This window comes from Chryseobacterium viscerum (assembly GCF_002899945.2).
Lineage (GTDB): Bacteria > Bacteroidota > Bacteroidia > Flavobacteriales > Weeksellaceae > Chryseobacterium > Chryseobacterium viscerum.
The window spans coordinates 230685-286476 of the sequence record NZ_PPEG02000002.1 but is presented as its reverse complement, the minus strand read 5'-3'; the positions used below and the strand labels follow the sequence as shown (position 1 = coordinate 286476).

General features: G+C 37.5%; 65 protein-coding genes (2 of these 65 only partly in view). 35 read left to right on the top strand and 30 right to left on the bottom strand.

Going from position 1 to position 55792, the window contains the following annotated elements:
* From C1634_RS05015 to C1634_RS04995, 5 genes are all read left to right on the top strand, one after another.
* Nucleotides 1–678, top strand: partial view of an L-histidine N(alpha)-methyltransferase gene (locus tag C1634_RS05015; RefSeq protein ID WP_103235659.1) — the 3' portion only. 306 nt of this gene lie to the left of the window's left edge; only the last 678 of its 984 coding nucleotides appear in the window; the start codon falls outside the window, past its left edge; the stop codon is at nucleotides 676–678.
* A gap of 70 nt (nucleotides 679–748) precedes the next feature.
* Entirely contained in the window at nucleotides 749–1918 is a 1170-nt protein-coding gene (gene egtB / locus C1634_RS05010) for an ergothioneine biosynthesis protein EgtB (RefSeq protein ID WP_109737983.1), read from the top strand.
* A 10-nt stretch (nucleotides 1919–1928) separates the two neighbouring features.
* Nucleotides 1929–2849 carry an ABC transporter ATP-binding protein gene (locus tag C1634_RS05005; protein WP_109737982.1) on the top strand — a complete coding sequence of 307 codons (921 nt, stop codon included), beginning with the start codon at nucleotides 1929–1931 and terminating at the stop codon, nucleotides 2847–2849.
* Entirely contained in the window at nucleotides 2846–4411 is a 1566-nt protein-coding gene (locus tag C1634_RS05000; RefSeq protein WP_109737981.1) for an ABC transporter permease/substrate-binding protein, read from the top strand. Before C1634_RS05005 ends, C1634_RS05000 begins: the two co-directional genes overlap by 4 nt.
* Before the next feature lie 113 nt (nucleotides 4412–4524).
* Nucleotides 4525–5070 carry a hypothetical protein gene (locus tag C1634_RS04995; protein ID WP_103232188.1) on the top strand — a complete coding sequence of 182 codons (546 nt, stop codon included), beginning with the start codon at nucleotides 4525–4527 and terminating at the stop codon, nucleotides 5068–5070.
* 18 nt (nucleotides 5071–5088) lie between these two features.
* Here C1634_RS04995 and C1634_RS04990 read toward each other — a convergent pair whose 3' ends face one another.
* The 4 genes from C1634_RS04990 to C1634_RS04975 all read right to left on the bottom strand — a co-directional run bounded on the left by C1634_RS04990 (nucleotide 5089) and on the right by C1634_RS04975 (nucleotide 9401).
* Nucleotides 5089–5517 (bottom strand): DUF3592 domain-containing protein, encoded by a 429-nt coding sequence (locus tag C1634_RS04990; RefSeq protein WP_103232189.1) that lies wholly within the window; start codon nucleotides 5515–5517, stop codon nucleotides 5089–5091.
* A 111-nt stretch (nucleotides 5518–5628) separates the two neighbouring features.
* Nucleotides 5629–7116 carry a serine hydrolase gene (locus C1634_RS04985; protein ID WP_103232190.1) on the bottom strand — a complete coding sequence of 496 codons (1488 nt, stop codon included), beginning with the start codon at nucleotides 7114–7116 and terminating at the stop codon, nucleotides 5629–5631.
* A gap of 87 nt (nucleotides 7117–7203) precedes the next feature.
* On the bottom strand, nucleotides 7204–7776 hold the full coding sequence (locus C1634_RS04980; RefSeq protein WP_109737980.1) for a helix-turn-helix domain-containing protein: 573 nt from the start codon (nucleotides 7774–7776) through the stop codon (nucleotides 7204–7206).
* A 116-nt stretch (nucleotides 7777–7892) separates the two neighbouring features.
* Nucleotides 7893–9401: a hypothetical protein gene (locus tag C1634_RS04975; RefSeq protein WP_103232192.1), complete on the bottom strand. Its 1509-nt coding sequence runs from the start codon at nucleotides 9399–9401 to the stop codon at nucleotides 7893–7895.
* 419 nt (nucleotides 9402–9820) lie between these two features.
* On the opposite strand from C1634_RS04975, the gene C1634_RS04970 reads away from it, so the two are divergent.
* The 11 genes from C1634_RS04970 (at nucleotide 9821) to C1634_RS04920 (ending at nucleotide 14372) form a co-directional block, all read left to right on the top strand.
* Nucleotides 9821–10036 carry a RebB family R body protein gene (locus C1634_RS04970; RefSeq protein WP_047433885.1) on the top strand — a complete coding sequence of 72 codons (216 nt, stop codon included), beginning with the start codon at nucleotides 9821–9823 and terminating at the stop codon, nucleotides 10034–10036.
* 17 nt (nucleotides 10037–10053) lie between these two features.
* The gene (locus tag C1634_RS04965) at nucleotides 10054–10569 is read left to right on the top strand and encodes a hypothetical protein (protein ID WP_109737979.1); all 516 of its coding nucleotides are present in this window, start codon (nucleotides 10054–10056) and stop codon (nucleotides 10567–10569) included.
* Between the two features lie 38 nt (nucleotides 10570–10607).
* On the top strand, nucleotides 10608–10796 hold the full coding sequence (locus tag C1634_RS04960) for a hypothetical protein (RefSeq protein WP_103232194.1): 189 nt from the start codon (nucleotides 10608–10610) through the stop codon (nucleotides 10794–10796).
* Nucleotides 10793–11623, top strand: coding sequence for a hypothetical protein (locus tag C1634_RS04955; RefSeq protein ID WP_103232195.1), 831 nt, complete (start codon nucleotides 10793–10795; stop codon nucleotides 11621–11623). Before C1634_RS04960 ends, C1634_RS04955 begins: the two co-directional genes overlap by 4 nt.
* Before the next feature lie 30 nt (nucleotides 11624–11653).
* Complete coding sequence (locus tag C1634_RS04950) at nucleotides 11654–12037, top strand: hypothetical protein (protein ID WP_103232196.1); 384 nt, start codon at nucleotides 11654–11656, stop codon at nucleotides 12035–12037.
* An 18-nt stretch (nucleotides 12038–12055) separates the two neighbouring features.
* Nucleotides 12056–12283: a RebB family R body protein gene (locus tag C1634_RS04945; protein WP_103232197.1), complete on the top strand. Its 228-nt coding sequence runs from the start codon at nucleotides 12056–12058 to the stop codon at nucleotides 12281–12283.
* Nucleotides 12284–12745: 462 nt separating this feature from the next.
* Complete coding sequence (locus C1634_RS04940) at nucleotides 12746–13003, top strand: RebB family R body protein (protein ID WP_047378383.1); 258 nt, start codon at nucleotides 12746–12748, stop codon at nucleotides 13001–13003.
* Between the two features lie 82 nt (nucleotides 13004–13085).
* Entirely contained in the window at nucleotides 13086–13343 is a 258-nt protein-coding gene (locus C1634_RS04935; protein ID WP_394337093.1) for a RebB family R body protein, read from the top strand.
* 81 nt (nucleotides 13344–13424) lie between these two features.
* Entirely contained in the window at nucleotides 13425–13682 is a 258-nt protein-coding gene (locus C1634_RS04930; protein ID WP_047378385.1) for a RebB family R body protein, read from the top strand.
* 84 nt (nucleotides 13683–13766) lie between these two features.
* The gene (locus tag C1634_RS04925; RefSeq protein ID WP_103232200.1) at nucleotides 13767–14024 is read left to right on the top strand and encodes a RebB family R body protein; all 258 of its coding nucleotides are present in this window, start codon (nucleotides 13767–13769) and stop codon (nucleotides 14022–14024) included.
* 84 nt (nucleotides 14025–14108) lie between these two features.
* Nucleotides 14109–14372 (top strand): RebB family R body protein, encoded by a 264-nt coding sequence (locus C1634_RS04920; RefSeq protein ID WP_047378387.1) that lies wholly within the window; start codon nucleotides 14109–14111, stop codon nucleotides 14370–14372.
* Nucleotides 14373–14439: 67 nt separating this feature from the next.
* On the opposite strand, the gene C1634_RS04915 is transcribed toward C1634_RS04920, so the two are convergent.
* The 4 genes from C1634_RS04915 to C1634_RS04900 are packed head-to-tail and all read right to left on the bottom strand — an operon-like array spanning nucleotide 14440 to nucleotide 17193.
* Complete coding sequence (locus C1634_RS04915; protein WP_103232201.1) at nucleotides 14440–15120, bottom strand: response regulator transcription factor; 681 nt, start codon at nucleotides 15118–15120, stop codon at nucleotides 14440–14442.
* A gap of 9 nt (nucleotides 15121–15129) precedes the next feature.
* A complete protein-coding gene (locus C1634_RS04910) occupies nucleotides 15130–15879 on the bottom strand; it encodes a sensor histidine kinase (protein WP_109737978.1) in 750 nt (249 codons plus the stop codon).
* Complete coding sequence (locus C1634_RS04905; protein ID WP_103232203.1) at nucleotides 15849–16493, bottom strand: hypothetical protein; 645 nt, start codon at nucleotides 16491–16493, stop codon at nucleotides 15849–15851. The genes C1634_RS04910 and C1634_RS04905 overlap by 31 nt, the downstream gene beginning before the upstream one ends.
* On the bottom strand, nucleotides 16480–17193 hold the full coding sequence (locus C1634_RS04900; protein ID WP_103232204.1) for a hypothetical protein: 714 nt from the start codon (nucleotides 17191–17193) through the stop codon (nucleotides 16480–16482). Before C1634_RS04900 ends, C1634_RS04905 begins: the two co-directional genes overlap by 14 nt.
* Before the next feature lie 205 nt (nucleotides 17194–17398).
* Here C1634_RS04900 and C1634_RS04895 point away from each other — a divergent pair, with 205 nt between their 5' ends.
* The 3 genes from C1634_RS04895 (at nucleotide 17399) to C1634_RS04885 (ending at nucleotide 19919) form a co-directional block, all read left to right on the top strand.
* Entirely contained in the window at nucleotides 17399–18034 is a 636-nt protein-coding gene (locus C1634_RS04895) for a LysE family translocator (protein ID WP_109737976.1), read from the top strand.
* A gap of 206 nt (nucleotides 18035–18240) precedes the next feature.
* Entirely contained in the window at nucleotides 18241–19107 is an 867-nt protein-coding gene (locus C1634_RS04890; protein WP_109737975.1) for a helix-turn-helix domain-containing protein, read from the top strand.
* 89 nt (nucleotides 19108–19196) lie between these two features.
* Nucleotides 19197–19919, top strand: coding sequence for a siderophore-interacting protein (locus tag C1634_RS04885; protein WP_109737974.1), 723 nt, complete (start codon nucleotides 19197–19199; stop codon nucleotides 19917–19919).
* A 118-nt stretch (nucleotides 19920–20037) separates the two neighbouring features.
* Here the strand turns inward: C1634_RS04885 and C1634_RS04880 are convergent, their stop codons facing one another.
* The 4 genes from C1634_RS04880 to C1634_RS04865 all read right to left on the bottom strand — a co-directional run bounded on the left by C1634_RS04880 (nucleotide 20038) and on the right by C1634_RS04865 (nucleotide 24635).
* Nucleotides 20038–20616, bottom strand: coding sequence for an NAD(P)H-dependent oxidoreductase (locus tag C1634_RS04880; RefSeq protein WP_103232208.1), 579 nt, complete (start codon nucleotides 20614–20616; stop codon nucleotides 20038–20040).
* Nucleotides 20613–21635: a saccharopine dehydrogenase family protein gene (locus C1634_RS04875; RefSeq protein ID WP_109738086.1), complete on the bottom strand. Its 1023-nt coding sequence runs from the start codon at nucleotides 21633–21635 to the stop codon at nucleotides 20613–20615. Before C1634_RS04875 ends, C1634_RS04880 begins: the two co-directional genes overlap by 4 nt.
* Before the next feature lie 52 nt (nucleotides 21636–21687).
* Entirely contained in the window at nucleotides 21688–22254 is a 567-nt protein-coding gene (locus tag C1634_RS04870) for a Crp/Fnr family transcriptional regulator (protein WP_103232211.1), read from the bottom strand.
* A gap of 611 nt (nucleotides 22255–22865) precedes the next feature.
* Nucleotides 22866–24635: an aminopeptidase P family protein gene (locus C1634_RS04865; RefSeq protein WP_103232209.1), complete on the bottom strand. Its 1770-nt coding sequence runs from the start codon at nucleotides 24633–24635 to the stop codon at nucleotides 22866–22868.
* A gap of 275 nt (nucleotides 24636–24910) precedes the next feature.
* Between C1634_RS04865 and C1634_RS04860 the strand changes: the two genes are divergently transcribed.
* Together C1634_RS04860 and C1634_RS04850 are read left to right on the top strand one after the other, a co-directional pair.
* Entirely contained in the window at nucleotides 24911–25348 is a 438-nt protein-coding gene (locus tag C1634_RS04860) for a DUF6526 family protein (protein ID WP_109737973.1), read from the top strand.
* 204 nt (nucleotides 25349–25552) lie between these two features.
* Complete coding sequence (locus tag C1634_RS04850; protein ID WP_103232551.1) at nucleotides 25553–26659, top strand: DNA topoisomerase IB; 1107 nt, start codon at nucleotides 25553–25555, stop codon at nucleotides 26657–26659.
* Between the two features lie 106 nt (nucleotides 26660–26765).
* Here the strand turns inward: C1634_RS04850 and C1634_RS04845 are convergent, their stop codons facing one another.
* The 13 genes from C1634_RS04845 to C1634_RS04785 form a co-directional block, all read right to left on the bottom strand.
* Entirely contained in the window at nucleotides 26766–27656 is an 891-nt protein-coding gene (locus C1634_RS04845) for a helix-turn-helix domain-containing protein (RefSeq protein ID WP_103232552.1), read from the bottom strand.
* A 166-nt stretch (nucleotides 27657–27822) separates the two neighbouring features.
* Nucleotides 27823–30069, bottom strand: coding sequence for a TonB-dependent receptor (locus C1634_RS04840; RefSeq protein WP_109737972.1), 2247 nt, complete (start codon nucleotides 30067–30069; stop codon nucleotides 27823–27825).
* A 197-nt stretch (nucleotides 30070–30266) separates the two neighbouring features.
* On the bottom strand, nucleotides 30267–31154 hold the full coding sequence (locus tag C1634_RS04835; protein ID WP_109738085.1) for an urea transporter: 888 nt from the start codon (nucleotides 31152–31154) through the stop codon (nucleotides 30267–30269).
* A gap of 209 nt (nucleotides 31155–31363) precedes the next feature.
* Nucleotides 31364–32065, bottom strand: coding sequence for a hypothetical protein (locus C1634_RS04830; protein WP_103232554.1), 702 nt, complete (start codon nucleotides 32063–32065; stop codon nucleotides 31364–31366).
* Between the two features lie 33 nt (nucleotides 32066–32098).
* On the bottom strand, nucleotides 32099–32887 hold the full coding sequence (locus C1634_RS04825) for an urease accessory protein UreD (protein WP_103232555.1): 789 nt from the start codon (nucleotides 32885–32887) through the stop codon (nucleotides 32099–32101).
* Nucleotides 32888–33526 (bottom strand): urease accessory protein UreG, encoded by a 639-nt coding sequence (gene ureG, locus C1634_RS04820; protein WP_103232556.1) that lies wholly within the window; start codon nucleotides 33524–33526, stop codon nucleotides 32888–32890.
* Between the two features lie 201 nt (nucleotides 33527–33727).
* On the bottom strand, nucleotides 33728–34417 hold the full coding sequence (locus C1634_RS04815; RefSeq protein WP_103232570.1) for an urease accessory protein UreF: 690 nt from the start codon (nucleotides 34415–34417) through the stop codon (nucleotides 33728–33730).
* 1 nt (nucleotide 34418) lies between these two features.
* On the bottom strand, nucleotides 34419–34928 hold the full coding sequence (ureE, locus tag C1634_RS04810; RefSeq protein ID WP_103232557.1) for an urease accessory protein UreE: 510 nt from the start codon (nucleotides 34926–34928) through the stop codon (nucleotides 34419–34421).
* Nucleotides 34918–35565 carry a hypothetical protein gene (locus C1634_RS04805; RefSeq protein ID WP_103232558.1) on the bottom strand — a complete coding sequence of 216 codons (648 nt, stop codon included), beginning with the start codon at nucleotides 35563–35565 and terminating at the stop codon, nucleotides 34918–34920. The genes ureE and C1634_RS04805 overlap by 11 nt, the downstream gene beginning before the upstream one ends.
* Before the next feature lie 105 nt (nucleotides 35566–35670).
* Nucleotides 35671–37392, bottom strand: coding sequence for an urease subunit alpha (gene ureC / locus C1634_RS04800; RefSeq protein ID WP_103232559.1), 1722 nt, complete (start codon nucleotides 37390–37392; stop codon nucleotides 35671–35673).
* A gap of 1 nt (nucleotide 37393) precedes the next feature.
* The gene (gene ureB / locus C1634_RS04795; protein ID WP_103232560.1) at nucleotides 37394–37762 is read right to left on the bottom strand and encodes an urease subunit beta; all 369 of its coding nucleotides are present in this window, start codon (nucleotides 37760–37762) and stop codon (nucleotides 37394–37396) included.
* 11 nt (nucleotides 37763–37773) lie between these two features.
* Nucleotides 37774–38076: an urease subunit gamma gene (gene ureA, locus C1634_RS04790; protein WP_103232561.1), complete on the bottom strand. Its 303-nt coding sequence runs from the start codon at nucleotides 38074–38076 to the stop codon at nucleotides 37774–37776.
* 155 nt (nucleotides 38077–38231) lie between these two features.
* Nucleotides 38232–38597, bottom strand: a complete 366-nt coding sequence (locus C1634_RS04785; protein ID WP_103232562.1) for a hypothetical protein — start codon at nucleotides 38595–38597, stop codon at nucleotides 38232–38234.
* A 408-nt stretch (nucleotides 38598–39005) separates the two neighbouring features.
* Here C1634_RS04785 and pruA point away from each other — a divergent pair, with 408 nt between their 5' ends.
* The 3 genes from pruA (at nucleotide 39006) to C1634_RS04770 (ending at nucleotide 41685) form a co-directional block, all read left to right on the top strand.
* Nucleotides 39006–40631, top strand: a complete 1626-nt coding sequence (pruA, locus tag C1634_RS04780; RefSeq protein ID WP_109737971.1) for an L-glutamate gamma-semialdehyde dehydrogenase — start codon at nucleotides 39006–39008, stop codon at nucleotides 40629–40631.
* 380 nt (nucleotides 40632–41011) lie between these two features.
* Nucleotides 41012–41221 (top strand): cytochrome C551, encoded by a 210-nt coding sequence (locus C1634_RS04775; protein ID WP_228409985.1) that lies wholly within the window; start codon nucleotides 41012–41014, stop codon nucleotides 41219–41221.
* A 254-nt stretch (nucleotides 41222–41475) separates the two neighbouring features.
* The gene (locus C1634_RS04770; RefSeq protein WP_103232565.1) at nucleotides 41476–41685 is read left to right on the top strand and encodes a hypothetical protein; all 210 of its coding nucleotides are present in this window, start codon (nucleotides 41476–41478) and stop codon (nucleotides 41683–41685) included.
* 332 nt (nucleotides 41686–42017) lie between these two features.
* On the opposite strand, the gene C1634_RS04765 is transcribed toward C1634_RS04770, so the two are convergent.
* Complete coding sequence (locus C1634_RS04765) at nucleotides 42018–43649, bottom strand: AraC family transcriptional regulator (protein WP_165835259.1); 1632 nt, start codon at nucleotides 43647–43649, stop codon at nucleotides 42018–42020.
* Nucleotides 43650–43952: 303 nt separating this feature from the next.
* On the opposite strand from C1634_RS04765, the gene C1634_RS04760 reads away from it, so the two are divergent.
* Nucleotides 43953–45113: a thioredoxin family protein gene (locus C1634_RS04760; RefSeq protein WP_109737970.1), complete on the top strand. Its 1161-nt coding sequence runs from the start codon at nucleotides 43953–43955 to the stop codon at nucleotides 45111–45113.
* A gap of 171 nt (nucleotides 45114–45284) precedes the next feature.
* Here the strand turns inward: C1634_RS04760 and C1634_RS04755 are convergent, their stop codons facing one another.
* Nucleotides 45285–46307: a 3-oxoacyl-ACP synthase III family protein gene (locus tag C1634_RS04755; RefSeq protein WP_109737969.1), complete on the bottom strand. Its 1023-nt coding sequence runs from the start codon at nucleotides 46305–46307 to the stop codon at nucleotides 45285–45287.
* 73 nt (nucleotides 46308–46380) lie between these two features.
* Between C1634_RS04755 and C1634_RS04750 the strand changes: the two genes are divergently transcribed.
* The 6 genes from C1634_RS04750 (at nucleotide 46381) to C1634_RS04725 (ending at nucleotide 51971) form a co-directional block, all read left to right on the top strand.
* Nucleotides 46381–47280 carry a magnesium transporter CorA family protein gene (locus C1634_RS04750; RefSeq protein WP_103233021.1) on the top strand — a complete coding sequence of 300 codons (900 nt, stop codon included), beginning with the start codon at nucleotides 46381–46383 and terminating at the stop codon, nucleotides 47278–47280.
* Between the two features lie 162 nt (nucleotides 47281–47442).
* Complete coding sequence (locus tag C1634_RS04745; protein WP_109737968.1) at nucleotides 47443–49029, top strand: patatin-like phospholipase family protein; 1587 nt, start codon at nucleotides 47443–47445, stop codon at nucleotides 49027–49029.
* A gap of 33 nt (nucleotides 49030–49062) precedes the next feature.
* Nucleotides 49063–50532 (top strand): FAD-binding oxidoreductase, encoded by a 1470-nt coding sequence (locus C1634_RS04740; RefSeq protein ID WP_109737967.1) that lies wholly within the window; start codon nucleotides 49063–49065, stop codon nucleotides 50530–50532.
* Nucleotides 50533–50541: 9 nt separating this feature from the next.
* Nucleotides 50542–51042: a DUF2199 domain-containing protein gene (locus tag C1634_RS04735; RefSeq protein ID WP_103233024.1), complete on the top strand. Its 501-nt coding sequence runs from the start codon at nucleotides 50542–50544 to the stop codon at nucleotides 51040–51042.
* On the top strand, nucleotides 51043–51516 hold the full coding sequence (locus C1634_RS04730) for a hypothetical protein (protein WP_103233025.1): 474 nt from the start codon (nucleotides 51043–51045) through the stop codon (nucleotides 51514–51516).
* Nucleotides 51517–51518: 2 nt separating this feature from the next.
* Nucleotides 51519–51971, top strand: a complete 453-nt coding sequence (locus tag C1634_RS04725) for a hypothetical protein (RefSeq protein ID WP_103233026.1) — start codon at nucleotides 51519–51521, stop codon at nucleotides 51969–51971.
* Nucleotides 51972–52017: 46 nt separating this feature from the next.
* On the opposite strand, the gene C1634_RS04720 is transcribed toward C1634_RS04725, so the two are convergent.
* Nucleotides 52018–52548: an NAD(P)H-dependent oxidoreductase gene (locus C1634_RS04720; RefSeq protein ID WP_103233027.1), complete on the bottom strand. Its 531-nt coding sequence runs from the start codon at nucleotides 52546–52548 to the stop codon at nucleotides 52018–52020.
* Between the two features lie 90 nt (nucleotides 52549–52638).
* On the opposite strand from C1634_RS04720, the gene C1634_RS04715 reads away from it, so the two are divergent.
* Together C1634_RS04715 and C1634_RS04710 are read left to right on the top strand one after the other, a co-directional pair.
* Nucleotides 52639–53010, top strand: coding sequence for a winged helix-turn-helix transcriptional regulator (locus tag C1634_RS04715; protein ID WP_103233028.1), 372 nt, complete (start codon nucleotides 52639–52641; stop codon nucleotides 53008–53010).
* A gap of 77 nt (nucleotides 53011–53087) precedes the next feature.
* Nucleotides 53088–53594 carry a hypothetical protein gene (locus C1634_RS04710; protein WP_103233029.1) on the top strand — a complete coding sequence of 169 codons (507 nt, stop codon included), beginning with the start codon at nucleotides 53088–53090 and terminating at the stop codon, nucleotides 53592–53594.
* A 101-nt stretch (nucleotides 53595–53695) separates the two neighbouring features.
* On the opposite strand, the gene C1634_RS04705 is transcribed toward C1634_RS04710, so the two are convergent.
* Together C1634_RS04705 and C1634_RS04700 are read right to left on the bottom strand one after the other, a co-directional pair.
* Nucleotides 53696–54256, bottom strand: a complete 561-nt coding sequence (locus tag C1634_RS04705; protein ID WP_103233030.1) for a DNA-3-methyladenine glycosylase I — start codon at nucleotides 54254–54256, stop codon at nucleotides 53696–53698.
* A complete protein-coding gene (locus C1634_RS04700; RefSeq protein ID WP_103233031.1) occupies nucleotides 54256–54573 on the bottom strand; it encodes a nucleoside triphosphate pyrophosphohydrolase family protein in 318 nt (105 codons plus the stop codon). Before C1634_RS04700 ends, C1634_RS04705 begins: the two co-directional genes overlap by 1 nt.
* A 166-nt stretch (nucleotides 54574–54739) precedes the next feature.
* Between C1634_RS04700 and C1634_RS04695 the strand changes: the two genes are divergently transcribed.
* On the top strand, nucleotides 54740–55654 hold the full coding sequence (locus tag C1634_RS04695; protein WP_109737966.1) for an alpha/beta hydrolase: 915 nt from the start codon (nucleotides 54740–54742) through the stop codon (nucleotides 55652–55654).
* Nucleotides 55655–55692: 38 nt separating this feature from the next.
* Nucleotides 55693–55792, top strand: partial view of a hypothetical protein gene (locus C1634_RS04690; protein WP_103233033.1) — the 5' end (the start) only. 257 nt of this gene lie beyond the right edge of the window; 100 of the gene's 357 nt are visible here — the first part of the coding sequence; it begins with the start codon at nucleotides 55693–55695; its stop codon lies off the right edge, out of view.

Sequence of the window (55792 nt, the reverse complement as noted above, 5' to 3'; positions counted from 1 at the left end):
GAACAGCTGATCAGAAAGGGAGTTGATTTTACTTATATGCCGATTGATATTTCGGGAAATATTCTTTCGATTCTCCATAAAAAACTAAGCAGTCAGTTTCCGGAAATGAAAATCACCTGCTTGGAAGGTGATTATTTTGAGATGCTTCAAAAAGCGGCCTCGTTATCTGACCGAAGAAAAGTCGTTTTGTTTTTAGGAAGCAATATTGGCAATATGACTCCGGAAGAAGCTGAAGATTTCTGTCTGCATCTGAATACCAATCTATCTTCAAAAGACCGTGTGTTGGTAGGTTTTGACCTTAAAAAGAATCCCCACACTATTTTGAGTGCGTATAATGATAAAGAAGGGATCACCGCTTCCTTTAATCTTAATCTTCTGACCCGCATTAACAATGAACTGTGTGGAGATTTTAATCTTGAGCAATTTCAGCATTATCAGACTTATGATCCCATTACCGGAGCCTGCAGAAGTTTTCTGGTAAGCCTTATCAACCAGCAGGTGACCATTGGCAATACCCGGATTTCATTTGAAGAAAATGAACTTATTGATATGGAAATTTCACAGAAATTCTCTGCTGAAAAGATTAAAGAATTGGGCGAAAAATCGGGTTTTACCATCACCGGAGAGATCAAAGATTCTAAAAAATGGTTTGTAGATACTGTCTGGCAGGTAAAATAAATGAACCCTTGCAACCCATCACATCTGCAAGAGTGAAAAAATGAAAATCAAGCACTAAAAACAAAAAGATATGACACCAGAGATCCCCACAAAAGATATCGTAAAAAAATATGTGGATATCCGCAGACGTTCTGAAGAAATCTGCGCTCCACTGGAAATAGAAGATTATGTAGTACAGCCTATTGTAGATGTAAGTCCTCCGAAATGGCATCTTGGTCACACCACTTGGTTTTTTGAAACTTTTATTTTGATGCCGAATTTTCCCCAATACGAGGTTTTTGATCCTCAGTATAATTTTGTTTTTAACAGTTACTATGAAACCATCGGAGCGCGGGTCATCCGGACCGACCGCGGAAATCTCAGCCGTCCTTCCGTTTCAGACGTGTATCTATACAGAAAATATGTAGATGAGCAGATGAAGGCTTTTCTTCAAAGCTCATTTATGAAAGAATCTATAGAACCACTTTTGGAATTAGGTCTTAATCATGAACAGCAGCATCAGGAATTATTAGTCACTGATATCAAATATATTCTAGGACACAACCCGCTCTTCCCTTCCTATACAAAAGAAAAACCTCAACAATATGGTTCCGGAGAGCTGCAACTGCTCAGATTTCCGGAAGGAGTCTATGAAATTGGTTTTGAAGGGGAAGGATTCTGTTTTGATAATGAATTAGGAAGACATAAAGTATATCTTACAGACTTTGAAATCGCCAATCAGCTGGTAACCAACGGTGAATATTTAGAATTTATGGAAGCAGGTGGGTATTCAGATTTTAAACACTGGCATGCGGAAGGATGGGACTGGGTGAAGCAAAATTCTGCAAAATCTCCGCTATACTGGCATTATATTGAAGGTCAATGGATGAATTATACCTTAAACGGATTACAGGAAATAGATCACAATGCCCCGGTGTGCCATATTAATTTCTATGAAGCATCTGCTTTTGCATCATGGAAAAGAATGCGTCTCCCTACTGAAGCAGAATGGGAAGCAGCTTCTCATCATTTTGATTGGGGAAGCCGTTGGGAATGGACGAATTCTGCGTATCTGCCCTACCCTCATTTTAAAAAAGAGGCAGGGGCTGTAGGTGAATATAATGGAAAATTTATGGTCAATCAAACAGTGTTGCGGGGTGCTTCAGAAGCTACTCCTCCGGGACACAGCAGAAATACGTACCGTAATTTTTTTCAAACCCATTTGAAATGGCAGTTCACAGGAATCAGGCTTGCTCAGTAATTGTTTACCGATGATCAAAGTAGAATCAATATCTAAGAGTTTTAATGGAAAAAAGGCAGTAGATCATATTTCTTTTCAGGCATTTGATCAGGAGATCCTTGTTCTTTTAGGAACCAGCGGATGTGGTAAAACAACCACCCTTAAGATGATCAACCGTCTCATAGAAGCAGATGCGGGGAATATTTTTATTGATGGTAAAAATATACGTGATCAGAAAGCCGAGGAACTGCGAATGGGAATTGGCTTTGTAATGCAGCATTCCGGTTTATTTCCTCATTATACCATTCAGCAGAATATTGCGGTAGTTCCGGAACTGCTTAAGTGGGACAAAAAGAAAACGGAAAGAAGAACTCATGAGCTGTTGGCTAAACTTCATCTTTCTGAAGAGGTCCTTTCCCGATTCCCCCATGAGCTAAGCGGCGGACAGCAGCAGCGGGTGGGTATTGCAAGAGCTTTGATTGCAGACAGCCCGGTTTTACTGATGGATGAACCTTTCGGGGCTTTGGATAATATTACCAAGGCAGATATTCATTCAGAATTTAAATCACTGGAGGATCTTAAAAACAAAACGATTGTATTGGTTACGCATGATGTACAGGAAGCATTTGATCTGGGACATCGGATATGCCTTATGGATCAGGGAAAAATTGTACAGACCGGCACTCCCAAAGAAATCCTTTACCATCCTTCCAATCATTTTGTTCGTGATTTCTTTGCTGAAAACCGGCTTTTATTAGAATATAAAGTAGCGACTTTACAACATATCAGTCCCTTCCTTAGTCCTGAAAAATCATATCATGAACTAGAAAGTATCGATAATATAAGCGTATGGGATGTTTTACAGCAGTTAAGCTCCGGTCATCAAAATGCTGAGGTGTATGAGGAGCTGATCAGAGCGTTTAATCATTATAGAAAATCACAGATTGTATGACGCAGCAGAGTCTTTGGGAATTTATTTCTGAACAGCAGGAAAAGCTGATCACCCAGGTTATTCAACACCTTGGGCTTACTTTTTTGTCTCTGCTTCTGGCTATTATTGTTGGAGTCCCTTTAGGAATCCTGATCGCCAGAAAAAAGAAACTTTCCAGTCCGGTACTGGGTATTGCTGGGATTTTACAAACCATTCCGAGTATAGCATTGCTGGGATTTATGATTCCCGTTTTTGGTATTGGTCCAAAACCAGCGATTGCAGCTTTGCTGATCTATGCACTTCTTCCTATCATCCGAAATACCTATACCGGAATTACAGGCGTAGATCCGGCAGTTATTGAGGCAGCCAAAGCAATGGGAATGAACAGGAGCCAGCTTCTTTTTAAGGTAAAACTTCCTTTGGCGATGCCTGTCATTGTTGCCGGAATAAGAACCGCAGCGGTTATTAATGTGGGAGTTGCTACTTTGGCTTCTTTTGTTGCAGCAGGCGGTTTGGGAGAGTTTATCTTCGGAGGTATTTCGCTTAACAATACCAATATGATTTTGGCAGGAGCCATTCCGGCAGCATTACTTGCTGTTGTATTGGATCAAACAATTGCCATGATACAAAAATCGGGATATCAATTCTTTCAAAAACTGAAATATATACTTCCCATCCTCTTTATTATTCTAGGAATAGGTTATCTACTGACTTCTGTCTCAAACCGTACGATCAAGGCTGGTTTTACCCCGGAGTTTATGGGAAGGCAGGATGGCGACCTTGGATTGCGTTCTGTATATGGACTCAACGTACATCCGCTTGTGGTAAGTGATGCCATTATGTATAAAGCGGCCTATGAAAAGGAACTTGATCTGATCAGCGGATATTCTACAGACGGCAGAATCAAAGCTTTTGATCTGTATGTATTGAATGATGATAAAAAGATATTCCCACCCTATTTTGCCGCTCCCATCATCAAGATCAAAACATTGAAAAAATTTCCGGAACTGGAAAAGACCTTAAATCTGTTGGCTGGAAAGTTCAATGATTCTATCATGACCGATTTGAATTACAGGTCTGATCATCTCAATCAGACCCCGGAAAAGATTGCGAAGGATTTTTTAATCAGAAATAATCTGTATAAAAGTCCACGAAAGGGAAATTCAGGGACGGTTCGGATTGGTTCAAAGATCTTTGGGGAACAATATATTCTCGCAGAAATGTATAAAATGCTTATTGAAGGCTATACAGACTATAAAGTAGAAACAAAAACAGGCTTGGGAGGAACCAAAATCTGTTTTGATGCCTTAACAAATGACGCCATTGATTTTTATCCTGAATATACAGGAACCGGGCTTCTCGTCCTTTTACAACCTACGAAAGAGATGATCAGAAATGTTTCCCAAAGTCCTGACAAAACCTACCGGTATGTGAATTCAGAGTTTGAAAAGCAATATGGAATTCGATGGCTGCAGCCTTTAGGATTTAATAATGCTTATGCATTGATGATGCGAAGAAAGCAGGCCGAAGAGCTTCATATTAAAAATATATCTGACCTTAAAAGGTATTTTAATGGGAAGTAAAGACTGTACGGTATGGGTGTTCTTATTTTTCTAATTTCTTTCCATTGATTGTAAAATAGCTTAAGATTTTTTTTAAAATACTATCTTCGCAGGAGATAAAAAAACTTGACAATATGAAAAAAATGATATTCCTGGCTTCGGCTGTTCTTGTTCTCAATTCATGCGTGGTAAGAACGGCTACAAAAGTGGTCTCCGGTGCAGTCAGCTTAAGCTATAAAGCGGTAAAAGGTGCTGTAAACGGAATCAGCTGGGCAGTAAGCAAAGCGAAAGGGAAAATTGATGAAGACCGTCTGGATGGCACCTGGAAAGTGGTAGGAGTTTATCGTGGTTCTTTTGAGGATTTCTCAAAGGATCAGAATCCTGATGGTTCATTTACTTCAGAATGTGCAGAAGGTTTTGATCAGATTATTTTCAAAGCTAAAAAGTCTAAATTCAAACCGGTACACTGCAGTTCACAAGATGAAGATTGGGTAAAATATTCTTTAGAGTTTGGAAAAAATCCTGCTACTAAGGAAAAGGAGAATTATATAGAATACAATTCTAATAATTATATTTCGGTGGTTGACGCCAACAGTAAAACGATGATTCTGGAAGGAAACCTGATGCCTAAGCTGGCATTTTCCGGGGCTAAATTATATCTTCTTGAAAAGGTAAAATAGAAATATAGTAGGAGCTGGTTATTTTAAAAACTGATTGGCAATAAAATAACCTCCTCCTATCACCAGTAATGGCAACGCTATAGAAACCAATATTAAAGGCCATGCAAAGATTCTGAAATAAGTGTACAAAGTTACAGAAGACGGGTCTGCTGGGTCATAAATAACAGTCTCAGTTTCGCCCACATACCAAGCTGAAGGATTGGTACCTTCCGACAGTTCATAGGTATATTCAATATTATTCCGGGTACGGAAGGTAAAGAGAGGGCTAAATACTTCTCCATCCGATTCAAACACCCGTAGTGAGGTGACGGTAGCTGTTGCCTTTTCTGCTTTTTTTAAGAAAAAAAGAGTGTTTTTTAGGCTCAGCAATGCTGCCACAAACAGAATTACTCCTGCTCCAAGGATAATATAATACTGCCACATAATTTTGCTTTTATTTCCGTTCATACTATTTCATCCTGAAAACAGATATTTTTACTATCTCATTTATTTTCAGATTGATACTCTAAATATACAAAGATTTATCACTTCATCATTAAAGCCTGAAAAGTATGCTTTCTATTTGCTTTCTATATCAACGATTTTCCGTCCCTCTTTGCCCAGATAATGAAGAACCAGCTTTTCATAGACTTTGTAACCGTCATCTACATTCGTAAATATCACAATCCCTTTTCCTGAATTGGGTAATACAATGGCAATACATCTTGTACCCTGATCCGATCCGCCATGAGATAGGGCATATTCACCATTTCCAAGGTCATAGATTTCAAGACCTAATCCGAAATACTTATTTTCTTTGATTTTCACCTGCTTTTTGATCATTTCCCGGAATATTTCAGGTTTCAGGTTTTTCCCCTTCATCACGCTGATCATAAAATTTCCGTAATCTTCTATCGTGGTATGCAGATCATCAGCCGCATTAGCCGCTTTAATTTTCTCTATTGGATAAGCAACTCCTTTTTCATTATATCCTGTCACAAATCTAGACTCATCCGTATTCTGATCCCAAATATAGTTGGTGTCGCTCATGTTGAGAGGTTGAAAGATAAGCTCTTTGGCAAGTTGCTCCAATGGCTTTCCAAATTTCTTTTCGAGGGCTTTCCGAAGGTATTCAAATCCTTCTCCTGAATATTGATATTTTGTGCCAGGATCAAACTGAAAGTTCAGTTTTTTGTCAGCATTCATCCATCTCCAGTTGGGAAAACCGGTCTGATGGCTCAGGACAATCCTGGTTGTTAATTTTTTATGTCTTGGGTCGTTGATGATATCAGGATCTGTCCAATAGGCATCTAAAGGTTCATCCAACTTCCACTGTCCTGAACTTACAAGACGTAAGGCGACCATTGCTGTAACAGGTTTGGTGAGGGATGCAACATTAAAATAGGCATTTCGGGGAGCTGAAACTCCTTTTTTATAGTCTCCAAAAACTTTTACTTTCTGTAATTTTCCTCCTTCGATAATTCCTAATCCCAGGGTAGGAATATTATTTTCTTTCAACCAGCTTTGCATCGACTGGTCGTTATCAAACATGGTTTCACTGTCGGTAGTTTGCTTTGGATGGTGATTAAAGCTCAATGAATTCTTAAGTTTCCACTCAGCATTTTCCAACACCCACAGATGTGTAAACTTTGCTTCCCCTACTAATTTCTCAGCCTGATTTCCTGCCTTTTCATAAAACAGATGATCTCCATTCTGAATGGCAGCATATATTTTCCCATCTTTATACATGGGATAAATCTCAGTACTTTTCGCAACCAAGACTCTCTTGAGCTGATAGGTTTCCGGAGATTTACACAATCCGTTTTTAAAATCAATGATGAATTTCTCTTTATCCTCAAAACCGCCTTTATCGTGATAGAATTCAAATCTGTTGCTTAACATACTTTCCATCTGCCTGATGTTGCAAGTATTGTAGCCTACTGAAAAAAGCAGACTGTCTTTCGACATAATTGTTGTGTAAAGAGGATCTGTTTTTTCTGTCTGTGCATGAATTGTACTAAAGAGCAGAATAAAAAAAGGAAGAATAAACTGTGCCGTTTTTGTCATTATTATTTTTTTGACAAAGATTCAATTTCATTTCATTTTTTAAATAAAAATGAACCCGACAAAAACCCGACAAAGCCGTGACACGATCTATATCATATTGAAATTCAACTTGTAATATAATTTTTTATAACGGTCTATTTCTGCAGCATTCCGAAGAATAACAAATATATTAGACAGGATAATGATGATCATAAGCACTAATGTAAGCTTTGGCCCCGGCTTTAAAAAGATCCCGAGCATGAATATAATAGGAGCCATTATTGTCCATATTATCTGAATCGAAATGATTTGTCTTACGAGACTATTTCGTTGTTTCATGGTAAACATCAGCAGCAATGGAACAAAAATATTCAGAGGGGGTAAAAGGGTAAATAATAATGAGGAAAGGTTAATGATTTTAATATAAGAATAGTTGATTGGAATTGGCTCTTCTTCTACTTTTGTTTCCACCTCATCTGCTTCTGGAATTTCCTGAGGGGTGTCCTGCAGCAATGCAGATTCTTCTATCTCCAAAACCTGCGCAAGAGTTTTGAGGGTATACCCTTTCGGTTCTGTCCCAGCTTCTATCCTTTGAATGGTTCTCACAGAAATCTTTGATTTTTCTGATAGTTCTTCCTGGGTCAGATTGTTCTGTTCTCTTATGGCTTTTAGCTTGGACATAGTATGCCTTCCAATTAATTTTCGTCAGCTAATTTACATTTTTTAATAGTAATAAAATAAAACAGCATTCTGTACGGATACAAAATGCTGTCTTTTTGAAGGATAAGGATGTTTTTTTAATAAGTCTTTTCAGAGCTCTCCAATAGTCTTTCATAAACTTTCATTTTTGGTGGAATTATGGGGTTATAAGTAATTTCTTTTTCAATCCATCGCTCAGGCCGTAAAAATGTGAGAATTAGCTCCATATCTTTGTCATTAAATCCTTCATAAAATCTGTTTTTTTCTTCTTTTGGTATGGGTGTTGGTAGTGTCCCATCTTTTTTACGCGGAGCAAAATGTGCCCCTATATAATCTCTTTTTTCTCTTCTGAATCTTGCTTCTATATTAGGTTTAAGCTGTTCCTTCAGGTATTTTATCTGTGTTTCTGTTTTGGCTTCTGAGCTCATTATTATTTTGTTAATCTCTTCATCTAATTCGCCCTCAATTCTTTGATTGATTTCTTTTATCTTTTCCTGAAGAAATTTACCTGATCGTGTTGGAGGTTCACTCAGCAGCAAACGTTCATATCCGGTGGCATCTCCTCTTTTTTGAGTCTTGCCTCCTCCTACATCCCGCCAGGCAAACATCCTGCTTCCACTCTCACTTCCTTCTTCTTCCATATACCTGACCTTATATCCTAACATCGCCATCACTTCAAGGTTACCGCTTCTGAAACCCAGATGCTTTACATGGGTAAAGTGTCTTTCAAAATAGTCATATAGTTTAAACTGACCAAAACGGGTATTGCCTCCCCATGCAAATAACGATTCTGATTCTTCATTCCAAAATTCGGTGATATTGAATACTTTGGAAGGGTGAATAATACTTTCGACCTCATTGACAATATCATCAAATTTAGATTCTTTCTCCTTAACATAACCTTTATCTCCTGTAATAATGATAGCATCATACATCTCCGCTACTCTATAAATAATCTGCCTGATACCTGTATAGCTTGTATCGTGCTCTATATGAATATCTCCTCCTTTCCCACTGAAACGGGACCATAAAATGAGCAAATTGGTTCCACTCGTAGGTATTCCTTTTTGCTCCAACCATTTTTTTATAGCCTCATCTTCATCGTTATTGCTATTAACCTTCCATTTTTCTTTTAACTTATCCCTTAAGGCCGGCGAGTATTTCCTCGCAATGTAATCTGTTCCATAGTTCACCCCTTTAATATACCCTCTTGGCTGAAACTCACGTGCTTTATTTTCTAATTTTCTCTTACCGGCTTTATCTCCCCTTAACTGTTTTACTTCTACAACATGTATTCTGTCCTCACCTATTCCGGAATCTCTATAGAATCTTTTTATAGAATCTGCTTTATCCGTATGGTCTGTGACTGTGCCGTCGCCTTTTGAAATTACAACATTAAGTTCATCATCATCAATTAAAGCGGCTGCAATTCCAAACATATCCCCTGTGGCATATCCAGGTTGAATGAGTACTTTAGATTCATTTCTAGGTCTGGGTTCTGGCCTAGGTTGAGGTTGAGGTCCAGGTTCATGTCTGTGAAGAGCACTAACTGTATTGGAAACAGTTGCTGTGGATCTTTTCTTTTTAACGGGTCTATTTCTTATCATATCGTTTACTGTTATAATATGTTATACAGCAAATTTCAAGGTAAAGCTCCCGCCAAAATAGAGGGGATCTACCCATTTTCAGAAACTAGGGGTTTACCCGTATTCACAGATGATGTATTTGTGTATTCATGTATTTAATTCAGTAAGCTCATGAATTATTTTCTGCCTTTTATTATTCTAAAACAGAACTCATCGTTTCAAAATTTCACTCATAGGAGAATTCCCTTATTTTTTAAAATTCAGTTTTTTCCCTTAATGAAGATTTATTCTGTTTGATGAAATTTGTATCAGACAAAAGAGATCAACAATCTCACAGTGAAGACTTAATCAAAAAATAATATAAAGGTTGAGTTGAAAGAAAAGTCTTTGAAAAAAGAGGCTTGAAAATAAAAACAATAGTAACCCATTAAAACCAGAATATGGCAGATACAGTAAACACCCAGACTACAGATGCAGTAACGCAGACTAACGTTACCGTACTTGGTGAGTCTCCCGCACAGGCTATGAGTATGCTTTACCAGATGGCCACGCATGCCAGTGGAATTTCTATTCAGAATTCTGTAACAAACCAGCAGAACTTGAACCAGCTCAACCCTGCGATTGTTGCAGATGCCATTAAAATTTTAAAAGGATAATCTAAAACCTTACCATCATGAGTGAAAACAACAGTGAAACCCAACAATCCCAGGCAGCCAATGCTACCACTCCGGCGGAGAAAGCTGTAGTATTTGTGAACAGTGAGGTACTGGCTCCCCCTAAGGGTTCTCCAATGACCGGAGTAACGAAAGTAATGATAGAACAATCTACAGGAATGATGGTTCAGGATTTACAGTCTTTTTTAAAAGGATTTGAGCAGGTAGGTCTTATCGCATTAAGCAGACTGGCCAATAATCTACTGACGTATGGAACGACTTTCGGGCCGGCTCCGGGCAGTAAAGAAACTTCTGTTCAGATGGCCGAGAATCTTCAGGGTCAGGATGCAGGAAAAGGCAATGAAATGATGAAAGACTTATTCAAAATGGTAAGTGAATATGCTGAAGTAAAGGCTAAAATTTCCAATACTATTTATAATGTCAACGCGCTTCCAGTCTCAGAAGCCCTTCCTTCTCCCCCATCCTATACGGAAGTAATCCCTGAGACTGAAGATCCTGAAAAAAAAAACGAGTAGATCCGGTTCCGGAAGAAGTCTCATCAGAAAAGGAAAGTATGAGAAAAAGCTTTATCACGGCTGATCATGGGGGAAAATTAGTATTAAAATCAGTAAAACTGACACAGCCACTCGTAAAACCAGAGATTAAAGAAGCAGTAATTCCTTCAGTAGAGCCTGAAGTACACCCAAAGAGAAAAACAATAATAGCCCAACTCATTGAAAAAATTAAAATAAATAAGAGATGAATTATTCCTCAGTAACCAAACCCGCCAAAATTTTAAATCTGGAAAGTTTAAATGATTTAAATGAAAGACTTTATCTGATCAAAAACAGTGAAATCAATTATCTGGACACCAAAAGTGCAGAACCTAAAAAGACAGAACACAATTCGGAGCGTTTTGTATTTAATCTTCAGACCTCTGATATTAATATTCAGCCGTCGATAAGACTGGTCAACTGCCTCAACAGAGGAGGGAAACGATACAATCATTTTCAGTCTTTTGTAGTGGAACCTAAAGATAAATCCACGGGAATTGCTGTGATCATGGTCAAGCTGGATGATCCAAAGGTCTTTTACTGTAATATAAGAATCTTACCGCTTACCACTCTGAACGAAATTGTCGTCCCTGATTATGACTCAAAACTTCTTACAATTAATCTTGAAAAATCGAAATGGACGCTGAAGACGGATATTACGATCACTCCATCAGACACCGGTGAAGCACAATATTCTGTACATGATGTGGATGTAAGTGCTATTTCTGAACTGGTGACCCAGGATGAAATAGTCGCATTAAAAAGGGAGCTGGAATTTCAGGCATCCAAGCTGATTGCTCATTATTTTCAGGAAATCCTGAGTATTGTAGTGAATGAAACCCCTCCATCCGGTAGCAAATCGCTTATCATTCCAGATGATTATATACTGACTCTTCCTCCGCACCAGTTAAAAGAAATGTTGTCTGCCAGCGCTATTTCAGCATGTATCGCTTTGGAGATTACGGGATATAACGTGGTTAAAGATCTCAACCGGGACTGGAAATCTGCGTCTGCATTTATTAATTATCTGCTGTAGTAAGTTGTATCGTATTTTAAAACAAGATGTATGCGCAGAAGAATCCGCAAGAAAGCTCCCGTTCCCCAAACTCCGGTACCCGTGACGGAACCAGAAATGGTAGAAAAAGAAATCATGCCTTTTGTGTTAAGACATGAAGATGAGATCGTGAGCTATATCAAAGATAAAGCTATCAAAGAGACCATGAAGTCGCTTGCTCCTCTCCTGGAAAAGCTGGAAGAAGCCGTAAAACAGCAGGAATCTGCCCAGACTCAGATTGCCACACAAGCTCCTCCTGAAACCCCTGTGATGAACTATGAAGAGCAGTTGAAAAAGCTTCAGGAAGCATCATCAGCAAAGGTAAAAGAGAAGGAACTCAAAATCATGGACCGAATGAATAAACTGAATGCCCGATTTGGCAATATCCGACCTTAAAAACATCAAAATCAATATATGGACGAAATTAATGTAATTATTACAGGAATGTCTACCGCTGTACCTCAGGCTATTTCCACACAGGTAAGCGCCCATTCTACCGGACAGATGCAGATCAATTCTGCGTTGAATCAACAACGGAACGCCATGACCGGGATCACCAATTATGTCATGGGCGTAAAAAAGATGAGTCCAAAAAATATAAAGCTCAAGCAACTTGAGACCATTAAAAAAGAACGTTTTTAATCTAAGACTCTAAAAACTACGGATGCGGTTTATTTCCCTGCAAAGATGAAAGCTGGTGCCCTCAATATAATACAATCAGGTCAACATTTATTTTACACCGTTTTTCAGATGCCGTCAATGTACAAAAGCAATTATTCAGAATCCATATTTAGCCCAAAGGAATCCGACATTGCCGGCATGCCTGCAGCAGGAATTTATTTTTAAGACATATATTAAAATAGAAACCGCATCCTTTTACCAAAAAAATATGCTTTAAACTCGCGCAGATTTTACAGACAGGGTTTCAACCATTGTATTCAGAGCCACCCTTCAAGTCTAATTTATTCATAACCTGTCAATACCAATGCCTTTGAAATCTATTCATCTGGAGGATCTGTGGTGAGTTTAAAAGATAGAACATAAAACTAGTTTACCTCAATAATTATTAACCGAGATCAGATCTCAAAAAAAACAATTACAATTATGCCAGTTAATGAACAAATCACAGACGCAGTAACGCAATCTAACGTGAAAGTAGTAGGAGAATCTCCTGCAATGGCTCTTGCCAACGTGTACCAATCTGCTGCACATTCTACAGGAATCATGTTTGAAAATGCAGTAAATGCACAAAACCAGCAGAACATTTTAGGTCAGGCAGCTACCACTCAGGGTATTCTGCAGATCTACAGCCTGGATACGGTAGCAGATGCGGTTTCTATCGCTAAGATTCTTAAGCCGTAGTTTTTACACTTTTTTGAGAAAAAAGTAATTCTCTCAGCCGGATAATCCGGTCGTTTTTTAACCTAAATAAACAATAATCATTATGCCAGTTAACGAACAAATCACAGATGCAGTAACGCAGTCTAATGTAAAGGTAGTAGCAGAATCTCCTGCAATGGCTATCGCTAACGTGTACCAATCTGCTGCACATTCTACGGGAATCATGTTTGAAAATGCGATGAACAACCAAAATCAACACAACATCGTTACACAAGCAGCCACTACGCAAGGAATCTCTCAAATCTACAGTAAAGATACCATAGCGGATGCCATCTCAATTGCTAAAATTCTTAAACCCTAATCCATTTTGCATACCGCAGAATACAACCCATTTTAAAGCCGGAACACCCGGTTATTTTAACCCAAATAAACAATAATCATTATGCCAGTAAACGAAAAAATCACAGACGCAGTAACACAATCAAACGTAAAAGTAGTAGCGGAATCTCCTGCAATGGCTTTAGCTAACGTGTATCAATCTGCTGCACATTCTACAGGAATCATGTTTGAAAATGCAGTGAATACACAAAACCAACAGAATATTGTCTCTCAGGCAGCTACTACACAGGGTATCACTCAGATCTACAGTCTGGATACCATTGCTGATGCTGTTTCTATGGCTAAAATCCTTAATCCGTAATCTATTTTTGCGAACAGCTGAATTCCATTTTCCGAACAACCGGATTTTCCGGTTGTTTTTTAACCCCAATAAACAATAATCATTATGCCAGTAAACGAACAAATCACAGACGCAGTAACACAGTCGAACGTAAAGGTAGTTGCAGAATCTCCTGCAGTAGCTTTAAGCAACGTATATCAGACAGCAGCCCATTCTACAGGAATCATGTTTGAAAATGCGGTGAGCGCACAAAACCAACAGAATGTTGTCACTCAGGCAGCTACTACACAGGGTATCGCACAGATCTACAGTCTGGATACCATTGCAGATGCTGTTTCTATGGCTAAAATTCTTAATCCGTAATCCACTTTTGCGGACCTCTTTAAAACTATTATCCAAACCGCCGGAAAATCCGGTTAACCTTTAACCCAATAAACAATAATCATTATGCCAGTAAACGAACAAATCACAGACGCAGTAACGCAGTCGAACGTAAAAGTAGTAGCAGAATCTCCTGCAATGGCTTTAAGTAACGTATATCAATCTGCTGCCCATTCTACAGGAATCATGTTTGAAAATGCAGTGAATGCACAAAACCAACAAAACATTTTAGGTCAGGCAGCGACTACTCAGGGTATTCTGCAGATCTATAGCCTGGACACTGTAGCGGATGCAGTTTCTATTGCTAAAGTATTGAATCCTAAATTATAGTGTATTTTTAGATTTCTTGTTATCAGGGAGTACAATCATGTGCTCCCTGATTCTTTTTTGGATAAAACTACTTATCAAATAATACAATTTCGTTGGGATCTATCACCTTATTTTGTACGGCATAAATAACAAGCCCAGCCATATTTTTTACTCCTGTCTTAATCATAAGATTCGTCTTATGCGTTTCTACTGTTTTGGGTGAAATGAAAAGAGAATCTGCAATTTCCTTGGTGCTCAGCTGCTGGCAGACAAGTCGTAAAACATCTATTTCTCTTTCGGTGAGCTCATTTCTGGAAAATGCGTGAAATTCCCGGAGTTTATTGGAAAGCTGGGTTCTCATGACATCAATCTGATCGTTGGAAAAATAATGTCCGGTATGATGAACGGTTTTGATGACTGCCAAAAGTTCCTCCAGTTCAATTTCTTTAGGTAAAAAAGCATGAGCTCCCATTTTCAGCATCTGCCCCATGAATGAACGGCGGTAGAAGCTGGAAAGAACAATGATTTTTGTTTCTGTTTCTTTTTTACCGAGTTCGGCCATTACCTCAAGGCCGTCACCATTCGTCATTCTCAGATCCAGAATCAGAATATCTAAAACCACAGAATCCTGCTCTGTGAGAAACTGATGTCCGCCTGTAGAAGTCAGGACAACCTGATAGTCGCCACTATTTTCGATATAATTTTTCAAAAGCTGCACAAACAGCAGATCATCATCTACAATTCCGATTTTAATTTTTGAGTGTTCCATGTTTATTTTTTATTGTATTGCCATACAGGCAATGAATTTGGTGCCTTTCTCAGGCTGGGTTTTAAGTTTATAAATGGCTTTAATTTTTTGTGCTCTTGACTGAATATTCCTCAGACCAATACCTCCAGAGTGAGTTTCTACGATAAATCCACGGCCGTTATCTTCTATCGTCAGCATCAGATAGTTCAAAGATATTCTCAGGGATACATCTACTCTGGTCGCATCAGCATGTTTCAGAATATTGGTGATCAGTTCCTGTACGATTCTGAAAAGGTTCAGTTTTACAGGGCTGCTGATGGGTATTTGTATGGTAATATGCCGGAAAATCACCTCTACATTTTTATTAACCTGTTCAAGATAATCTGCTATTAAATCCGCCAGCTCGATCTCTTCAAGATCAGGTGGTGTAAGATTATGAGACAACTCCCGTATCAGCTGCATCGATTTTTTTAAATCACGATTAAGCTCTTCGGGATTTTTATCATTAAGATTCAGACGGATAAGATTCAACTGTGAAATAATATTATCATGAAGTTCTTCTGCCAGGCGTTCCCTGTCCTGTTCCTGTAAAAGCAGCATATTCTCCCAATGTTCATTTTTTGTATTCCGGACCATTCGGGAGACTTTCTGTTTGTTTTCCCTGATGCTTTTTAAATAACTGATCACCAATAACGTAATGAATACCGTTGTTAAAGAAAATAGTCCAATACCGATCCATATCCATACAACTATCTGATCCTGATTTTCCCAACGCCACATCCCAGATTAATAAAAGAAATATAAAAAGACAATAGCAGGATGCCTCTGAAAAGCCAGATAGGGGCTACCCAATTCAGGTGGTTGCTGATTAAAAAATTAAAGGTAGTGGATATGAGACATTCAATAGAAAAAAACAGGAAAACAATGATGTTTACAACAAACATATCTCTATCTGTCCTGCCTTCCCTGATGATTTTCATAAAATAAGAGGCCGCATAGCTACAAATAATAACGCTGGTGATAATATTGGAATAAAAGGTAACCTGCATATCATTTTGCACATACAGCACATTTGTAATCAGGGTTAATATGGCGTAACAATAGATCATCCATCTTACCTCACGGGAAAGCTGGATATAGTAATTGCTATAGATCACCGTAAGAATCATCAAACCAAAAAACTGGCTCAATGTATAATTGTAGATATTGAATGTATTTAATTTCATCAGCCGTCCAGCCAAATCAGACAGCTCCAGCATGAATTCTCCTGAAAGAAGCACAATCACAGGAAGTTTTGATTTTATCCCTTCTTTTACCAATATAATCAGCCCTGTACATAAAACGAGATTAATAATAATCTGTAAATACAGGGATAAACTGTTATACGAAAACACTGGTGCTTTGCTTCAGAAGTTGATAATCATTAAGAGTATCAATAATCGTAAAAGGAGGTCTTGGAGTAGAATAATTTTCTGCGGTTTCGCTCATATGATTAATCGACAGACTTTTCACTGTAATAATTTCGATATGATAAGGAAAATCTGAATCTTTTTTCACTAAATCATCTGTAAGTCCAAAGAAACTGATACACGTCTGCCCTCCTGTAATCCCCATATTTTCATAATCTGAAAACGGTATGGAAATCAACTGAAAAATATCTTCTGTTTTCTGAGACTGCAGCCACGAAGTACCAAACATATTCCATCTGAAGTTTCGGTTAATGGCAGACTCTGCAGTAATCGGAGGAGCCTCAACCACAATATCATTGCTGCTTTCTATTTTTGATTCACTAAAATCACGTAAAAAATCTTTGATAAGGATGGTACTGAAATTGGCATCTTTATCACTTTTAGAATCGATCAGGAAAAATTTCAGCTCACCATCATGAATCCCTACATAGGCATGAATCATTTTCGGTTCTGCAGTTTCAAGATTTTTTTTCCATTGTTCAATGTCTTCACCTGAAACGCTGAAGTGAGTTCCCTGATTCAAATAATTCAAAATTTCTGCTCCATTCATATCAATTCCGTTTTTGTAAGAATCAATATGATTTTTCCATTTTCTGATAGCTTCAAAGATGTTTTCAGTAGTCATGATAATATTTATTTGTGAATGATAATTATTTTACGTGTTGAAATTTACAAAAAAAACAGACTGATATTTATTTTTAAATCACATTCAAGTGGAAAATGAATTTTAATTGAATAAAAATGAATTTTTCTTTTGTTTTTCATAAAATTAAATCAGAAACACCCCGTATCTTTGCACCGGAAACCTTCTCATTTAAATAAGTACTGTCATGATTCCATTCCACGAGCTCATATTTTTCATTCTGGCTGCACTCATTTTAGTCATCAGCCCTGGCCCCAATATGATTTATCTGATTTCAAAATCCATCACACAGGGGAAAAAGTCTGGGTTTATCTCGTTAGCCGGAGTCGTATGCGGATTTTTATTCCATATCATCATGGTTTCTTTTGGTCTGACCGCTGTTTTGCTGGCTGTACCATTGGCTTATACGGTTCTTAAAACACTGGGAACCGTCTATCTTTTATACCTTGCTTATCAGGCTATAAAACCCAATAGCAGGAATATCTTTGATGTTGACAAAAACGATTCTCATGACAGTCCCAAAAAGCTTTTCACCATTGGTTTTTTAACGAATGTATTAAATCCAAAAGTGGCGGTATTTTACCTGTCCTTCTTTCCTCAGTTCATCAAACCTGAGTATGGTTCTGTGTTCACACAAAGCCTGGAATTGGGAGTCATTCAGATTTTGATCAGCTTCAGCATAAATTTCATCATTGTATTAACGGCTGCAAGAGTGGCATTATTCTTTTCTAATAATCCGGTCTGGATAAAAATTCAGAAATGGTTTATGGCCAGTGTACTTACCTACTTAGCCATAAAAATGGCATTTTCAAAAGCAAAATAAATCCGGAACAGGTTACTTTCTGTTCCGAATTCTAATGTATATTCATATAAAAACGTAATCTAAGGGGGCCGTTATGATATGTCCGGCAAATTTGAGACTAATATGGCGAATGTAAAACCGTGGAAATACGTAATTTTACCATTAAGTATTTCTTCTAATCAGAGGATAGATTATATTTCCTGTGCCTTCTTTTATAGTGCTTTAAGATGAAACATACAATTCCAACTTATGATTTGAGTGGTATTTCCCACCATAGATTCCATGTCAAAAGGATGGATAAACGGACTCAGGATGCTGAGGATATACTTCTGGATAAAGGCATACACAGAGACAGTCATTACATTTTTACCTGTATGGAAAGCGGACATGTGAGAATGATGGTCGATTTTAAAATCATTGAAAAAAAAGGGCCTACTATTTTCTGTGTATTACCGGGTCAGGTACATCAGGGATTATTGATGAAGGAGGTTTGCGGATGGTTCGTAGCCGTTAAAGCAGAACTTGTACCCGATGTGGTACGTTCTTTTTTCCAGGAATCGATGGTTGAAATACAACCCCTCACCATTGACAAAGGCCTTATCAAAAAAATAAATACAGCCGCCAGTTTACTTCATGACTCCTATACTCATGAAATGCTTTCCTCAAAAGAAGGGTTTCTGGTAACTCAATCTTTGCTTAATGCATTCCTGGGAATGTTTGCTCTAATGTATTCCCAAAACCATATTACTCAGGCTTCCAACGAAAGCCGAGCTTTACAGGTATCAAGAGCATTCAGAAATTTGTTACGAAAAGAATTCAAAACCTTGAAAAGTCCATCAGAATATGCTGAAATTTTAAATATTACAAGAGGATATTTGACAGAAACGGTCCGCGAATCAACAGGAAAACCTGCGCAGCACTGGATTCATCAGGAAATTTTAATAGAAGCCAAAAGACTATTGGTTTTTACGGATCTGAGCATAAAAGAAGTTGCCTACGAGCTTGGATATAGTGACCACACCTACTTCAGCCGTTTGTTTTCTAAACTGGAGGATCAATCTCCATCGGCATTTCGTGATGAAAATAAAAAATAACAACCCAACCACGAATAGTCCAATCAATTCCCCGAAACTGCTATCGGTATTTTCTGATTTTGCAACGTCCTTTGCAATAAAAATAATTTATGCCAAGCCTACCAAAATGGATCAATGACACTGTAGAAAATGTTTGGTCCTCAAAATTTAAAGACTGTACCGTTACCCATATAGAAAAAATCACAGACGACCTTCGCCTGATACGCTTTGAAACAGATTTACAGGACGTCCCTTATGAGCCTGCTTATGCAATAGGAATAAGAATTAATGACAGGGATTTCCGTAATTATTCTCCTTTCAACTTCAACAGGGAAATGGGGACTTTCGATGTCTTATTTCATCTTCATGATGCCCATGCAGCGGGGAGTCATTTTATAACCAATCTATCTGCCGGAGATTCTATAAAACTTTTAATGCCCAGAGGAAAACAATTCTTTATTCCCAAGGCCAAAATTCATTTTTCTGTAGGGGATGAAACTTCATTGGGAAGTTCTCTTTCCATCAAAGAAGCTGTGGAGGAATATGGTTCCTTATTTATCTGCCTTCACGAGCTGGAAGAAACCTCTGCTTTGGAAAAACTGAATCTGTATGGCTATCACTGTCCTAAAAATAATACAATGAAAATGATAGAAGCTCTCAACGATTTTCTGCGGGAAGAAAAAGATACCATCTATGATGATGAAGTCATTTTTTACCTCACTGGAAACGGAGAAAGGATGTCTCTGATCAGAAAATTTCTTAAAGCCAAAGGAGTTTCTGCCCGATGTATAAAATCTCAGGCGTATTGGATTGAAGGGAAAAAAGGTTTGTAAAAAGTGAAAAATATCAACTTTCCTCTCCAAATAATGAAACGTTGTCCGACAATAGGAAAGAAAATTATTGCCGGATACCGTTTTCATTATATATTTTGGGGGAAGAATTTCTTTTGGATTATTTCTGTTTCTTACCTAATACCTTCACCTTTTTCAGCCAGTGATCACGCTGCTCATCTTTAGAATTTCTGATGATTCCAATATAAGTTACTTTCACTGGTTTTACCCCACAGTATTCAAGTATAGATTTCTTAAGCTGATTCACACTGGGTCTGCCAAAAAATAAACGATAATACCATCCCGGTTGATCTAATGTGGTAATTATATGTGCTGTTTTTCCTTTTAAAAGCTTATCCCACCAGACAGAATTCTCCCGGTATTTATAAGCCATTCCCGGTAAAAAAAGACGGTCTATAAATCCTTTCATTATCGCAGGAAATCCGCCCCACCAGACAGGATGTATCCAAACCAGATGATCTGCCCACTGAATGATTTCCCATGCTTTTAACAAGTCCGGTTCAAGTTCCATTCTTTTCTGGTATCCAAACTGAAGATTAGGATTGAAGTTTAAATCCTTTATGACAATTTCTTTTACTTCTGCTCCTGCTTCCAGGGCTCCTGCTCTGTACGCTTTTGCAACTCCAAAGTTGAAAGAATCTCTGTTGGGATGCCCGTTGATAATTGCTATTTTCTTCATTGTGTTACATTGATATTAATAGAATCATAGGCATGAAGCTGTGCCAGCAATGATGAGGGCTCATGCAGCTGATGACTAAAATATATTTTATTTTCATGAAGGTTTCTAAAGAGTTCTTCCACATGCAGAACCGCAGATAAAGCAGTCAGTTCTGCCTGACCTTTTACACTCTGCAAACTCAGTTTCTTTTGTCCGGACTGATCGTCGACTACAATTTCAAAGACCGCCTGATCCCCATTTCCGCTCGATCCAAAAATCATTTTTCTCTCCTTTAAAGATAAGATATTATAGATTCTTACATATTGAAATGCCCCAAGCAACCAGGTAATAAATTTTGAATTATAAGTCATTTTCACATGTACATCGGAAATTCGTTCTACTTTGTTGAGGATATACAGATCAGGGACATCAAAATTATAGGCATTTCTCTTTCCTATTCCAAAGGAAAAATGGAAGTCTTCTGTATCTAAAAAATGTCTGATAGAAACTGGTTTATCATTCTTGTAATGCACAAAAGGAACCGCTACATTTTCTGCCATAAAGTGGGCAGAACTCTCTCCTGCCAGATCTTTAACCGAATAATATACAAAGAGCTTTACTTCATTAATATCACCCGAATCCGAAAGGACATTCACCAATCCCGGGACAATCCCGCCCATCCAGCCGGAGCTGAATACAATCCTGCTGTTTACATCTGCTTTTCCGGCAATATCATAGGCTTTAACCAAAGCCGGGGTAGGTTTTGTAATATCAAGATAATCTATTTTGTGATCGATAGCGAAACGAAGAATGTGATCTTCTTTATCATTCACAGAAAGAATGATGAGGTTTATTTTTTTGTCGGAAATGGCTTTAAACGAAGAGGGATCTGTAACATCAATCTTCAGATCTTTATCTGTTTTACCTCCTTTTCTTCCCCCAATAAAAACGGTGACATGAGGATTTCTTGACTGCAGTATTCTAGCAATCGTTTTACCCACCAATCCGTTTCCTCCGATAATCAGAATATTTTGCTCCATAATTTTTTTAACAAAAGTAGAGCGCTCCTGTTCCAATCAACAGGACAAATGTCTAAAAAGTAATCTCCTTCCGGATCCGGCTCAAATGCCGCTGTGTAATCCCGAGGTAAGAGGATAAATACTGCAGTGGAATTTTCTGGATATAGTCGGGATAGTTTTTAATAAGCGCAGTATATCGTTGGGTGGCTGTGTCTCTTTGAAGCTGAAAAAATCTATTTTCAAGCTCAAGATATTCCTGTTCTGCAATGATTTTCAAAAATTTGGTCCAGTTCAGGTTATCCTGAATAAGGGTATCCATCTTTTCTTTTTTCAGGATCATCAGCTCTGCGTCATTGATGGCCTGCATATTTTCTTTACTGAGACATCCTGAAATAAATGATGAGTAGGCAGCAATCATCGTATTGGGAAACCTGAAACAATAGGTCATATCTTTCCCATCGTCAGAAATGTAGAAAGACCTGAAAATTCCGGATTTTATAAAGCCCACTTCCCGGCATCGCTCGCCTTCCCGTATGAAATAATCATTTTTATGTACTTTCCTGATTTCGAAAAGCTGCAAAAGCTCTTCAATTTCATCATCTGAAAACAGATTAAAGCTTCGAAAATAATCATGTACCATCATTCTTAAAAGTAAAGGGATTATAATGAACTACGAAAATAGATAAAAAGAAGGAGGCAATATGCTTTATAAACGCAAAGTTTTAATTTTTGCAGAGTCTTAATGTAAAGAGGGCAAAGGCGGAATCAATTTCATTGATTCTTTCTAAGCTCATGCATAACCATATAACTTCATATCCGACTTTGTCAATGTCTTACCATACTTAAGAATAAGATTTCCTGATAGATTCTCTGCCTTTTTTATATAAATCAATTTAAATATTTTTTTGTGCTAGCTTAATTTTGAGACTTACTCAAATATGTCTGGCCAATTTCAATTAACAACAAAAAAAAATCATCTCAGGACGAGATGATCTACCGTTTTGAATTTACTTGAGTTATTTATGAAGATATGAATGATGTTTTGTTGTAACAAAGATAGGTCAGTCCCGGTTTTTATCAATCAGGGTAATCCCTAAACTTTTATCCGTAAAAATACGGTTGTGTAAACAAAAAAAGCCCTGCAGGAAATACCTTACAGGACTTTAGTTTATCTAACAATATTCTGTTTATTGTTTAAAGCTCAAGGTTTAAAGTTATGATTGTCATTCACTTTCACCCTGATTCACTTTATTAAAGAGGGCTTACCAGTTGTAAGAACCATTCTTTAACTTCTCCTTCCAGGTAAGGACCTAGTTTTTCCTCACAGGTCTTATGGTAACCATTCAACCATGCAATTTCACTTTCTGAAAGAATTTCTTTTGCCACTGTATCTTTGAAGAATGGGCAGAATGTAAGCGTTTCAAATTCATAGAATGTTCCGTGAATTGTTTTTTCGGCTTCTTTTACTGCGATCAGGTTTTCATGACGGATTCCATAGTGCCCTTCAAGATAATACCCGGGCTCATTTGAACAAACCATTCCTGGTAGAAGATCCTGAGGATTCAGATCTTTTCTGATATTCTGCGGCCCTTCATGTACATTCATGAAGCTTCCTACCCCATGCCCTGTTCCGTGGTTGAAATCTTTTCCTTCCATCCATAACGGAAGTCTCGCAATGGCATCAAGATGCACTCCTTTTGTTCCTTTCGGGAATTTCACCATGGATAGACGGATTAATCCCTGTAATACCAATGTTGAATTTCTTTTAAACTCTTCAGAAGGCGTTCCTAATGCAAAAGTTCTTGTAATATCTGTAGTTCCCTCAAGATACTGACCTCCTGAATCTACCAGGATGGTAGCCTCATTGGTCACTTCCTTGCTTCCTTCTTTTTTGGCAGAATAGTGCATGATCGCACCATTATCTTTATATCCTATGATAGAACCGAAACTTTCTCCTACAAAATTTTCTCCTTCTGCACGGAAACCTTTCAGTTTCTGTCCGATAGAATATTCATTCATAGTTTCTTTTCCTGCATTGTGCGTTAACCAATAAAGGAATTTTACCATCGCAACCCCGTCTCTTACCATTACGGTTCTGAAACCTTCCAGCTCAGCCTCATTTTTCTGGGCTTTCATCAGATTACCAGGAACCGGAGCTTTGATAAACTGGTTTTCGGCTTTTAATGTTGCAAAAATCTGTTGGTTGGTATTTGGAGAAACCAATACTTTTTCATTCTTGAATGTCTTCAGAAAATTGTAGAATTCTTCGTAAGGCATCATTTTTACAAAGGAGTCATCCATTTGTTTTCTGGCCCCCACTTCCATTTTTTCTAATCCCGTGAATAGAACAGCATCGTTTTTAGTAATTACGATATATCCTAAAAATACAGGATTACTTTCTACATCGCTTCCTCTCAGATTCAATGTCCATGCTACATCATCCAAACTTGATATAATGTGTACAGTAGCTTCCTGCTCTTCCATTTTCTGACGGATGGCAGAAAGTTTATCAGATACCGATTTACCAGCTCTTTCTACCGGATGTACAAAGATTGGGTTGGCAGATGGAGTTCCTCTTTCTTTCCAAACTTCTGTTAAAAGCGGAGAATCTACCAGCGTAATATTTTTTGAATTAAATTTTTGAGTAAGCAGTTCCCAGTTGGCATTAGAAGCTGCCAAAGCATTTACCGCCACTTTACCACCTGCAGGGATTTCTGAAATAATCCAGTCGATATAATTAGGAGTACCTTCCATACCGTCCTTGAAAAGGTCGATTCCTGAACCATCCAGCTCAATAGCTGCTTGTGTAAAGTATCTTCCGTCTGTCCAAAGTCCAGCTTTGTCTTTGGTAACTACCGCAAAACCGGCGGAACCTAAGAAACCTGATAACCAAGCTCTCTCCTGCCATTGTTCAGGAAGATATTCGCTCATATGCGGGTCTGCAGAATATACTATAAATGCATCAACATTATTTTTCTGCATTTCTTCACGAAGCGCAGCAACTTTTTCCTTTGAAGTCATTCTTTTTCTTTTTTAAACACCGAAAGTTACGAAAAATATGATGTCGGCAGATTAAATATATCCCCTATTTTCCTTAATAATCTGTTCTTTTTTAAAGGAATACTTTTTAAAGACACCATAACAAACACTCTTACAATATTGAAATATAAATGATATGGATTTATAATGGAAAATTTAATATAAAAATCTCACAATTCATCTACTTTACCTACCACAAATAATCATTTATTATCAAAATAATAAATTTTGGAAAGATTATTGATGCATTATTTCTTATGAAACAGCAGAATTACAATAATCACAGGAAATTTTATCCACCTCATCATTTTATTTATCTTCCTTTACTCATCATATTAGAGATTTTTGGAATTTATAAAATCTGGGATGATCCGGAAAATAAGCTAACCTGGATTCTGTTTTCTATTGTCATCTTTCTGCTCTTCTACCTGGCATTTATGACACGGCAGCATTATGCACTGGGACTTCAAAACCGTATGGTGATTCTGGAGTTTAAACAACGATATTTCGAAATCTTCAATAAAAGATCGGATGAAATTGTTGAAAAATTAAGATTTGGCCAGATTGCCGCATTGAGATTTGCCAATGATGATGAATTCAAGGAGCTTTTATACAGGGCTCTTCATGAAAACATATCAGGAGACGAAATTAAAAGGTCTATTAAAAACTGGAGAGCTGATCGGCTGAGAATTTAACCAACACACTCAAACAAATATATACCTATGAAAAAATTAAGCTTATACAGTATTACGATATTATGCTTGTTGATGTTAACAAGCTGTGAGGCAGTAGAAACAATTTTTAAGGCAGGAATGTGGTGGGGAATCATCCTAGTCTGTGCGATAGTAGTGATTCTTTTACTGATATTTTCGAGGGGTAAAAACTCCTAACCATGCTTTATGGAGAAGAATACAGATCTGGAGATCATTTCTCACCTGAAGCCTTCAAAAATTGTTAAAATCATGAAGGATCCGGAAGCTTCTGCAAAGGCGGTACATCTTGTATATACCACCGATGCGGAAACCACCGGAATCATCCGTAAGAAAACCGGCAAAAAATATTCCTATTATAAGGAAGGAAAAAAAATAAGTAATAAGGAGGAAATTACAAGAATCAACAAGCTGGTGATTCCGCCTGCCTGGGAAAATGTATGGATCTGTGCCTTGGAAAACGGACATCTGCAGGCAACAGGTTTTGATACCAAGCAAAGGAAACAATACCGTTACCATCCTCTTTGGAACGCTTTAAGAAATCATACGAAATTTTACAGAATGCTTCAGTTCGGATATGCATTACCGGACATCCGGCTGCAAGTAGAACAGGATCTTGCTGTGCGAAATTTTGAGAAGCGGAAAATTCTGGCTTTAATTGTAAGCCTTATGCAGAGAACCAACATCCGTATCGGCAATGCCATTTATGAAAAACTATATGGTTCTTTTGGCCTGACGACTTTGAAAGGCAAACATGTGAAGGTGAATGGGCAGAAAATCACTTTTTCTTTTAAAGGGAAAAAAGGGATTATGCATCGTATTGATCTTCGGAGTAAAAGATTGTCAAGGCTTGTTCAGAAGTGTAAAGATATTCCGGGGAAAGAACTTTTCCAGTATTTTGATGATGAAGGAAATCTCCACTCTATAGATTCCGGGATGGTGAATGATTATATTAAAGAGCTCAGTGGTGAAGATTTTACCGCTAAGGATTTCAGAACCTGGTCTGGAACGGTAAGCGCTCTTATTGCTTTTAAAGAAATAGGGTATGCAGAAAATAACACCCAATATAAAAAGAAGGTAAAAGAAGCGCTTGATATTGTTGCTGAGCATTTGGGAAATACAACAGCTGTATGCAGAAAATACTACGTTCACCCTTTAGTTATCAATCTTTACGAAAACAATACCATCAAAAAATATCTTGATGAACTGGAAGTCATTGAAGAGAATGACGGGAAAACTGATCTGACTAGAGAGGAAAAACTGGTTCTCAAAATTCTTGAAAACGAGAGAATGTAGGGAGGGTGGAAGAATGGAAGCTGGGAGATGGAAGTTTTAATTCATTCTATTGACAAATATTTGCACCTCATTGCTTCCAGCATCTTACATCCCGCCTCCAGCCTTACTACACAGATATTCTATTATTGTTCAAAAACTGGGTTCTGTATTCCTTCGGAGTAATCCCTGCAATTTTTTTGAAAAGCTGGGTAAAATGGGAGGCTGTATGAAAATTCAGCTCATAAGCGATCTCCGCGATATCTTTACTGGAATGAAGAAGTGCCTTGCTGTAATTGATATCAATTTCATTGATCCATTGTTTGGGTGACTTCTGAGTTACGCCTTTTACACATTTATTCAGATAGCTTTCTGTCACAGAGAGTTTATCAGCATAAAATGCCACCCGTTTTTCCACCACATGATATTTAAACAAAAGATCCCGAAACTGAAGAGACAGTTCCATAGGACGTGTCGCAGATTTATGATGGGTATCAGAATCTGTACTCAGAATCTTGATTAAAATAAGATGAAGCATGGTGACTACTACATCATTGACATTGAGGTTATTCAACCATAATTCCTGCTCCATAATCGGGAGAAGCTGTGTAATGGTACCATAGGTGAGGCTGTCAAGATTCAGAAATGGAGTCATGAAGAAAATACTGCTTTTATGTTTAGGCAGTTCCTGTTCGGACAGAATATTATTTTCATAGGCAAGGAAGAAGCCTTCGATATCGTCAGATAATTCGACTGTTGCTGTAATGGTCCCTTGTTTTATAAAGATAACCCCTCCTTTCTCTGCGTGATATTCTTTATTTTCAAGATATTGTCTGATATGGCCGTTGGTAACGAAAATAATAAAATTAAACGTTGTACGGTACGGAATCACCGGCATTAGAATCCCTTTAAGATAGTTTTCTATCCGATACAGCTGCAGATCAGCATTATTGGCTAATATCTTGTCCGTGATATTCGGTAGAAAAAGCTTTTTATATTGAAAATTGGATAGAACTTCCATATCCTTGTTATGATTATTTAAAGTTATACAAAATATTTTTAAGACTCAATACTGAATCGGCTGAGAAGGGCGAAAAAGCAAAATTGCAAAAGAATACCCCGTATCCCGCAGTCACCTCTCTCAAACCCTTATACGCTCTCACTCTTTTACCCTCAAACTCTCTCACTTAGAACTTATAATACACTCCTACTCTTACTCCAAAGGGACTTCCCGGTGTGTAGGTAAGGTCTGTGATAGGTTCTGCTTCTCCTTTTAATTGGGTTTCTGTTGCAAACTGGGCTTCATTCCATTGTACATTGAAAAGGTTGTTGACCTGAATATTGGCTCCCCACTTCTGACGGTTGTAAGAAAGCATAAGATCATTCACAAAGTAAGCTTTGGTTCTGATACGGTTATCTTCCACTGCTGGTCTTGCACCAAGATATCGGTACTGAAGTCCTAAAGAAAAGCCATTCAGGAAATCCCAGTTTACAGATCCTGTACTGGTTACTACAGGCGCCAGCGGAACATAGTCCTGACCTTTTTCTTCTTCCACAAATCTGGCATGGGAATAATTGATATCAGCATTCAGATAAAAGTTTTCTAATGGCTGGAAACGAACGCCAAGATCTGCTCCGAAACGTCTCGATTTCCCGGAAGGCTCTACCACAGCATCATCCCCAACGTATACAAACTCCTGTTGAAGATCCATATACCATAAAGCTGGCGTAATGATCAACGATTTGAAAGGATGCAGTCTTACCCCAAAATCTGCTCCAATAGAATAAGGAAGAGTATTTTCGTTTTTATTAGGAACCACTACTCTCAGGTCATTGGAGTGAAAGCCCATCCCTGTTTTCAGGAACCACATTACGTTATCATTTTGGGCATAAGAGAAATTCAATTTTGGACTCACTCTTGTCGCTTCTTTGGATTGTCCGGACGGCAATTGCTCCACATCCAAAAGATTATGCATATTAAAGATAAAATGATCTACTCTCAAAGCCGGATTGATGGTCCATTTTCCGGTTTTCCAGATCAAACCTGAATAGGCATGAAGATTGGTTTCCGTTCCTGTCACATCTGATAACCTGTCAAGCAGCAGGTCTCTGTGGTAGACATGATTCAGCTGTAAAGTATTAATATCGTCATTTCTTAATCCTATTCCTGAAGTCCAGTTCAAAGAGCTGTTGGCAAGGGAAAAAGTCTTTGTATATTTTACTTCGGCTCCGTAAATATTTCTTCCGTCGGTCTGCTGAATTTCATCGCCGTGATCTTTATCTTTTAAATTAAAGGTAAAATCGGAATACAGATTGAAATTATACTTTGAATAGAAAGCCATGGCATCAATCTGTTCGGATTGAGAAATGATATGTTTAAAATTCATCTGCAGATTTGTTCTGGATGTTTTCCCACCTTCTGTAGGGTCTATACTCCCCCATCTTCCGATGATTCCTTCATCTACGGCACGTTCTGGAATCTGCCCGGAAGCATTCCATGAAGAATTGAATGTTGAAAACTGGATATTAAAATAGTCTTTATCGGTAAGCCATTGATTGTATTTCCCAAAGATATTGACTCTGTTGAAGTTCTGTTTTACATCGAAAGGCCCGTCTGTATAGTTGTATTCTGCTGCTATATAGGCATTTTTTCTCCCGAGATCATCATGCAGAATATTGAACATCCCCAGCACTCTTTTTGAATTAAAAGATCCTCCTTCCAGTTTGATCATGCTGTTTTTCAACCCATTGTACGTCTGAAAATCTACATATCCTGCCGTATTAAAATCTCCCCGATCCATATAATAGGCTCCTTTTCCGAAATCAATATTATTAACGGTTTCAGGAATGACAAAGTGTAAGTCCGAATATCCCTGGCCATGGGCATGAGAAACAATATTTACCGGCATTCCGTCTACATTCACACTTACATCGGTACCGTGATCGGCATCAAATCCTCTTAAGAAAAGCTGTTCAGCCTTTCCTCCCCCAGCATGTTGTGCAATAAACAACCCGGGAACTTTTCTCAGCAGATCCTGCGCAGAGCTTACCGGAAATTTGTTCAGATCTACTTTGGTAATGGCTGATAAAAAGGAACTGTGATTGATGGCTACTTCAGAAATCTGAAACGGCTTATGCTGTAAAAAAATAACTTTATTTTTATCTTCATCATTGGCGACTACCCATTTTACCTCATCATATCCCTGACGACTGATCACAAGAGTATCAGGAAGAGATTTTACAGGAATGGCAAATGTACCGTCTGTTCCTGTGTGGGTATGGCTGTTTCCGTGGTCATATTTTACTAAAACATCCGCGATCGGAAATTTATCATCGGCATCTTTTATCAACAGCTGTTTTTCTGCTTCCTGCGCCATCATTTTTCCACTGAATACCATGACTAGAAATGCTGCGGCTATTTTTGTTATTTTCATTTTTTGTTTTGTTACATTAGAAATTAGAGGAGAGATAATAGATGGAGAGACGAGAGACAGGAGACCTCTGATCTTAGATGTGAATTGTCAATCATTTTGTGAAAGAGCTTCAAACTTTGAGCCTTGAACTTTATACCTTAAACAGTTTTCCACTCTCTCATTCTCAAACCCTCCAATTCTCCAACTTATTAAAAAACTTAGTTTTCTGCTTTAAGAAATACCTTCTGAATTAAAAGAGTAATCCATGTTCCGGCTACGAATGGGAACGTAAATACTCCACCAACGATATCCAGACAATGGTTATCTATTAAAAGATCATCGATCACAATGGTTAGAAAAACAGCAATAAGTACCCATAACCCATCTGTTTTTTTAATTCCTGAGAATGCGATTGCCGAAAGCACTGCATTAAAACCAAATAATCCCATGTGAATTTCTTTAACAGGTTCTCCATTCAATTGTGATAATCCCGCCCCAAGAATAGAGGCTGCCAATCCGTATAAAGCAGCTATTGGGGAGCTGATAAAAACGGCAAGAAAGAAAATCATTCCTGAAAGTACACCCCCCTGAAATATTACTTCACCAAAACCATTGGTACAGGAAAGTAAATCGTCATATTGCGTAGGAATCACTTCACTGCTCAGCATCGCAGATGGTGGAATATGGGTAAAATGATGAAGTGTAAATACCAACACCCATGTAATGATGATAAAAGGAAAAGTGAAAACCGGAATTTTCTTTTGAATAAAAAAATGTTGAATAACAGCAGCCAATGCTCCCCCCAGTACAATAAGAACCCAGATCAATAATGTAGTTTCGAATAGAAAAGATAACGCAACTCCTACAAGGGCTGCACTGAAACCATACAACCCGGCATTGATTTCAGATTTATTGTATCTAAGCTTCATCGCCGTGAAGGTTCCGGCTGCCGTTGAAAGCAATACTCCAACCCCACACTGCCAACTCCCCATAAAGATGCCTATCAGAAACAAAAGTCCTGTCCATCTGTTTTCCTGGAGCATAATCTGCCCTATTCCTTTTAAAATAGTATCTAAAAAAGGGATTTTTTTGAAAAATTCGTTCATAGTTTTTTTAATTGTATTAATGATTGTGGATATTAAGATAAGAGACGGATAGATGATAGACATTGGAGGCAGAGCCAATTTTGCTTCGCAAGTGAATGGTGAATAGTCAATTATCAGTGAAAGGATAACAACCTTGAACTTTAAACCTTAAACAATTCAACTCTCAAACTCTACCACTCGCACACAGCATCCCGAAACCCGAATCTCGTTTACCATCCAAGAAAGACCATCCCAACTCCGCAAACCGTTACCACTGCTCCGCTTACCACGCCCATATATCTTTCCAGTTTTTCAGTATTGAATAAGGTGGAGTAACCGTACCGTCCTAAAAGTACCATTCCGAGCATTGTCAACACGGTAGTTATCGTGAAAGAAGTCACCAATACAGCAATTTCAGACATTGAGTGTTTCACTCCCGAATAGAATAATAAAGGAATTAAAGGTTCACTCGGCCCCATTACGAAAATCATGAAAAGTACAAGCGGAGTCACTTTTATTCTTTTCTGAGGCATTACCATTTCTGTGTGATTATGCTCGTATACATAAACATCATCACCCATCACATCAAAATGCTTATGAGGTTTGTTCCTGATCGCCTGAATGAGTCCGTATACAAGGTAAACTCCCCCAAATATCAGCAATGCCCATCCTGAGAAATTCCCTCTGATATCCTGAAACCAGGAGATCTTATTCAGCTGCCATCCAAGGAAAACTCCTATAAAACCTAAGATCAGAGAACTGAAAACATGCCCAAATCCGCAGACCACTGTTAATATGGCTGTTTTCATGCCACTCCACTTTTTTGATTTTGAGAGTACGATGAATGGCAGATAATGATCCGGCCCTGAAGCGGTATGTATAAAACTTATTGAAATGGCACTCAAAAGAAGCGCCCAAAGTGTACTATCCATTTTTTAATTTAATTTTTTTACCTGAGAGCCTTTTTATTCTAAAGACCAAAGAATTTCCTGAATATACAGGAAGAAGTTGTACATCATTTCACCTCCATGCCCTAAAGCTCTTACTACAAAACCATTGTCTTCCATTGCAGAAACGCCTACTTCCATTTCTTCATGATGTTGTGCTGCTGCCTCAACGATCTCTTCAATCAAGCCATTCTTATCTACATTTTCCTTTGTGCTGTAGAAGATCAGGGTTCCCTGATGGGTGTACTGTTCCAGATTTCCAATACTGCTGATCGGAATGATATCAGGCTGAATCAGAACATTATCCTTCACTACAAGTTTGTTGTTATGATAGATTTCCATCACATTCTGAAAACGTTTTAATTTAAAAACCTCGCCATAATGTTTTCTCCCGCAGGTAATGATCTCACTGATGATGATCTGGCTGTTTTTCCCGATGTGAATATTTGCTTTACTCTTAAAATTAGAGTCTTCATGCGGAACGATAGGATGAGGAACGTAGGCAAAAGAAGTTTCATCCTCCATCTTTACATTAAGCTCCTGAAGTGCCTTATCTTTCATGTTGAAAAGCCTCTGATACGATTGTGACTGCAGTTGAAGTGCAGATCCTTTTTCGAGAGCAACGTCCAGATGATAGTGGTCTCCATCCAGAATTCCTGGAGAGGAGCTCATCACCATCTGATAGAGCTTTTTGTCACTTTTTCGCTGCCCTACAGAAACTACTCTGAAAGGAAGTGAGACATAAAGGTCTTTCACATAGGATTCTCCTCCCTTGAATCCTGCAATAATACTTAAACGACTATCCATCTATCTTACTAAGTTCGGTTCTTCAATTTCTTCTAAAAGAGCATATTTTTTGATCCATCCGATTACCTTATCCAGTCCTTCATCTGTTTTAAGATTGGTAAAGACAAAAGGATTTCCTTTTCTCATTCTTCTGGCATCATTTTCCATAACTTCAAGACTGGCTCCTACATGCGGTGCAAGGTCAATTTTATTGATAATCAATAAGTCTGATCTTGTAATACCAGGACCTCCTTTTCTAGGGATTTTTTCTCCTTCTGCAACATCGATAATGAAGATGGTAACGTCTGCCAGGTCTGGACTGAAAGTCGCCGAAAGGTTATCCCCTCCACTCTCAATAAGAACCAGTTCGATGTTTGGGAAGCGTGCTGCAAGCTCATCTACCGCTTCAAGGTTCATACTTGCATCTTCACGGATGGCCGTGTGAGGGCAGCCCCCTGTTTCTACTCCAATAATTCGGTCATGAGGAAGAAGACTGTTTTTAGCCATAAATTCAGCATCTTCCTTGGTATAAATATCATTAGTAATCACTCCAAGATCATATTTCCCGAATAATTTTCTGCTTAAACGTTCCAATAATGCAGTTTTTCCTGAACCTACCGGTCCTGCAACTCCTACTTTTATATATTTTCTATTTTCCATTGTATTTAAATTTTACTTTATTTTTTTAGCGCAATAGACGCTGTTTTTTTTATTAATTGAGAATATTATAAGGGATGCAAAGGCATTTCATTCGGCTAAGAAACCTCCCATTCATTGAGTCCTAAGTTTCTTCATTTTGTTAGCTTTCCCTGTCTTCCTTTATCATTTGCCTTTCCTCCCTTTTATCTTTTTACTTTTAACTTACGACATATAAAGCCTCGAATAAAGCCTCTCATGCTGCATACATCTTATATCAAAAGCGGTATTACAAAGCCCCACCATATCTCTGTCCAGTTCTATAGTTTCTACAACTGTTTTTTCCATAACAGGATAGAGGGAAAACAAGATATCCTGCCCGTCCAGCTGTCCAAGAGGGACCAACTTCACGGCATTGGTGATCATCCCTGCAACCGAGGTATAATAAAATCCCAGAAGTGCTTCGTACAAAGGAATCTTCATCAAATAAGCATACACCCCAAAAACAATACAGTAATGAGAATTGGCTTCTTTATTTTGAACTGCTTTTTCAAAATCCTCCATCAAGGGGGAACTTTCTCTTCTTTTGAAGATTTTGATCAGTCTGAGACCTAATTTCTGGCTAGCCTGGCGGATTTCTTTCGGACATTTTATGGCGTTACATTCGTTATCTAAATCCAACAGTTGTTGCAAATCACCATTTTCAGCAGCTTGATAAGCCATTTTTACAAAAGCTCCGTCATTGAATTTAAGGTTGTACTCCAGCATATTCTGAACAAATTCTTTTGCTGTTGCCAGATTATGTACGATTCTTTCCTGTACATAGGTTTCCAGTCCGTTGGAGTGGCTGTAGCCCCCTATGGGAAGCGTAGGGTCAGAGAGATGAAGGAGTCCTGACAGAAAGTTTATGTTCATATTATTCATCTTTCGGAGCGGCCATTTTTAAGATTTTTGTAAAGATTGTGGAGCCAAGGCTTCCGTGTCCGTGAGGTTCTACGTTAGATTTAAGAAGATTCAGCAGCTTTACGGATTGTTTTTCCGGTTTGAAACCGCTTGCTTCCAACCATCTGAACATGGGCATTTCAAAAGGAAGTAATACTTTATCCTCCTGAATAAAAAGCGGAATATGTTTGTTTCCTATTTCATAGCACACGGTACCCATTTCCAACAATGAAGCGGGTGACATCACGATAGCTTCTGTTTCCAGAACATTGACCGCGATTATTTTTTCGGCATCCTCAAAAAGAATATCTCCTTCACGCAAACGCTGCCCTTCTCTAAGAAATTTGATGGCAACATCAGTTCCCTGCCTGGTTTTTTTGCGCTGAATTCTTTTGGTGGTTTCAAACCATTCCAGATCAAGATAATCTATGGTTTTCCCTGTAGGATTTTCGGTTAGATTGCCTATGATTTGATTAATTATCATTTTTGGATTTTTTTCTGAAGTCTAAGTTTTTAGAAATACCCACTCCGAATGTTGAACCACTGATTCCTGCTACATAGCTTTTCGTCCAACCTTCTTCTTTTGTCTTGGTCTGAAGCATTGAAAGTTCAGCAAATTTGAATTTCAGAGCCCAGCCTCCACCTAATAAAATTCCGATCAGAGGATAGGCACGAAGACGGAATCCGTTAAAGTTCTGCATGGCATCCGCCGCCGTTGACAGCTGTTGCCCCCAAACATAATGGGCGTCCACCTGCCCAATCAATACAAAGTATTTCCCAAGCATTAATGAGGGGCTGTACCAGATACCGGCTTCATTTTGTTTATAGACAACATTGTGATCAACCGTATTCTGTGAGTATGCATAATTGACTCCGATAAGATCATTATTGTTGATGAAGTATCCCACTCCCAGCGGTGCACTCGAAACAGTACTGCTGCTGCTTGACGGTGTTGTGATCTTAGAATAATCTAAAGAACCATACACCATAAATTGTCCTTTGGGTCCTTCTTCATCACTTTTCAGCCTGTGTCCTCCTAAAAACTGAGCGCTTACATTCCCTGAAAGCATAGATATTCCGGCTATAGCAAAAGAAAAAACTGTTTTATTTAAATATTTCATTCTAAACTTAATTCTATAATTGTGTTAAATTATTTTGAATAAACCTTTCAATTTTCAAGTAAACCTTATAGGTTTTTAAAACCTATAAGGTGGGTAAGATTTATCTTAGAATAAGAAATACAACTGTGTTAAAGGAAGTGTTTCTGCCGGTTCACAAGTGATGTATTCACCGTCTACCGTTACTTTATAGTTTTCAGCATTCACTTCAATTAGAGGAGTCTTATCATTATGAATAAGATCTGCTTTTGAAATATTTCTACAGTTTTTCACCGGAAGAATCATTTTCTCCAATTTGTAAGAAGCGATTGTTCCGTTATCGATGGAGATCTGTGAAACGAAGTTGGCACAAATACCAAACTTGGCTTTTCCGTGAGCTCCAAACATGTTTCTGTAAATAATCGGCTGAGGTGTTGGAATAGATGCATTCGGATCTCCCATTTTAGCAGCGATTACAAATCCTCCTTTGACAATCATTTCCGGCTTTGCTCCAAATAATGCAGGCTTCCAGATCACCAAATCTGCTAATTTTCCTTCTTCAATGGATCCTACATATTCTGAAATACCGTGAGCAATCGCTGGATTGATGGTATATTTAGCTACGTATCTTTTGGCGCGGTAATTGTCGTTTTCTGCATTCTGATCTTCTTCCAAAGCACCTCTCTGCTCTTTCATTTTGCTTGCCGTCTGCCATGTTCTTGTGATCACTTCTCCCGGTCTTCCCATCGCCTGAGAGTCTGAACTCATGATACTGAAAACTCCCATATCATGAAGAATATCTTCTGCTGCAATCGTTTCAGGGCGGATACGTGAGTCTGCGAACGCTACATCTTCAGGGATATTTTTACTCAAGTGGTGGCATACCATCAGCATATCCAAATGCTCATCGATTGTATTGACCGTGTAAGGGCGTGTAGGGTTTGTAGAAGCCGGCAATACGTTTGGATACATGGCAGCTTTAATGATATCCGGTGCGTGGCCTCCCCCTGCTCCTTCCGTGTGGAAAGTGTGGATTACTCTTCCGTTGATCGCTCTCATGGTATCTTCAAGAAATCCTCCTTCATTCAAAGTATCGGTGTGGATGGCAACCTGAACGTCATATTTATCAGCTACTTTCAGCGCAGCATCAATGGTTGCAGGAGTTGCTCCCCAGTCTTCATGGATTTTTACTCCTAAAGCCCCTGCTTCTACCTGTTCTTCGATAGGCTCTTCTGCTGAGCAGTTTCCTTTTCCGAAGAAACCAAGGTTCATCGGATATTCTTCTGCTGCCTCAAGCATTTTCTGCATGTTGAATTTTCCCGGAGTAACGGTTGTGGCATTGGTTCCGTCATTAGGACCTGTACCGCCACCAATCATTGTTGTAATTCCGCTGTATAGGGATGTTTCAATCTGCTGAGGGCAGATGTAGTGAATGTGGGTATCAATACCTCCGGCAGTTACGATATATCCTTTTCCACCGTGAACTTCCGTTGAAGCTCCAATGATCATATTAGGACTTACCCCATCCATCGTATCAGGATTACCCGCTTTTCCGATTCCTACAATCTTTCCGTCTTTGATTCCGATATCACCTTTTACAATTCCCCAATGGTCGATGATTACTGCTCCTGTGATACAAAGGTCCAAAACACCTTCGTCTCTTTTGGCCGTCACATTCTGCCCCATCCCGTCACGTACGGTTTTTCCTCCTCCGAAAACAGCTTCGTCTCCGTAATGGGTGAAATCTTTTTCAATTTCTATGATAATTTCAGTGTCTCCCAGTCTGATTTTGTCTCCGGCTGTTGGACCTAATATATTGGCGTATTGTTTTCTGTCTACGTTTAAGCTCATCTTAGTGATTTTTAAAGTTTAACTCTTCAACTTTTGCAAGGCTTGCTTTTTTCTGCTCTTCAGAATCTACCTGTCCATCGACAAGGTTGTTGAAGCCCATTGCTTTTTTGTTTCCCCCTATTTCTACCAATTCCACTTCTTTTTCTTCTCCCGGTTCGAAACGTACGGCAGTACTTGCTACAATATTCAGTCTCTTTCCGAAAGCTTTTTCACGATCAAAACTCATGGCTTTATTGACTTCGAAAAAATGGAAGTGTGAACCTACCTGAATAGGACGGTCTCCTGTATTCGTTACTTTTATTTTTACAGTTTCTCTGCCTTCATTGCAGATAATTGTACCTTCTTTTACAAAAATTTCTCCTGGTATCATGATCAATAGTATTAGCGAATTGGATTGTGAACGGTTACCAGCTTAGTCCCATCCGGGAAAGTGGCTTCAATCTGAACGTCGTGGATCATTTCTGAAACGCCTGGCATCACATCATCTTTGGTAAGAAGATGAGCGCCTTCCTGCATCAGTTCAGCTACTTTTTTTCCATCTCTTGCTCCTTCCAGCAAAAAGTGACTGATGAGTGCTATTGATTCTGGGTAGTTTAATTTAAGGCCTCTTGCCTTTCTTTTTAGAGCGAGTTCGCCTGCCAGAAATAGCATAAGCTTCTCCGTTTCTCTCGGTGTTAAGTGCATAATATTTTTATTTAAAATTGGACAAACACGATCCTGTTCACCTTTCTGTAAGGCAAATAGAAATGTTCAAAAATGTAAAATGGGGAATGACTCTTTCGGATCTGTATTTACATGAATACAAACCATAACGGATCATTAAAATCTTAAAAAAGGGATTAGCAGCCTGCTATCTGCAGAGAATGATACAGGATGTATCTTGGTGCTGTAAAATAAATACGGTTTTGAACAGCCGCAACCTGTGTATTATAAGTATAGTCTGCAAAGAAATAGTGTAACCACTGCTGGGCAAGTACTGAGTAATCAAATTTCACTTTCTCCCAGTCATTGGAATCCTGTACATCCTGAGCGTCTGTGAAACTATACATTTCAGGCTGGGTCTGCTGATCGGATTTCTGTTGAAGGAGATGTATTTTTGAAAGGAGATCAGGATAGGATTGAGTTTTCCCTTTATGTGCAAAAAGACCTGCACACAACACTGAGAAAAATAAGACAAAAGAGAAAAATAAGACTCTTTTTTTCATACCTGATTAATAATGGTGTAAAATTAGAACAATCTTAAAACTCCGGCTATCAAAAAAATTATTTAAAATGTTCAAAATCGCAACAAATGCAATTTTATACATTTTTAACATTTCGCCATAAATCCTTTATTTACAACACTTAATCACCGTTTATAAACTATGACAAATATTTTGTTGTTTCTATTCTTATGATTAAGATCGTTCACATCATTTTCTCCTTCTATTTAAAATATCGAATAAATACATCTTCTATTATCAATATCAACCGTTAAAAAACCACTATTTATTAATGATTATTCAAGAATAAAGTTTATTCCATAAAATCAGGTGGTATTTTTTTCTTTCCTTATAATTATCGTAAATTTGTATACACATCTTATTTAATTTAATAAAATAATAAAACGTAATATGTCAAAAGCAATTTCGCAAGTACCATTAGCGGTAAACGAGCCGGTAAATTCATATGAACCGGGATCTCCAGAAGTTAAGAGCCTTATCGACACTTATAAAAAAATGTGGGCTGAAAAGTTAGAAATTCCAATGGTTATCAATGGAAAAGAAGTAAAAACTGATACAAAAGTACAGCTTCAGTCTCCACAGGATCATGCTCATGACTTCGGATTTTACTACCAAGGTGGTATGCAGCATGTGGATGACGCTATCAACGCGGCATTGGCAGCTAAAAACGATTGGAATGAACTAGGCTGGGAACAGCGTGCAGCAATTTTCTTAAAGGCAGCTGATCTTTTGGCTGGACCTTACAGAGATGTGATCAACGCTGCAACGATGATCGGACAGTCTAAAAATGTACATCAGGCTGAAATTGACGCTGCTTGTGAGTTCATCGACTTCTTAAGATTCAACGTAGAATTCATGACAGAAATGTATTCGGAGCAGCCAGTTTCTGACAATGGAATCTGGAACCGTGTAGAGTACAGACCATTAGAAGGATTCTGTTTTGCAGTAACTCCGTTCAACTTTACAGCAATTTCAGGGAATCTTCCGACTTGTATGGCCATGTTAGGAAACGTAGTGGTTTGGAAACCTTCTGACAAGCAGGTATATTCTGCAAAAGTAATCATGGATGTATTGACAGAAGCAGGTCTTCCTGCAGGAGTTATCAACATGATCTTTACAGATGGAAAAGAAACTGCTGAAAAAGTATTAGCACATCGTGATTTCGCAGGTCTTCACTTCACTGGATCTACAAAAGTATTCCAGGGAATGTGGAAAATGATCGGTGATAATATCCATAACTACAGAACGTATCCAAGAATCGTTGGAGAAACTGGTGGTAAAGACTTTGTCATTGCTCACCCTTCTGCTAACGTAGAAGCTGTAGCGACTGCATTGGTAAGAGGTTCTTTCGAATATCAGGGACAGAAATGTTCTGCTGCTTCAAGAGCTTATGTACCTAAGTCTCTTTGGGCTGATGTGAAAAAAGTAATGGAAGCTCAGATGAGCACCATCAAAGTAGGTTCTCCGGAAGATACTTCTAACTTCGTAAACGCGGTAATCGACAAAAATTCTTTCGAAAAATGTAAAGGATATATCGACAGAGCAAATGCTTCAGGTGAGGCTACTGTAGCGATCGGAGGAAAAGTTGATGATTCTAAAGGATGGTTTGTACACCCAACAGTAATCGAAACAACAAATCCTCACTACGAAAGTATGGTAGAAGAGATCTTCGGCCCAATCTTATCGATCTACGTATATGAAGATCAGGACTGGAAAGAAACGTTGAAGCTTGTAGATTCTACTTCTCCTTATTCATTAACAGGTTCTGTATTTTCTCAAGACCGTTATGCTATCAATGAGGCTTTTAAAGCGTTAGAAAATGCTTCAGGTAACTTCTACATCAACGATAAGCCAACAGGTGCCGTAGTAGGACAACAGCCTTTCGGTGGTGGTAGAGCTTCAGGTACTAATGATAAAGCAGGTTCTAAAATGAATCTTCTAAGATGGACGTCTGTAAGAAGCGTAAAAGAAACATTCGTTTCTCCAAAAAACTACAAATATCCATATCTAGGGTAATATAAACGATAAATGATCATTGATAAATGATTTAACAGCCTCGGAATTTCGGTTTCGGGGCTTTTTTGTGGAATGGGTGCGGGATACGGGGTATGAGATGCGAGATGTGCGGGATATGAGATGCGGGATTCGAGGTTTAAAATGTAAGATTATTGATGGTCAGAAAGGCCCTTACCCCTAATACCCTCTAACTCTCCCACACTCAAACCCTCCCCCTGCCCTTCAAACTCTCCCACCCATAATCCCTACCACCTGCCACCTCCTACCTAACATCTTTTAACAAACTTTACCTATACTTTACGACTTCCCATACCCTCTTAGGAATAATTGTTGATTTTTAATCAGTACACACCCCAAAATAAAATAGTATGAAAAAGTTATTGCTAACAGCCGTTGGAATAGGAATATTCGCAGTGAGCTGTGGAACCAAAGAATCGACAATGTCATCGAGCAACCGTGATTCAGCGACGGTAGATAATGCACGAAAAAGCGCATCACCTGCAACCACTGATACCATGACTGCAAAAAAGACGAATCTTGACAGTATCAAGAGGAAAAAGGATTCTACGGTGACATCGCCCGTCAAATAGTATTAATATACATTCAATTTAAAATGGAAAATCTGCAGATGAAAGCGCTGCAGATTTTTTTATTGTGAAGATGGAAGGATAAAAAGGTCGGTGACCGTATCGTTATTGAGTTTTAAGTTTTGGCTAAAGCCGGTGGATAGGGGCTGTTTTTAAAGTGGCCGGGCTAAAGCCCACCTCTATTGAATTTTGATAATAAAATCTTTTAATCTTTTAATTAAATGATTATATTTGATTAACATCAAAATAGTATTACAATGAAAAAAATATGGATAGGAGCAGTTCTTGGACTTCTTTTCTTAGGAAGTTGTGCTCAAAACAAAGAAAAAAGAGAGGAATATAAAGATGCTCACAACAAAGATTCTTTAAGAAACCGAATGGGTGATTCTGCTGTGGCCAATTCAATCCCTTCACCGGCAGCCTCTGATACTTCAAAAACAAAAACCGACAGTACAAAAGTTAAATAAAATCACAAATCCACAGACTTCTGTGGATTTGCACTTAAAAAAACTTGACTGAAAAAAAACCGGGCAATCAACCCCGATTATGAGATATGGTTAATATTCTTATTCAGAATATTTCGTTAAAAGTTAAAAATGGGAATTGAAGTTTGTGTTACCACTTTTTATTTCAGAAGATGTAATATCCTTTCAAAAATAAAAGAGTTCAACCGTTGTTGTAATTGTGTTCATCCCTTACAAAGCTGGCGCAAAGATATGATAGCAAGGCTTTCCTATAAAACAATAGGTTGTTCATTTTCGCGAAAATGGTAAGATAGAATTAGAAAAACCACTTCTTATTAATCATTTTCAGGAAAATGAACATTTTTATCTGATTGATTTTCAGCATCAATATATTTAATATAAGCGGATGGAGAATAGTCTGTAACCGCTTTGAAGACTGCGGCAAATTTACTGTGTGAAGAGAAGCCACATTCATCAGCAAGGATACTTATTTTATACTGTCTGTACTTCTCATCATTGATCATTTTGTCTACAATATAGTTGATCCTTAAGCGGTTGATATACGTTTTAAAGTCAGCACTTTTATGCTGATTAATAACATAAGACAGATATTTTGTATTGGTATTCAGTTCGCCTGCAAGAAAAGACAAAGACATTCCTTTATTGTTATACAGGTTTCCTTTTTCAAATTCTTCCAGCAATTCGAGCAGTTTTGATTCTGTTTCGGAGGTCATTAATGAATCATTGCGCTTTCGGTCTGTTTCAGAATCTTTTTCATCAATTTCTTCCACGGATATATTGGAAAACTCAGAACCACCGGATTGTTTTAAAGGATAACTGTTCCTTTTACTGATCATATTCAACTGAGTCCTTATGATATTTCTAAGCTTTGAACGCTGTTTTTTCTGCTTTGTTCTGAAGAAAATAAGTAAGCCAACCAACGATATAAACAGGACAATAATAGCAGCATTCTTCACCAAATTCATCTGTCCGTTCTTTTTATTAATCTTTGCTTTAGAAATCTCAAAAGGACCTCTCATGGTGAAACTTTGGTTGCGGGCAGCAATGCTGTCATACATCCGTACATATTTTACCGCATATAAAGAAGCTTTGAAATTGTCTCCCATTCCTTCATAGTAATCATTAATATTAGAGTATACTGCTTTTTTAAGCTTAAGACTTCTGGATGTATCTGCAATTTTTTCAGCTTTTTTAAGGTATAATTCGGCATCCTTCCAGTTCTTTTGTTTCAAACGGATACCTCCCAGTCCATTATAAACCAATCCCAATGTGCAGCTTCCATCTTTAAGCAATCCTTCAGCTTTTCTATAATAATTTTCTGAAACGGAATATTCATTAAGTTTAAAATAAACATCTCCCAACACCTGATAAGAAGCCGCTGCCGTTCTATCTTCATTACGGCTGTCAATTTTTTCAAAATATTTCAGGGATGACTCAATGTATCGTATTGCGTTTGAATAATTTCCCAATTCCATTTCATAGAAGGCCATCTCCTGATTCAACAATCCTGCTGCCTCATTACTTTTCTGAAAATCAGAGATCTTCCCCGATGCCTCCAGCCCTTTTACAATGTATTTTTTGGACCTTTCGTATAACCCTACCTGTCTATATTGTCTGGCAAGTAATCGGGTTACCACAGCCATCCATTCCGGATCATTAACCTGATTGATGACAGAATGGGCATTTTCACTATAGCATATTGCTTTTTTAAGCTCACCTGCATGATGATAAAGTTCCGAAGAAAGAACAAGGCATCTTATTTTCTCTGAAGACGTTTGTGCCGACAAATAAAGAGAATCTGCAGTTTTGATCGCTTTGGGTAAATCCTTATAAGCTGTAACAGAAGAGGTTCTTTCACAGATAAGATCAAAGTTATTTTTTTTCTGAGCGAATATGGGGATAGCTGTTGCCAGCAAAAACAAAAATTTCAGAAGATTTTTAGACATAAAAAAACAAATTATTATTTTTATTTTATAATAATTCATCATTACTTTAACAGGGAGTGTCTTTTTGTTTTTTACAAAACTAGTGATATTTTATTTTTTATTAAAATATAATATTGAAATTTAATCATTTAACCCAAAACAGCATTTTACATTAATTTTAATAATTATACTAAAACAATAGATGATTATCTTTCATATGAGCTGATGTCTGCTTTAAAACTAAGGTTCCCGTATAATTATTTTCAATATGGACGGCTTATGTGTCATCATATTTATTACATTTGCATGGAATAAAAAGTTTTTATGAAAAAAATAGCAATACTTTCCTCCATCTTTATAGGAGCCCTTGTATGGGCACAGGGAATTAAATTTGAAGAGGGCAAATTTGCCTCTATCCTGGCCAAAGCAAAAAAAGAAAAAAAACTAGTCTTTATAGATGCATACGCTTCATGGTGTGGACCTTGTAAACTGATGGTGAAAAACATTTTCCCCCTTCAGGCTGTAGGTGATTATTATAATTCTCACTTTATCAATGCTAAAATTGATATGGAAAAAGGAGAAGGAATTGAACTGGCAAAAAAATATAATGTAAAAGCATTCCCTACTTACCTGTTCATTGATGGAAATGGTGAAGCTGTACACAGAACACTAGGATATGTTGAAGAGAAAGACTTTATCCAGTTTGCGAAGGATGCTGAAGATCCTAACAAAAGACTGACTTCTTTGAAGCAGCAATTTGAGAAGGGAGAAAAAGATCCTGAGTTTTTAAAGAATCTTGCAGGGCTTACCATGTATAATGATGCTGAGTTTGCCGGTAGAGTACTTAACCGTTATTTTCAGCAGAAAGCAGGCTTAGATCAGGAAGATATTCAAATGCTTCTTTCAGGAGTTCAGACTACAGACAGCCCTTTGTATAAGATTTTCCAGGATAAAAAAGCAGATATCGTTAAATTTTTCCCGGAAGATAAGTATGAAAAGTTTGACAAAAACATCAAACTGAATACCGTTTCCAAAAAAGCATATAATGCAGATACCAAAACGTGGAATGACAGCTATTTTATGGCTGAAACTCAGAAATTCCTAAGCAAAGAAGAGGCGGACAAGATCTTAAAAAGAATGAAAGCCAACAGAGCTTTAAAGAATAAAGATATTCCTGAGTATGAAAAATTAATTCTTGATCTTTACAAAGATTATTCTGCAGCAGGTTCTGAAGAGTTGAATTCTCTTGCATGGAACTTCTTTGAAAATGTAAGCAATAAAACATCTCTTGAGAAAGCAATCAGCTGGGCACAGGAATCTGTGAAGAAAGACGAGAACTTTGCCAATACAGATACTTTAGCTAATCTTTACAATAAGGTTGGAGATAAGAAAAATGCAAAAATGTGGGCTGAAAAGTCTATTGAGCTTGCAAAAAGTACCGGACAGGATTCTTCTGATACAGAAAAATTATTGAAAAGTCTTTAATAAAAAGAAACATCATAAAAAAAACCGCAGAACTGAAGTTCTGCGGTTTTTTTATTGTCTTATCGAACCACCGCGTCAAAAATTCTTTGAATTTTCGCCACCCCTCCAGAGGAAGGGAATTTTCACGTCTCCAGTTGTGGTATCTGTGAAAACCAGAAGGATCTTTACTTATTAATATTCAAAAAGGACACTTCCCCATGTAAATCCGCTTCCGAAAGCGGAAAGAAGGACAAGATCTCCTCTTTTGATTTTCCCTTGCTCAATCGCTTCACTTAAAGCAATCGGAATAGAGGCAGCCGTTGTATTTCCGTATTTCTGGATGTTATTAAAGATTTTATCATCCGGTAAACCAAATTTTTGCTGAACAAACTGAGCAATTCTCAGATTGGCCTGATGTGGGATAAACATGTCAAGATCTTCAACGGTTTTTCCAGCTTTATTAAGGGCTTCCATCATGGTTTCCGGAAATCTTGTTACTGCATGTTTGAAAACGAAGTTTCCATTCATAATAGGATACACTTCTTTATTGGTAACATTCTCAGGTTCTTTTCTCATCCTGTCACTCCATCCGAACTTAGAACCAGGAAACTGTGTGCACAATTCATCGGCATATTTCCCTTCAGAATGCATATTGACAGCTAATATATCTCCTGCTTTTTCATCTTCTGTAGCAGAAAGTATTACTGCTCCTGCTCCATCTCCAAAGATTACAGAAACCCCTCTTCCTTCATCAGAAAAATCCAATCCAAAAGAATGAACTTCTGCTCCTACAACAAGAATATTCTTATACATTCCCGATTTAATAAAAGCATTGGCAACGCTCATAGAATATACAAATCCTGAGCATTGATTTCTTACATCTAAAGCTCCGATGGTATCACATCCCAGCATATCCTGAAGCAATACTCCACATCCAGGAAAATAATAATCCGGAGAAAGTGTTGCAAAAACAATATAATCAATATCTTTCGCAGTAAGACCAGCTTTTTCAAGGGCTTTTTCAGAAGCTTTAAATCCTAGATAAGCAGCCGTTTCCTGAGAATCGTTTCTATTCTTACGATGCCTTCTTTCTTTAATTCCTGTCCTTTCCGTAATCCATTCATCATTGGTGGTCATTAATTCTGCCAGATCATCATTGGTAACAACATTATCTGGAACATAAAATCCCACACCTTTTATTGTACTTTTAATCATATAGTTTTTTAATTTTGGCAAAGATAAAACTTATTTAACACATACTTTTTCAAAATATTAGTATTTTTACTTTATGCCAATTGATACGATATACAGAACCTCCCAGTGCGAATGGGTAGATGTGGAGGCTCCTACTGCAGAAGACCTGAAATTTCTTCATGAAAGATACGAAATCAACAATCTTCTCCTGGAAGATACCATGGATCCTAATCACCTTCCCAAATATGAAGAAGACGGAAATGTAAAGTTCTTCTTACTCCGTGAAAGTACAGAACTGGAAAGAAAGAATCTGAATACGATCAGTGATATCAGCACCAAGATCGGAATCTTTTTGGTAGATAATACCATTATCACCATCCACAGGATGAAAACAAGGAGTATCTCCGAGGTCAAGAAAAAAGTTTCAATGATCCAGGAAGACCTTACTCCTCAGCAAATCATTCTGATGATCGCCATATTGATTATGAAAAGTTTTGACGACGAATCTTTGAGTCTTTTCGAAACGATGGACAATATAGAGAATGAGATTTTCCTTAAGAATACCAATCATACAAGCCAGATCCGCCGTCTTTATAAGCTGAAACGAAAATCAGGGTTGAATTCACGGGTACTGATAATTTCTACGGATGCGATCGATAAATTTAAATTATTGAATCTCCAGGACTCCGAAATTGTAGATTTAAAGGATAAGCATAAAGATGTAGTGGCAGATTTTGATCATTTAAATATTCAGATTACCAACCTTATTTCCATGTTCCTGGCACTTTCGGATCAAAAGGCCAACCAGGTTATGAAAGTTCTGGCTATTTATTCTATTTACTTCTTACCAATCACCTTTATTGCCGGGGTGTATGGGATGAATTTCGATAATATGCCTGAACTTCATCATAAATACGGATATTTTATAACGTTAGGAGTTATGGCTACTATTATGATCAGTACGTTTATTTATGTGAGACGAAAACAGTGGTAATTAATTTTTATATGAACGTAAAGGCGCATAAGAATATAAAATAATCTGTGGGTTTAAGGCGAAGGTTTTATCTCCGATAATATTTAAACCTGCTGACTATTTTAGATTAGAGATCACTTCTCCTCTGCCCGCAAGAACTACACACCATCAAAACAAAATACCATGACCCCTGAAAATCTTAACACCATTCTGGAAGATCATTCTCTTTCGCAGGCATCTAAGGAAAAACTGATTGCTTTGCATGAGACTATTTCAGCAAAAGAATTTTCTGATCTACTGGATCATTCAGGAAATCAATATGTGGAGTTCGTCCAGGAAGGTGGTGGTGTTTGGGGAAGCGCATTGGTGGGTTATCTTTATGGATTGGAAATATTCGGTGTCCGATTTCTGAAAGTGGCAGGAACGAGTGCAGGAGCAATCAATACCATGCTTATCGCAGCGTGTAAAACCAAAGAAGAAGCCAAAAGTGAGCTAATTAAAGATATTCTCTTCAGCTGGGATTTCTCAGATTTTATGGATGGGAAAACCTATGTAAAAACAACGCTCCACGCGATGCTGAACAACAAAGATTTCTTTAAGATCAATGCTGTTATTGCCGCAATCCTGTTCATTATCTTGGTTAGCATTCCTTTCCTGGCACCTTCAACAACTATACTGAATGCCAAACTGATGTTTTTGATTCCTCTGATTCCGGCTGTCATTCTTTTTTTCTGCATTAAAAAGCTGTACAACAATTTCAGGAAAGAAAACAGCGGCCTTAATCCCGGAAACGTTTTTCAGAATACCATGCAAAGCGCACTGGATCATTTTGGAATAAAAACAGTTGCCCACCTCAACGAAAAATTCATCCAGAAAGAAAAGGACCTCAACCTCAACTATCGTTATGGAAACGGGCAGGAATATTATTTGATGGCCCTGCAGAGTATCGAAAAGATTAAAATCAAAAATCAGGAACATATTGATCAGACCCGATATAGAATTTTCTACGAAAGTGCTGTCAATAATGATTATTATAAAAACAATCCGTTTTACCTTCTTCAGTCTGATTATGTTGTGATTACCACTGATATCAATGCTAAAATTAAAGTACAGCTTCCGATTATGGCCAATCTCTACTGGTCCGAAGAAGAACTGAAACACATCAGCCCGGCTGAGTTTGTAAGAGCATCCATGGCGGTACCTTTTTTCTTTGAACCTTTTCAGAAACAAATCAATACCAACGAAGATTCTGTAAAATACGCCTGGAAATATTGGATGAATACCAAACCGGAAGATATTAATCCCGCAGGAGTTTTCATTGATGGAGGCAGTATTTCCAATTTCCCGATTGATCTGTTTCATGCGGATGAAGTTTTCTATCCCAGAATGCCCCTTTTCGGAGTTCAGCTCACGAGTGATTCTGATATCCTTTCTGAAAAAGGAAAAACCAGTGAAGAAATCCTTAAAACACCCTTCAGCTATGCCGGAAATATTATCAATACCTTGAAAGGCTTTAATGACAAGACATTTTTGACGAAACATACTTTCTATAAGCTCTACAGCATACAAACCGTGAACTGCGGTACCAGCAGCTGGCTGAATTTCTTTATGAAAAGAGAAGAAAAGGAAGAACTTTTCAACAGAGGTTTTCAGGCTGCCCTTGATTTTCTCAATGGATTCAACTGGGAAAAGTACAAATATGAAAGAATGATGCTTACCATGAAGGATAAAAAAATACTTAAAGAAGAGGATACGCCTACGGTGGGATAAGGATTTTTAAGTATTTTAGCTTTTTAAATTTCCATGAAAAAGAGACATTTTTTTATACTTGGGGCCGTTATGGTTCTTATTTTCATTGCTATTCCGGTTGTTCATGTTCTTAAAACAAAATGGAATGAATCCGATATTAAAAACGAAATTCCCAAAGGATATACGAATGATGCAAGCCAGCTGAATTTAACAAAGATTGATACACTGATTAAAGTTCCTGCTTCCAAAACTGAAATTGAAAACCAGCTTCGTCAGATCCTGAAATATGCTAAAGAAAAACAGTTGAAAATCTCTATTGCCGGTGCTCAGCACAGTATGGGCGGACATACCATCTACCCTGACGGCATCCTGCTGAATATGCTCCCTTATAAACATATGGAACTGGATGAAAAATCCAACATTCTTACCATCGGTTCCGGTGCTCTTTGGGAGGACGCTATCAAATACCTGGATAAACATGGAAAATCTATCGCCGTGATGCAGGCTTTCAGTTCTTTTTCAGTAGGCGGATCTATGAGTGTCAACGGTCATGGATGGCAGAAAAACCTCCCTCCCATTTCGTCTAGTGTTATTTCTTTTTCACTGATGGATCAAAGTGGGAAAATTCTTAATTGCAGCAGAGAAGAAAACCCAGAACTTTTTAAACTGGTAATCGGTGGTTATGGGCTTTTCGGGATTATTCTTGATGTGAAATTAAAAGTGGTTGACAACCTTGCTCTTCAGTATAAATATGTCCGTTTGAGTTCTGATCATTATACCGATTATTACAAAAAATTTGTTTCTGAAAATCCGAATGTTAATCTTGTTTTCGGAAGACTGAGAATTTCTGACAAACATTTCCTTGAAGAAGCTACCATCAATTATTTTGAAAAAGCAGATGAAAAGCCCTTACCGCTCCCCCTTCAAAATGCTAAAAATGCAGAGACAAAGCGTCTTGTTTTCCGTAGTACCGTAAACAGTGAGTACGGAAAAAGGCTGCGATGGGATCTGGAAACGGGAATGAATAAAATGACTAAAGATGCTGTTTATTCCAGAAACGAGCTCCTTAACGATCATGTTTCCCTCATTGAAAATAAAGACCCGAATTCTACAGATTTGCTGCAGGAATATTTTATACCGGATAGAAATTTTAATCAGTTTATTAAAGATATAAAACCCGTTTTGAGAAACTCCGGGCTGGATCTCCTGAATATCACTATCCGTGCAGTGAATAAGGATGAAGACAGCTATATGAATTACGCCAGAGAGCATGTTTTCGGATTTGTATTACTTTTTAACCAGAAGAAAACAGAGAAGCAGGAAGAAGCCATGAAAGTTCTCACCAACAAACTGGTAGATATTACCCTGAAAAACGAGGGTACTTTTTATCTTCCTTACCGTCTTCATATCGGCAGAGAGAAAATGAGAAAGGTCTATCCACAAGCAGAATCTTTTTTTGAAATGAAAAGAAAATATGACCCTTCTGAGCTCTTTGATAATAAGTTTTACCAACACTATAAATAAAACAATACTATGAAATACATCTGCCAATGCTGTGGGGAAGAAAAGGAAGACTGGCCTGCACTCGCCTATAATGAACCCTATTTCTATTCGTGTTTATCCGAAGAAGAATTAAAAAATGCTGAACTCAGTTCGGATTTGTGTGTCGTGGAAGATTCCGAAAACACCCACAGATTTATCCGTACCGTTCTTATACAGGAAGTTACAGATGACTGCAGGGATCTGGATTACGGAATCTGGGTGTCATTGAGTGAAAAGAGCTTTGATGAATATGTTGAAAATTATGACAATAAGGAATTTGAAGCTGAATATTTCGGATGGCTTTCTACGTATCTTCCGGATTATGATTTTGAAGAAAGTATTCCTACAACAGTGGTAGTAAATAATTCTATCGGCCGACCATTTGTTTTTCCGCATGAAAGCTATGATCATCCGTTTGTAGATGATTTTTATAATGGAATAACAAAGGAGGAAGCGGAGAAGAGAATCAACAGGGTTTTAAATAGAGAATAGATGAACTGGATTATCAGAAATACCAAAAAGGTGAAATTCCATACTAATCTTCAGGAGGTTTTGAAACCTATATGGGATGACCTCGTTGTTTATAAATGGATTTTGACAGATTTAGATTTTATGCCAGATCAGCCGCTTCCCATTAACTTTGATGAAGATTTTTTTATTTTGAATAATCCGGAATTTGAAAAACTGTATCAAAGCAATACTCAGATGATTTGGGGAGTAATATCAGCTGTAAAAGATAATATTGAACCCGATACTTCATTAGTATCCAGATTATCTGCTGAAGATACACGTGTTTGGGAACCTAATCATTTTTTAATTCAGGAAAGTATTGTAGAAATTATTGCTTTTGATAGCGGGTACACTATTGTAAAATTTAAAGACAAAAATCTTTCAGATAAGTTTAAAGAGTATTTTCAGGAACAGGCGATAGATCTACAAAAGTTCAATGAAAAATATAATAATTGAGTATGAAAAAATTTATTTTAAAAAAGTTTCATATTATTGTATTGATAGTCGTTTTCCTATTTATTATATTCTGTTTAATCAGTGCTAATCTGGGGATTAATAACATACTCAAAAACCCTAAATATACAATTGGAGAAGCCACCTCAGACTGGCATTATAAAAACAATAATGGGGTGGGAATAGATTATAAATATCATGTTAATGGTATTACATATTCTAAAACTGCTAATTATTCTTATCAAAAAGGAGACAAATTTCTTATCATTTTTGATTCTATAAAACCTGATAATTCAGCGATACTTGATATCTACTCGATTGAAAACTATCTTATAGATTTAAAAGTTCCTTCAAAAGGCTGGAAATATCAGGATGTCCCTTTTAATATTGACAGTAATACGATAAAAAAATATGTGCAGGACTGGAATGTGGAACCCTTTGAATATATTCAAAAGTAGGCTGAACACATTGGAGATTCAAAGTTTCAACCTACTTTTTATATCATTATAAATTATCCAAAAATTCCAGATACATCGGAACACTTCTGTTGATCCATTCATCGGAAGAATCTCTTTCAATTCCGTAGTAGACGAAAGGTTCTTTATAATCTGCTTTTATATAATCGAAAGTCAGTTCGTAAGGTCTGAAAAGCTCATTCATCGTGTATTTATATTCTCCGGAGGTAGAGTATCCTTCTTCATCTATTCCTGCAGTGACAGCCAGTGACATTTTCTTTCCGGCCAGTTTAAAACCACTGTTGCTTCCATACGCCCAGCCATACAAAACTACCTCATCCAGCCACTGTTTTAAAAGTGGTGGGCTGCTGAACCAGTAAAAAGGAAACTGAAATACAACTTTGTCATAAGATTCCATCAGTTTTTGTTCTTCTGCTACATTGATTTTTCCATCGGGATAAGCTTCGTACAGTTGATGAACGGTATATTTTTCAGGGTATTTTTTCAATTCGTCAATCCATTTTTTATTAATGGCTGATTTTTCAATATCTGGGTGTGTAACAATTACTAAGGTCTTCATTATGTTTAAATTTCTGCTACAAAATTACAACACGTAACTTACATTTCGTACATTAGCAACCTATTGTATGGTACTATAAAAATGTAAGTAATGACTAAAATAAAGGAAACCTCAACCAATTTTGCTAATAAAAAGGCACTTGCTGATGAATGTCCGGAAATCTATGCATCCAACACGATCGGAGGGCAATGGGCACTGGCCATCTGCTGCTATCTGATCAATGGGAAAATGAGATTCGGGGAACTTAGAAAAAAACTTCAGAATATTACCGAAAGGATGCTTACACTTCAGCTTCGCAGACTGGAAGAAGACAAGATCATTACCAGAACAGTCTATGCAGAAGTTCCGCCAAGGGTAGAATATGAACTTACAGAAATAGGATACAAACTGAAACCCATTATCCTGGAGTTTGAAAAATGGGGAAATGAGCATAAGGAATTGATGAAAAACAATAACAAATAAACGGTTTGTAGTTGAAAAAAATTCTACATTGTATTATTTATGTAAAATAATTATCTTTAAATACATAAACTAATACTATGAAAAATCTGACTTTTTTATTGTTCTTTATCGCTGTCTTTTTAGGAATAAACATACATGCACAAAAAATTTCTGACGGCCAGACACTCGATGTCAATGGGATGGCTGTTACTTTTAATATCCTCAATAAAGAAAGTGTAGAATCTGGTGGAAAATCCTATGACCGCTATAAAGTTTCTGCATCGATAAAAAATACTACAGATAAGACATACAACATCAGGCTGTCTGCTTTTCCTCAAATTACAAGCAATATAGGCCTTGTAGAACTGGACTGCATTAATGCAACCGGAGCCAGACTTACTTCTAAAAAAATAGAATTAAAAATGAAGGCTCAAATGATTAATGTTACATATTCTGCTTATGACAAATCTGGAAAATTCATCACCAGTACTATTCCTGTAACTGGAAGCTATTATTTTGATCCTGGAGATACAATCAGTGACAATGCCATTTTCATTGTTCCGCAAGGTGAAAAACCGGATGTTTCGGTAAGAAGCATGAAATAGAATAATTTAGATTCCTACGGAATGACAAATAGAAGTATTTGACATTATGCACACACTGTGTCTTTCCGTAGGAATCTAAAATTATATATTGATCAGTTTTTCTATTTATCTTCCATTTTATTCCATAATGGATTACTTTCCAATACCTTCACGTAAATAGGGCAAGTTTCGGTATGACAACCTTTCAAATATCCGGTACTCATGAGAAATTCGTTGACAATTTCTCCACCTGTGAATTTGAAGGTTTTCTTGAATAATTTCATCCATTCCTGTAATGTTTTAGGATGATGATGTTCCAGCCATTTTTCAAATGAACCAAATTCCTTCTGCAATTCTATAATAGTTTTTGCATTTTCTATCGCAGCATTCACTTTGAGTTTATTTCTGATAATTCCAGGGTCACCGAGCAATCTTTCACGGTCTTCTTCTGTATAAGCCGCTATTTTTTTGATATCAAAATGATCATAGGCTTTTCTGAAGCTGTCTTCCTTTTTCAGAACGGTTTCCCAGCTTAATCCTGCCTGATTGATCTCCAGAATCAGTCTTCCAAACAGCTCATTATCATCATGAATAGGAAACCCATAATAATTGTCATGGTAATTTTTGTGCAGTTCTTTTCTGCTTTCGGGCTGCATGCCTTCTATTGCTAAACAATAACTCATTAGAATATATTTTCAGTTTTAGTTAAAAATTTTCCCATCGCTTCTTTAATATCAATTCCTGTTCGATCGGCCAAGACAATCAGCCACCAGATATTTTCCGCTAATTTATGTTCTAATTCTTCCGCTGAATCTTTTTTCAGCCATGTTTTCTGATGGGACATTACATTTCTTCCTACTAATCCCGCATCAGTAAGATAAGCAAGAGCATCTTCTTCCAGAGTCCATTCTTTTCCGTTGCCTTTTATTTCCAGCTGATGATATTTTTCTCTGATATCTAAGGAACGTTTTATGATGGTATCAAAATTATTGGTGTCCATATTTTATTGTTTTTATATAAACTTTGAGAGTGTAAAGATAAACCGGAACTGTGACAACTGTCCGTCAGTAGTGTTTTCAATTTTTAAATGTAATAATAATTCAGATCACTTTATTTTCTTCTGCTCAGAGAATATTTAGTAGTTTAGAGGGCTTAAAAAAACCATCATGAAATCACTGTTTTCCATTCTTTTCATCATATCTTCAATGTTTTTTAAATCACAGAATTTATATTCTAAAGCGTATGGAAATCCGAAAAATGCTCCTGTAATTTTTATTCATGGCGGACCAAGCGGAAATGCAACTTTATTTGAGGGTACAACGGCTCAACACCTTGCTAACAAAGGATTTTATGTCATTGTCTATGACAGACGTGGTGAAGGACGTTCAAAGGATGAGAATGCTACTATGACCTTTAAGGAAAGTTTTGAGGATTTAAAAGGAATTTATACAACTTATAACATCAAAAAAGCCAATATTCTTGCCCACAGCTTCGGCGGAATTATCGGGACTTTATTTACGGCACAATTTCCTGATAAAGTAAACAGTCTGACTCTTGCAGGAGCTTTATTTACCCAGCAGGAAACCTATAATCATATTTTAAAACAAGCCAGAGAACATTTTAAAAATGATCCTGCCCAGCTCAAAGAAATATCGGAAATAGAAGGTCTGAACAAAAATTCTGCGGCCTATAGAAAAAGATGTTATGATATCGCCGGAAAACTGGGATTCTTCGATATGCCCCATCCTACTCCCGAAAGTGAAATGCTGAGAAATGAATACAAAGCGGGTGAATTTTACAAAAGCAACATAAGAAACCCCGATTCTCCATTGAAGTTTTATCAAAATGAACTTCAGAACAATCTGGATAATACCGCTGTTTTAAAAGACATCCGGAAAAAAGGAATTCCCGTTTTTGCGGTCTATGGTAAAAATGACGGAATATTTTCAGAAAAACAGCTGAATGATCTTAAAAATATAGTCGGAAAGAAAAATTTCAAGTGTATTGACAATTGCTCACATTACTTATTTGTAGATCAGCAGGCCGATTTCTTACAATTCATGGAGCTTACATTAAAATAAAGTGTAGTTTTGTAATTATGCCCCATTCAAGATTTCATATGAAAACCTATAAAGCTGTCATTACGATGCTTATATTGGTATTTTCATTGTCTCCATGTTCTGTCAAAAGAAATGTTCTTGATATTTTTGACATTCAGT

Excerpts from the sequence above, each read along its gene's own strand:
- C1634_RS04985 (WP_103232190.1), bottom strand. The coding sequence starts at position 7,116 with ATGACAAAAACGGCACAGTTTATTCTTCCTTTTTTTATTCTGCTCTTT.
- C1634_RS04765 (WP_165835259.1), bottom strand. The coding sequence starts at position 43,649 with ATGTCTAAAAATCTTCTGAAATTTTTGTTTTTGCTGGCAACAGCTATC.
- C1634_RS05000 (WP_109737981.1), top strand. The coding sequence starts at position 2,846 with ATGACGCAGCAGAGTCTTTGGGAATTTATTTCTGAACAGCAGGAAAAG.
- C1634_RS04715 (WP_103233028.1), top strand. The coding sequence starts at position 52,639 with ATGACTAAAATAAAGGAAACCTCAACCAATTTTGCTAATAAAAAGGCA.
- C1634_RS04990 (WP_103232189.1), bottom strand. The coding sequence starts at position 5,517 with ATGAACGGAAATAAAAGCAAAATTATGTGGCAGTATTATATTATCCTT.
- C1634_RS04875 (WP_109738086.1), bottom strand. The coding sequence starts at position 21,635 with ATGGAGCAAAATATTCTGATTATCGGAGGAAACGGATTGGTGGGTAAA.
- C1634_RS04805 (WP_103232558.1), bottom strand. The coding sequence starts at position 35,565 with ATGAAATATTTAAATAAAACAGTTTTTTCTTTTGCTATAGCCGGAATA.
- C1634_RS04755 (WP_109737969.1), bottom strand. The coding sequence starts at position 46,307 with ATGATTAAAAGTACAATAAAAGGTGTGGGATTTTATGTTCCAGATAAT.
- C1634_RS04955 (WP_103232195.1), top strand. The coding sequence starts at position 10,793 with ATGAATTATTCCTCAGTAACCAAACCCGCCAAAATTTTAAATCTGGAA.
- C1634_RS04750 (WP_103233021.1), top strand. The coding sequence starts at position 46,381 with ATGCCAATTGATACGATATACAGAACCTCCCAGTGCGAATGGGTAGAT.
- C1634_RS04725 (WP_103233026.1), top strand. The coding sequence starts at position 51,519 with ATGAAAAAATTTATTTTAAAAAAGTTTCATATTATTGTATTGATAGTC.
- C1634_RS04785 (WP_103232562.1), bottom strand. The coding sequence starts at position 38,597 with ATGAAAAAAAGAGTCTTATTTTTCTCTTTTGTCTTATTTTTCTCAGTG.
- C1634_RS04825 (WP_103232555.1), bottom strand. The coding sequence starts at position 32,887 with ATGGATAGTCGTTTAAGTATTATTGCAGGATTCAAGGGAGGAGAATCC.
- C1634_RS04770 (WP_103232565.1), top strand. The coding sequence starts at position 41,476 with ATGAAAAAAATATGGATAGGAGCAGTTCTTGGACTTCTTTTCTTAGGA.
- C1634_RS04980 (WP_109737980.1), bottom strand. The coding sequence starts at position 7,776 with ATGTCCAAGCTAAAAGCCATAAGAGAACAGAACAATCTGACCCAGGAA.
- C1634_RS04945 (WP_103232197.1), top strand. The coding sequence starts at position 12,056 with ATGGACGAAATTAATGTAATTATTACAGGAATGTCTACCGCTGTACCT.
- C1634_RS04930 (WP_047378385.1), top strand. The coding sequence starts at position 13,425 with ATGCCAGTAAACGAAAAAATCACAGACGCAGTAACACAATCAAACGTA.
- C1634_RS04895 (WP_109737976.1), top strand. The coding sequence starts at position 17,399 with ATGATTCCATTCCACGAGCTCATATTTTTCATTCTGGCTGCACTCATT.
- C1634_RS04815 (WP_103232570.1), bottom strand. The coding sequence starts at position 34,417 with ATGAACATAAACTTTCTGTCAGGACTCCTTCATCTCTCTGACCCTACG.
- C1634_RS04900 (WP_103232204.1), bottom strand. The coding sequence starts at position 17,193 with ATGACTACTGAAAACATCTTTGAAGCTATCAGAAAATGGAAAAATCAT.
- C1634_RS04840 (WP_109737972.1), bottom strand. The coding sequence starts at position 30,069 with ATGAAAATAACAAAAATAGCCGCAGCATTTCTAGTCATGGTATTCAGT.
- C1634_RS04830 (WP_103232554.1), bottom strand. The coding sequence starts at position 32,065 with ATGGATAGTACACTTTGGGCGCTTCTTTTGAGTGCCATTTCAATAAGT.
- C1634_RS04965 (WP_109737979.1), top strand. The coding sequence starts at position 10,054 with ATGAGTGAAAACAACAGTGAAACCCAACAATCCCAGGCAGCCAATGCT.
- C1634_RS04935 (WP_394337093.1), top strand. The coding sequence starts at position 13,086 with ATGCCAGTTAACGAACAAATCACAGATGCAGTAACGCAGTCTAATGTA.
- C1634_RS04710 (WP_103233029.1), top strand. The coding sequence starts at position 53,088 with ATGAAAAATCTGACTTTTTTATTGTTCTTTATCGCTGTCTTTTTAGGA.
- C1634_RS04925 (WP_103232200.1), top strand. The coding sequence starts at position 13,767 with ATGCCAGTAAACGAACAAATCACAGACGCAGTAACACAGTCGAACGTA.
- C1634_RS04910 (WP_109737978.1), bottom strand. The coding sequence starts at position 15,879 with ATGTGGCGTTGGGAAAATCAGGATCAGATAGTTGTATGGATATGGATC.
- C1634_RS04915 (WP_103232201.1), bottom strand. The coding sequence starts at position 15,120 with ATGGAACACTCAAAAATTAAAATCGGAATTGTAGATGATGATCTGCTG.
- C1634_RS04865 (WP_103232209.1), bottom strand. The coding sequence starts at position 24,635 with ATGACTTCAAAGGAAAAAGTTGCTGCGCTTCGTGAAGAAATGCAGAAA.
- C1634_RS04700 (WP_103233031.1), bottom strand. The coding sequence starts at position 54,573 with ATGGACACCAATAATTTTGATACCATCATAAAACGTTCCTTAGATATC.
- C1634_RS05005 (WP_109737982.1), top strand. The coding sequence starts at position 1,929 with ATGATCAAAGTAGAATCAATATCTAAGAGTTTTAATGGAAAAAAGGCA.
- C1634_RS04745 (WP_109737968.1), top strand. The coding sequence starts at position 47,443 with ATGACCCCTGAAAATCTTAACACCATTCTGGAAGATCATTCTCTTTCG.
- C1634_RS04885 (WP_109737974.1), top strand. The coding sequence starts at position 19,197 with ATGCCAAGCCTACCAAAATGGATCAATGACACTGTAGAAAATGTTTGG.
- egtB (WP_109737983.1), top strand. The coding sequence starts at position 749 with ATGACACCAGAGATCCCCACAAAAGATATCGTAAAAAAATATGTGGAT.
- C1634_RS04850 (WP_103232551.1), top strand. The coding sequence starts at position 25,553 with ATGGAGAAGAATACAGATCTGGAGATCATTTCTCACCTGAAGCCTTCA.
- C1634_RS04845 (WP_103232552.1), bottom strand. The coding sequence starts at position 27,656 with ATGGAAGTTCTATCCAATTTTCAATATAAAAAGCTTTTTCTACCGAAT.
- C1634_RS04960 (WP_103232194.1), top strand. The coding sequence starts at position 10,608 with ATGAGAAAAAGCTTTATCACGGCTGATCATGGGGGAAAATTAGTATTA.
- C1634_RS04720 (WP_103233027.1), bottom strand. The coding sequence starts at position 52,548 with ATGAAGACCTTAGTAATTGTTACACACCCAGATATTGAAAAATCAGCC.
- ureA (WP_103232561.1), bottom strand. The coding sequence starts at position 38,076 with ATGCACTTAACACCGAGAGAAACGGAGAAGCTTATGCTATTTCTGGCA.
- C1634_RS04995 (WP_103232188.1), top strand. The coding sequence starts at position 4,525 with ATGAAAAAAATGATATTCCTGGCTTCGGCTGTTCTTGTTCTCAATTCA.
- C1634_RS04740 (WP_109737967.1), top strand. The coding sequence starts at position 49,063 with ATGAAAAAGAGACATTTTTTTATACTTGGGGCCGTTATGGTTCTTATT.
- C1634_RS04730 (WP_103233025.1), top strand. The coding sequence starts at position 51,043 with ATGAACTGGATTATCAGAAATACCAAAAAGGTGAAATTCCATACTAAT.
- C1634_RS04870 (WP_103232211.1), bottom strand. The coding sequence starts at position 22,254 with ATGGTACATGATTATTTTCGAAGCTTTAATCTGTTTTCAGATGATGAA.
- ureB (WP_103232560.1), bottom strand. The coding sequence starts at position 37,762 with ATGATACCAGGAGAAATTTTTGTAAAAGAAGGTACAATTATCTGCAAT.
- pruA (WP_109737971.1), top strand. The coding sequence starts at position 39,006 with ATGTCAAAAGCAATTTCGCAAGTACCATTAGCGGTAAACGAGCCGGTA.
- C1634_RS04975 (WP_103232192.1), bottom strand. The coding sequence starts at position 9,401 with ATGATAAGAAATAGACCCGTTAAAAAGAAAAGATCCACAGCAACTGTT.
- ureG (WP_103232556.1), bottom strand. The coding sequence starts at position 33,526 with ATGGAAAATAGAAAATATATAAAAGTAGGAGTTGCAGGACCGGTAGGT.
- C1634_RS04950 (WP_103232196.1), top strand. The coding sequence starts at position 11,654 with ATGCGCAGAAGAATCCGCAAGAAAGCTCCCGTTCCCCAAACTCCGGTA.
- C1634_RS04920 (WP_047378387.1), top strand. The coding sequence starts at position 14,109 with ATGCCAGTAAACGAACAAATCACAGACGCAGTAACGCAGTCGAACGTA.
- C1634_RS04940 (WP_047378383.1), top strand. The coding sequence starts at position 12,746 with ATGCCAGTTAATGAACAAATCACAGACGCAGTAACGCAATCTAACGTG.
- ureC (WP_103232559.1), bottom strand. The coding sequence starts at position 37,392 with ATGAGCTTAAACGTAGACAGAAAACAATACGCCAATATATTAGGTCCA.
- C1634_RS04890 (WP_109737975.1), top strand. The coding sequence starts at position 18,241 with ATGAAACATACAATTCCAACTTATGATTTGAGTGGTATTTCCCACCAT.
- ureE (WP_103232557.1), bottom strand. The coding sequence starts at position 34,928 with ATGATAATTAATCAAATCATAGGCAATCTAACCGAAAATCCTACAGGG.
- C1634_RS04860 (WP_109737973.1), top strand. The coding sequence starts at position 24,911 with ATGAAACAGCAGAATTACAATAATCACAGGAAATTTTATCCACCTCAT.
- C1634_RS04735 (WP_103233024.1), top strand. The coding sequence starts at position 50,542 with ATGAAATACATCTGCCAATGCTGTGGGGAAGAAAAGGAAGACTGGCCT.
- C1634_RS04760 (WP_109737970.1), top strand. The coding sequence starts at position 43,953 with ATGAAAAAAATAGCAATACTTTCCTCCATCTTTATAGGAGCCCTTGTA.
- C1634_RS04695 (WP_109737966.1), top strand. The coding sequence starts at position 54,740 with ATGAAATCACTGTTTTCCATTCTTTTCATCATATCTTCAATGTTTTTT.
- C1634_RS04970 (WP_047433885.1), top strand. The coding sequence starts at position 9,821 with ATGGCAGATACAGTAAACACCCAGACTACAGATGCAGTAACGCAGACT.
- C1634_RS04705 (WP_103233030.1), bottom strand. The coding sequence starts at position 54,256 with ATGAGTTATTGTTTAGCAATAGAAGGCATGCAGCCCGAAAGCAGAAAA.
- C1634_RS04880 (WP_103232208.1), bottom strand. The coding sequence starts at position 20,616 with ATGAAGAAAATAGCAATTATCAACGGGCATCCCAACAGAGATTCTTTC.
- C1634_RS04835 (WP_109738085.1), bottom strand. The coding sequence starts at position 31,154 with ATGAACGAATTTTTCAAAAAAATCCCTTTTTTAGATACTATTTTAAAA.